Source organism: Pseudomonas donghuensis (genome assembly GCF_000259195.1).
In the GTDB taxonomy this organism is placed as follows: domain Bacteria; phylum Pseudomonadota; class Gammaproteobacteria; order Pseudomonadales; family Pseudomonadaceae; genus Aquipseudomonas; species Aquipseudomonas donghuensis.
On record NZ_JH650757.1, the window covers coordinates 22,217 to 69,343 of the forward strand.

Consider the following 47,127-nt stretch of genomic DNA (forward strand, 5'->3'; position numbering starts at 1 on the left):
CCCTCCGTCTATATCGCCACCAGCCTCGATGGCTACATCGCCCGTGAAAGCGGTGAGCTGGACTGGCTGATGGTCGCCACCAGTTCCAGTGACGACCACGGTTACGCCGCGTACATGGCCACTGTCGACACCCTGGTCATGGGCCGCAACACCTTTGAGAAGGTCCTGACCTTTGGCGAGTGGCCGTATCCGCACAAGCGTGTGGTGGTGCTGAGCAGCACCTTGCAGCAGGCCGATATGCAGCATGGCATCGAAGTGCACCCGGGGCCGGTCGCCGACCTGGTCGAGCACCTGAATGAAACAGGCGCCAAGGGGCTGTACCTCGATGGCGGGCAGGTGATTCAGAGCTTCTTGCGCGAAGGCCGGCTGGATGAACTGACCATCACCCGCATACCGGTGTTGCTGGGCAGTGGCATCCCGCTGTTCGGGGCCCTGGCGAAGGACGTGACGCTGCAGCATATGCGCAGCACCACCTTTGAAAGCGGCTTTGTGCAGAGTACCTACCGGGTCCTCAAGTAAAACCTACACCACGGACTTGTGGGAACTGGCTTGCCAGCAGCACATTTACATCGACTGTACCGACGCCATCGCGGGTCAAGCCCGCTCCTACAGAAACACCGCCATACCTGTGGGAGCGGGCTTGCCCCGCGATGAGGCCCTCAAAGCCAATCCAACGTCAGTGCAACTTCAACCGCGGCTCAGTCCCACGCCCGATCCGGCTACCCAGCATCAGCATCAGCGTACGGAATGTCCCGTACAGCGCCATCTGGTGCATGCGGTACAGCGACACATAGAACATCCGCGCCAACCAGCCTTCGAGCATCACGCTGCCGGTCAGGTTGCCCATCAGGTTACCCACCGCCGAGAAGCGCGACAGCGACACCAGCGAGCCATAATCCCGGTACGCATACGTCGGCAACGGCTTGCCTTCCAGGCGCGCCTTCAAGCCCTTGGCCAGCAACGACGCCTGCTGGTGCGCAGCCTGCGCCCGTGGCGGCACGTTGCGGTCACTACCCGGTTGCGGGCAGGCGGCGCAGTCGCCGAAGGCGAAGATGTTGTCGTCCAGGGTGGTTTGCAGGGTAGGGCGCACCACCAGCTGGTTGATCCGGTTGGTTTCCAGGCCGTCGATGTCCTTGAGGAAACCCGGCGCACGAATACCTGCCGCCCAGACCTTGAGGCTGGCCTGAATCACGTCACCATTGCTGGTGCGCAGCTCATCGGCGGTCACTTCACTGACCGCCGCGTTGGTCATCACCGTCACCCCGAGTTTCTCCAGGGTCTTGTGCACGGGCACGCTGATGCGCTCCGGCAGCGCTGGCAGTACCCGCGGGCCAGCCTCGATCAGGGTGATGTGCATGTCTTTGGGCTGGATACGATCCAGGCCGTAAGCCGCCAGCTCATGGGCCGCGTGGTGCAGCTCGGCGGCCAGTTCCACACCGGTGGCACCGGCGCCGACGATGGCCACGCTGATTTGCTCATTGGCCTGATCGCCGGCGTGGGCGCGCAGGTAATGATTGAGCAGTTGCTGGTGGAAGCGCTCGGCCTGCTTGCGGGTGTCGAGGAACAGGCAATGCTGCGCCGCGCCCAAGGTGCCGAAGTCGTTGGTGTTACTGCCCACTGCGATCACCAGGGTGTCATAGCCCAGGGTGCGCGCAGGCAGCAGTTCGCGACCGTCTTCATCGAGGGTGGCAGCCAGCTGGATCTGCTTGGTTTCGCGGTCCAGGCCGCTCATGCGCCCGAGTTGGAACTGGAAGTGATTCCACTTGGCCTGGGCCACGTAGTTCAGTTCGTCTTCGGAAGAGTTGAGCGAGCCCGCCGCCACTTCGTGCAGCAGCGGCTTCCAGATGTGCGTCAGGTTGGCGTCGACCAGGGTGATGCTGGCGCTACCTTTTTTGCCCAGGGTCTTACCCAGGCGGGTCGCCAGTTCCAGGCCGCCGGCGCCGCCGCCGACAATCACAATACGGTGAGTCATGGAGATATCTCATAAGGTTTACGGAATTCGGGTCTTGAGTGGCAGGCCGCACGGGGCGGGCGTTGTGGGCGAGCGCAAGGCAGCTCATAGCACCAGATGACTCAAGAGGCGGCTCAACAAGCCGAGTGCAACGGTCACGACCACCACCAGCAGAAGGAGCAGCCAGGGCCGGAATGGCTTGCGCTCGACTTGGTGCTGGGGGGCTCGCAGGTATTCATCGACACGACGCTGGTCTTCGGGATTCAGGCGGCTGGTCATGAGGGCCTCGTCAGATAGACGCTTGTGACTGTGGGAACGCTACAGTGTTCACTCTAGTCGCTCGAAGGTTGCCCAGCGTTCAGTCACTTGGCTGTCTTTATAACGAATGATTGCGCTTTGTATCACCGGCACAGAATTTATGCCATCGGGCTTTGGCAGGGGGCCAGCTCAGAGGCTTATTCCTACATCGAAAACGATGCTGCGCCCCAAATTGCCGCGCAAGAAGTCCGGCGCATCGGGGTGGGCAAACAGCACCCGGGCGAAGGTCGGGCCGACCAGCGACAACGAGCGCCAGCCCTGGCGCAGGTATTCGGTGGGCGGCGGGAAGTGGCTGTTGAGGTCGAGTACTTCGCGCTTGAGGCTGGCAAAGGCAATGATGTCCAGCTCGCTCAGGTCCAGGCCGCGCTCCTGGTAGTTGTGCGATTTTTTACGCAGGGTCGGCGCCAGGCGCTGCAGCAGTTCCTGGGCGCTGATCCGCCGGGGCCGGGCTTCGCGGCGTACCAGTTGGCTCAACGAGAAGGCACTGCGCCGGCGCTGCAGCTCTTCGCGCCATTCGTCGTTCAGGCGCCGGCCTTCATCGAGGACAAAAAACACCTCGAAGGCGGCATCGCGAAACAGCACATCAGGCGGTTCTTGCCCGGCGGCGGCAAAGTCTTCGCTGCGGTAGGGAATGTTCAAGCCTTGCAGCAGGCGCTGGCATACCCAACGCTCACGTTCCCATTTACGGGCATTGGATAGAAACGCATTGGCTTGTTCGGCCTGAATGGTGAGCAGGCGCAAATAGTCTGAGTCGTCCATGGGCACAAGCTTAGCGTTCAATTGAGCTTTGCAGGAAATGTCTGCAAGCCATTGCTGCGCATGTAAACCAGCGCCTAGACTGCGCACCCGTTGTGGGCTCAGTGAATATCAGGGAAGAAGCATGAGCGTAGTGAAGATGGGCGGCATATTCGGTTCCGGCACGGTGGTCTGTGCCCTGGTGGTGTACGGCGTGGGCTTTTTGTTCTGGACGCCCACCGTGCCTTACGACACTGCAGATGGCCGCTATGTGGTGCTCAAGGAGGGCGACTCACCGCCCTACAGCGTCAAACTGATTGACCATCGCGGCGCAGAAGATGAAATCGTCCGCAGCTATGCCGAGTTCAACCCCAAGGTGCTCAGCGTCATGCCCGGCGACTACCGCTTGCGCCTGACCCTGAACGAGTTCGGCTGCTACGGCGCCTGGGCCGATGTGCAGGTATCGGCGACCACCATCAGCGTCATCGAGCAGCAGCGCAACCCCAGTTGCCAGCCGCCGGACTGGCTGGTTGAAGGCGCCGTGTTCCGCCTGTTCGAGGCACCGAAAGCGCCCGCCGAGGCTGACCAAGCCAACCCCGAGGTGTAGAGCCACTCATGACAGGGACGGAGGTGCGCATGGCCTTATCAACCTGGCGGGTATGGAGCGCGGTGACGGTGCTGTGCATCGCTTCCTTCGCGATGGTGACCTCCGAGTTCGCCCCTATCGGTTTGTTGTCACAGATTTCCGCCGATTTGGCGCAGGAGCCGGCCAGGGTCGGGCTCAGCGTGACCTTGTATGCCTGGATTGGCGCTGTCAGTGGCTTGCTTGCCAACAGCCTGAGCCGCTGGGTCGCCCGCAAGCCGCTGATGATTGCCCTGATGTTGATGCTGGCAGCATCGAATGCGCTCTCGGCAATCGCCCCGGAGTTTGCCGCGCTGCTCGGTGCGCGGGCACTGGGGGCGTTGGCCCATGGCGTGTTCTGGGCAACCGTGGCCGCCACCGCCACCCTTATCGCGCCTGCCCGGCAGATGGGCCTGGCCACCTCGATCGTGCTGGGCGGTATTACCCTCGCCACCGTCATGGGCGTGCCACTGGTCAACCTGGTGGGCCAGTACGACGGCTGGCGAACCGCTTTTGCTTGCCTGGCGTTGCTCTGTGTCGCCAGTGCCGGGGCAATCGCCTTGGTAGTCCCTGACCTGGGCCTGGTCGCCGCAGCACCCGGCACCGGGTATGTGGCGGTGCTGCGGCGCCGGGATCTGCTGATCACCTTCGTCATCACCGGGCTGACGGCGGCCGCACATTTTGCCGCCTACACCTTTGTCGAGCCCTTTATCAGTCAGGTGCCAGACGTCACGCCGTGGCTGGTCGCGGCACTGCTTTTCGCCTTTGGCGCCGCCGGTTTTCTGGGCAACCTGCTGAGCGCGATCTTCATCGACCGCCACCTCAAACCCTTCATCCTCCTGGCCCTGATCGCCATGGCAGGGGCGCTGCTGACCCTGGGCCTGCTTGGGCCCGAGTTGAACCTGCTGGCCGTGGCGGCCTTGCTGATGGTCTGGGGCGTTGCCATCTCGGCACTGTTTACCGGTCTGCAGACCTGGGTGTTGAGCATCGCCGGCGCCCATACCGTTCCGGCCACGGCCCTGCATACGGCAGTGCTCAATGGCGCGATCGGCCTGGGGGTGATCATCGGCGGTGGAGCGCTTGAGAGTATTGGCCTGCGGGGCGCCATGCTGGGCGCCAGCATGGTGATACTCCCGGCCATAGTGCTGCTGCTCGCTTCAGGTACGTTGCGCCGCACAACGCCGGTATTTTCCGCAGCCACTGAGGCTGATCAAGCCAGCCCCGAGGTGTAGACTGCCCCCACGCCTATTGCCTCACTCGAACAAGGGTTATTTGCCGTGATCAGTGCCGCCGTACTTTCCAGCCAGACCCTGACCATCGCCTGGGTCGCCTATGTGCCCGTGCTGATTTGGGCGGTGGCGCGTACCCGCTGGCTCGAACTGTTCGCCGACAGCCGTCGCCAGCACTTGCTGTTCGGCACGGTGTTCGCCTTGTTTGCCCTGTGGCTGGTGCGGCGCGACTTCGACACCGGGGTGTCTTATCACTTCATCGGCATGACCGCCGTGACCCTGCTGCTGGACTGGCCGCTGGCGATTGTCGGTGGCTTGCTGGCGCAGCTCGGCCTGCTGGCGCTGGGGCGCCAGGACCTGGCGGCGATGGGGGTCAATGGCCTGTTGCTGATCGGCCTGCCGGTGCTGGTTACCGAGGTGTGCGCGATCCTGGTGGAGCGGGCACAGCCGCGCAACCTGTTCGTCTATATCTTCTGTTCGGGCTTTTTTGCCGCGGCGCTGTCGGCACTCTTGTGCCTGCTCGGTGGGCTGGGGTTGCTGTGGATGGACGGGCGCTTCGTCATGCCGGAGTGGCTCGAGGACTTTATCGGCTACCTGTGGCTGATCATCTTCCCCGAAGCCTTTATCAACGGCATGGTGGTCAGCGCCCTGGTGGTGTTCTGCCCGGAGTGGCTGGAGACCTTCAACCGGACCCGCTACCTGCAGGCCCCGTGGAAGGACGACGACCCCGGGCGCTGACGGCTCAGTGGCGCGGGTCGAGCTCGCCGGAGAACAGCTCGTCTTCGGCATCCGGGGCGACCGGAATCTTGTGCTCTTCAGCGGCCCAGGCGCCCAGGTCGATCAGCTTGCAGCGGTCGGAACAGAACGGCCGGAACGGGCTGGTCGCGTTCCATTCCACAGGGGCGCCACAGGTCGGGCAATCTACGGTCATCGGTTGGCTCATGCTTGGCCTCCTCGCAAAGTCAGGTAAAAGTGGTGCAGGCGGTCGACCTCCGAATGCAGCCAGCCCAGGTCGCGGTCATTGACCAGCACATCGTGGGCGTGGCGCAGGCGCTCTTCGCGGCTGGCCTGGGCCTTGAGGATGGCCTGCACCTGTTCGGCGCTGGTCTGGTCGCGCAGCAGGGTGCGCTGCACTTGCAGCGCCTGCGGCGCATCGATCACCAGCAGGCGGTTGGTGCGCTTGTACTGGCCGGACTCGACCATCAACGGCGAGACGAACACCGCATAGGGCGACTCGGCCTTGGCCAGGTAGCTGAAGATCTCCTGGCCGATCAACGGGTGCAGCAGGGCTTCGAGCCACAGGCGTTGCTGCGGGTCGGCAAAGATCAGCTCGCGCAGGGCGGCGCGGTTGAGCTGGCCGTCCTCGAGCAGCACACCCGGGCCGAAACGCTCGACGATACGGGCCAGCGCCGGGCGGCCCGGCTCGACCACCCAGCGCGCGGCCTGGTCGGCGTCGACCAGGTGCACACCCAGCTCGACAAAGCGCTGCGCAGCGGCGCTCTTGCCACTGCCGATGCCGCCGGTAAGGCCGAGAATCCAGGGAGTGAAAGCAGCGGTGGTCATCAGAATCCGGAATATTTCAGATAGGAAGTGGTTATTTGACCACCCCAGAGCAGCGCGATCCAGCCCGCGATGGCCAGATAGGGACCAAAGGGGATCGGCGTGCTGGCCTGCTTGCGCTGCAGGCGCAGCATAATCAGCCCGATCACCGCCCCCAACAAGGACGACAGCAGCAACGTCAGTGGCAGGATCTGCCAGCCGCCCCAGGCACCCAGCATCGCCAGCAACTTGAAGTCGCCATAGCCCATGCCTTCCTTGCCGGTAAGCATCTTGAACAACCAGAACACCGACCACAGGCTCAGGTAACCGGCCACCGTGCCCCACAGGGCATCTTCCAGCGGCACGAACATTTCGAAGGCATTGACGATCAACCCCAGCCACAACAGCGGCAATACCAGGGCATCGGGCAGCAGATGGTGCTCGATGTCGATCATGCTCATGGCCAGCAGGCCCCAGCTCAGCAGCAGCAGGGCCAGGGCGGTGCCGGTGACGCCGAAGCGCCAGGCGACAAACAGGGTCAGCGCCCCACTGGCGAGTTCCACCAGCGGGTAGCGCGGGCTGATGCGCGCCTGGCAACTGGAACAGCGCCCGCGCAAGGCCAGGTAACTAATGACCGGTATGTTTTCCCAGGGGCGAATACGGTGGGCGCAATGCGGGCACTGCGACGGCGGCAACAACAGGTCGAAGCGCGGCGCTTGTGCCTCGCTAGGCAACTCCAGCACCTCGCGCGCCTCGGCCTGCCATTGGCGTTCGAGCATGATCGGCAGGCGATGCACCAGCACATTGAGAAAGCTGCCGATGATCAGCCCGAGCAACAGGGCGATGCTCAGGTACATCAGTGGCTGGCTGGCCAGGGAGTTCAACAGGTTCATGGTCAGATCACATTGCCCAGCTGGAAGATTGGCAGGTACATGGCGATCACCAGGCTGCCCACCAGCAACCCCAGGATCAGCACGATCAACGGCTCAATCAGGGCCGTGAGGGTGTCGAGCAGGTGGTCGATGGCCTGTTCATAGTGGCTGGCGATCCTGGCGAGCATATCGTCCAGTGTCCCGGCTGTCTCGCCAATGGCGCACATCTGCACCACCAGCGCCGGGAACAAGCCGCTGGCGCGCAATGCCACGTTCAAGGCTAGACCACTGGCCAGGTCCTCGCGCACCTTGTGCAGCGCCTGCTCATACAACGGATTGCCACACGCCCCGGCAACCGGCCCCAGCGCCTCCACCAACGGCACCCCGGCGCCGAACGAAGTCGACAAGGTGCGGGCAAAGCGGGCGAGGGCGGCATGCCGGAGCAGGCTGCCAAGCACCGGCAAACGCAGGGCCAGGCGCACCAGCCACAAACGCAACGCAGGCTTGTGTCGATAACCCCAAACCAGCGCGCCAACAACGCTGCACGACGTTATCAACAGCAGCCAGAAATGCGCCCCCAGCCACTGCGACAAGCCGATCACCTGTTGGGTAAAGGCCGGCAGCTCGGCACCAAAGCCGCCGAACAGCGACTGAAAACGCGGCACCACCTCCAGCAGCAACAGCGCCGACACCCCAAAGCCCACCAGCAGCACCAGCAGTGGATAGGTCATGGCTTTTTTCAGCCGTGCGCGCAGGGCCTGGCGTTGCTCCTGCAGCGCCGCCACCTGGGCCAGCACGACCTCCAGGCTGCCGGACTGCTCACCGGCGTCCACCAGGTTGCAGTACAGCCGATCGAAATAGTGCGGGTGCCGGCGCAGCGCAGTGGCCAGGCTGCTGCCAGCAGCGATATCGGCCTTGATCGCCCCCAGCAGGCGGGCCATCGCCGGGTTGGCGCTGCTTTGGGCGACCACATCCAGCGCTTGCAGCAGCGCCACCCCGGCCTTGACCAGGGTGGCCAGCTGGCGGCTGAACTGGCTCAGCGCCTTGCCATCCAGTGGCCGGCGCCATTGCCACAGCGGCGGGCGCACACTGGCGATGCGCCCCGGGCGAATCCCGCGCTGGCGCAATTGCGCCCTGATCAACGCCGGGCTGCGTGCGGCGCTCTGGCCGCTGATCAAGGCGCCCTGGGTGTTGGTGCCTTGCCAGTTGTACATCTGGTTGCTGTCGGTCATCGCCACATCCTTGCTGCGCGGCCTTGCACAAGCCTGGTAACAGCTCCAGGCCCCAAGCGGCGAGCAGTGATGCCCGCCGCCCACTAGAGTAGTCGAGCCAGGATGACCGAATGACCGTCACGGGGTGACAAAAGGTGTCTGTTCGGGCCTACTGGCGCGCCTGCTGGCGCCGCACCACTGCGGCCGGCATGAACTGATTTTGTGAGGGAGAGTGTCCATGAAAGGGCAACGCGGTATTACCTTGATCGAACTGATGATCGTGGTGGCGATCATCGGCCTTCTGGCGACCATCGCCTTACCGATTTACACCAACAGCCAGGTACGCACCAAAGCCACGGCGGGCCTGGTAGAAATTTCTGCCCTGAAGACCGCCTTCGACCTGCGCCTGAACGAAGGCAAAGACATCGCCAATGTCGCCGCCCTGGGCGGCCAGGAGCGCACCGCCCACTGCGCCATCGCCGCCAGCGGCACCGCGGCCACGGGCGTGGGCAGCATCGTCTGCACCCTGATCGACGCCCCGGCCATCGCCACCGACAAAACCATCACCCTGACCCGCTCCGCGACCGGTTGGGCCTGCACCAGCACCCTCAGCGAAGACCTCGCCCCGGCAGGCTGCAAAGCCCTCTGAAACCGGCGCAATTGCTGTTAATAAACAGTGATTTGCGAAAGCGACCCGGCAGTGGTAGCGTTATCGCCACGCCGGTGTAGCTCAGTCGGTAGAGCAGCGCACTCGTAACGCGAAGGTCGCAGGTTCGATTCCTGTCTCCGGCACCATCCAGCTGTTCCGATACGTCTCCTCATGTATACGGAAGCCCATGAAAAGCCCGCCAAGTGCGGGCTTTCTTGTTTCTGCCTGTCTCGTTCTGTCTCTAGGCATATACCAGTTTTAGGTATGCGTGAGGGTATACGCCGGTTCGACGATAAAACGTGTATCTATGACACGCACCGTTACCCCCTGTCCGCCCCCAAATGCGAGGCTGGCAAGGCACGGGACAAGGACCCCACCCTGTTCGATGGCCACCCACTGGTTCGCACTCCAGGTTCGCAACCCCCTATGTGCGAACCTGGGCGGCCTATTTGTTGAGTAATGTTGAGGTAGTCAGACGGTGGTTTCCACTGAGGATTCCACGGTTTTAGCCTTGAGCCAGAAGGCATCGAGTACTATTCACTTCCGCAATTACTGTCGACATTCGGCAGTCTCTTCAAATCAGCCAGCGAGGATAGGATGAGTACTCAGGAATGTGCGTTGATTCACTTAACGCTCTTCAAACACAGCGCGAAATCATTTTTGGCCGCATTGGATGAGGCGGGTATTCCTCATGGCCCCGTGCATATGTTTTCAAGTGCTCCTCAAAATTCGGGGCTTGTCGAAGCTATTGCGGCTTTGTCTGACGCGATGCCTTGGAATGCAATCGCGAAGATTGTGGTTGCGTGGATTGAGGCAAGAAAAAGCCGAGAAGTAATCATTTATACAGAGGCGGGTGAGTCGTTCCACGCTAAAGGCTACTCGGCGTCGGAGGTTCAAAAGCTACTCCGGATATCTACAAACGTTACCGTCATCGATACCAAGCCTGTTGATGAGCAATGATGGCTGCCCTGCCTGTAGCTTTACCAGACCTATACGGAATATGAGACAGACATGAGACGGAATCCGCGGAGCTGCCGATCACCAGAGGCAGCCATCCACAACCCATAGCTGCTATTGGCGGATAAAAATGTGAAACTTTCTTAATAACTGATTAACCATAAGCGTGCTCCTCGCCCGGTAAAGTTTCGCGCTTTTACTGTGGAGAAAGTTCCCATGCTTCGAATGCTGTCCTTTGCTGCCCTCTTGACCACTTCATTCGTCTGCTTGGCTGCTGACGTTGTGCAAGGTGGTACGCAAACGCTGACCGTTTTGAGTTCCGGCGGCATCATGGGCGCTATCCGGGAAGTGGCGCCAGCTTATGAGAAGAAATTTGGCGTGAAGCTGGAAGTTCTCGCCGCTCCTTCGATGGGGGAGACCCCGCAGGCCGTCCCGAACAGGCTCGCCCGCGGTGAGCAGGCGGATGTTGTCCTGATGGTGGGTTCGGCGCTCGACAACCTGGTGGCCGGCGGTCAAGCCGATAAAACCAGCCGAGTAGATCTCGGAAAATCGTTCATTGCCATGGCCGTACGCAAAGGCGAACCGAAGCCGGATATAGGCACCATGCAGGGCTTGCGCACGGTGCTGCAGAACAGCAGCTCTGTCGCCTACTCCGACAGCGCAAGTGGCGTATATCTCTCCAAGACCCTGTTCCCTCACATGCAGCTCGGTGACCAGTTCACGGCCAAGGCTCACATGATACCTGCCGAGCCCGTCGGCGCAGTGATCGCTCGCGGCCAAGCGCAGATCGGCTTCCAACAGTTAAGTGAGCTCAAGCCAGTAAAGGGTATCGACATCGTTGGTCTGATCCCGGCTGAAGCGCAGAAAATGACCATGTATTCGGGCGCTGTCGTCAGCAAGAGCCAGCACCATGCCGCAGCCCAGGCGCTCCTCGACTACCTGGCATCACCAGAAGCTGACGCAGCGATTAAGGACAGTGGGCTGATGCCACTGGACCATACAGAGCGCTGACTGCAAGTACCGGCACCGATACCAGGGATGTGGCAAGAAAGGCATGCATGTTCCACCCTCGTTGACAGCTACCTGCCAACCGTTACCAGTATTGTTGAAGGGGGAACGGGCTATCTATAATGGGTCGCAAGCAGTCCGTCGCGAACGGCTGCTATCGACCCGACCCGAAGCGGACGGTCGATGTTGGCCCCTGTTTTGTCGGCCGCGATCCCTATCGCTCACCGGCATCCGCACGGCCCGCAATAGAAGCTATGTCATCAACGTATCAACTGGTGGGTATCAGATGCTCAGGACACACTGCTGGGTACATTTGTACCCATACCTTCAGGTAAATAGGGGCGTATTTCTTCTATTTCAGCGTGGCTAAGACGAATTCTCGTGGCGTCGATCAATCCATTCACCTGGTCGGGCCTGCGTGCGCCTACGATAGCGCCGGAGACTGCCCGATTACGTAGTACCCAAGCAATGGCTACGGCCGCCGCTTTGACCCCATGCCTGGCACCGATATTTGCCATGACTTCTACCAAAGCGAGGTTCTTGCTGAGGCGAGGTTCCTGGAAGTCGGCGCTCCGCGATTTTCGCCAATCATCGTCGGACAGCTGTGCAATCCGCTCGCGGGTCATGCTTCCCGTCAGTAAACCAGATTGTAACGTCGAGTAGGCAATCACGCCGACCTGCGCTGTTGCACAATAAGGCAGGATCTGATCCTCGATATCACGCATCAAAGCTGAATACGGCGGTTGAAGGGAGGCGATATCGGTTACGGAGCGGGCTCGCTCAAGCTGAGAAACATCGAAGTTTGACACGCCAATCGCCCTTATCTTGCCCTGAGCCTTGGCTTGGGCCAAGGTCGCCAAAGCCTCCTCGATGCCTTCGCTGTTTCCATCTGCCGGGAACGCTGGCCAGTGAATCTGATAGAGATCGATGACATTCACCTGCAAGCGACGCAGGCTATCCTCGATTTCTTTCATCAATGACTGGGGGGCGAGCGAATGAGAGATCTCACGGGTTTCGGGATCCCACACCAGGCTACCTTTGGTGAATACCAGCGGGCGACGCGAAGCCGGCACCTGACGCAGCAATTGCCCAGTCAATATCTCGGCATGGCCGAGTCCATATACGGCTGCTGTGTCGATCCAGTTCACGCCGCGTTCTACCGCGTACTCCAATGCTGCCAGGCTATCGCCATCATCTTGCGCCCCCCAGCTGAACTCCCATCCTTGCCCGGCAATGGCCCAAGTGCCCATTCCAATTGGCGAAATCAACAACTCGGATGTACCTAGCCGATTCTTTTGCATGCAAACCTCTCGTCGATTGAGGCGCAGAGTATTCATTGAGAGGTTACCGACGATAAGATAGCTAATCGTGTTTGAACTGCTGAGCTGCATTCATGAAATCCCCTTGCGACCTTTCCGAACTCGACGCCTTCGCCGCAGTGGCTCGCCATCGCAGCTTTCGTAAAGCCGCCGACGAGCGAGGGGTATCTGCGTCAGCCCTCAGCCACGCCATGCGTGCCTTGGAAGGCAAGCTGGGGGTCAGACTCCTCAATCGCACCACTCGCAGCGTCACGCCTACCGAAGCAGGTAATCAACTTCTGGCCACGTTGGTTCCGGCGTTGGCACAGGTCGCCAAAGCGCTGCATGAACTGACCTTCAAACAGGAAATTCCCACCGGCACGCTGCGATTGAACGTATCGCGGCCCGCTGCCCGTCTCGTCGTTGCGCCACTGCTGGCGCCATTCACAGCAGCCTACCCACGTATCAACGTGGAGCTGGTGGCCGATGATGGGTTGAGCGACATCGTCGACAAAGGGTTCGATGCCGGAGTGCGCTTCGGCGAGAGCCTGGCTGGTGACATGATCGCCGTCCCGGTGGGCCCACCCCAGGGATTTGTCACCGTTGCTGCCCCCAGTTACCTCAGCAGACACGGGACACCGGACACACCGCAAAGGCTACTTGAGCACGCCTGCATTGGCCGACGCTTTCCCAGCGGCAAACTGTACAAGTGGGAATATCTTGCTGAGGGGCAGCCCATGCGCCTGGCCGTGGCAGGGCCGTTGATACTGGAAGATGACACCATGATGATTCAAGCGGCAAAGGACGGCGCCGGGATCGCGTACGTGTATGAGGAGATGGCAAGGGAATACATGGCTCGGGGGCAACTGGAGGAAGTTCTCGAAGACTGGAAAGCCTTGCCAAGCAGGTTTTTCATCTATTACTCCAGCCGGCGTCACGTACCGCCAGCGCTAAAGGCGCTGATCGAGTTTGTGCGTGAAACGCAGCATCGTTGAATAAATTGATGGCAGTACATGTGTTCGCCGCCTAAATGGGTGTCCGGAATCATTAGACCACCACAGCTACGTGTTCGGCTGTCGGTGCCGGGCATAGAGTATCGAACCACCCACGCCCGACGTGCTTCTGGTTTGCAGTTCAAACGTATCCGGATACCCCTTGATCAACTCACTGAGCTTTTTATAACCATGGGTGCGAGGGTCGAATTCAGGTTTCAATTTGCTGATGTTGGTGCCCAGCGCTCCCAAGTGAGCCCAGCCATCCTCGTCGGCAATGTCATCCAAGATCTTTGCAATGAAACTTACGGGTGCCTTGGGTAGCTTTTTTACCTTGGGCATGCTGGCGACTTTGACGGCCTCGATTGCGGCGGGTGGCTCAGGTTCGGGGCGATCATGCCCATTGCTCGCCGCAACAAGCACTTCACTACGCAGCAATTCGGTATAGATGAACTTGTCGCAGGCCGACACGAACGGCCTGGGGGTTTTTTCTTCACCAAACCCATAGACGGTCAAACCTTCTTCTCGTAGCCGAGAAGCGAGACGGGTGAAGTCACTGTCGCTCGAAACCAGGCAGAAACCGTCGAAGCGTCGGGTGTACAGCAGGTCCATTGCGTCGATGATCAAGGTGCTGTCTGTTGCGTTCTTACCTTTGGTGTACGCGAACTGTTGGATAGGTTGAATCGAATGGTCGAGTAGCACCTTTTTCCATCCACCCAACTGCGGGCCAGTCCAATCGCCATAAATCCGCTTGACGTTGGCGACGCCGTACTTGGCGATTTCTTCGAATAAACCTTCGACAATTGCCGCAGGGGCATTGTCAGCGTCGATTAACACTGCCAAGTGTTTTTGCTTGGGAGGGGAGGTATGGATGGTCATGGGACGTCCTTGAGGTGAAGACTTCAACATGCCGTTAAATTATGGATGAACAAAGGGACCACTGCTTGGCACTAGAGAGCGTGTTGTGCCAACGGGTTTGCGGTGATGTGCACATCGCAGCCGGTTAGCCAATGACTTTCAATCGACTGCTTTCGGCCCCAAGCGGCCCGTGGACAGCTAATGGTCATCTGGCGCTTGATTTTAACGAGTCGTCAGCCGCTTGTTGGCTATTGATTGCTGAAGAGTTGATCAAACGCCGAGGATTCAAACGGATGGGGTCACCCGTCATAGGCGTGAGTGAACAAATTCACCCAAGCTTCCAGTATGCTGAGTTCAACCTTGCGGCTGCAGGGATAATTGGTCTGGACATTACTTGCTTTCTGACTCTGTGGCAGGCGATGTATTTCTGCAACAGTTATTCGACCAGGTCCGCGCATGACGGGCGGCAGTCATCCGTTTTGCGGATTGGGAGTGCGTGCAGAGCATTTGCGAATGGCTGCAATGGGTTGAATCCACAGTCGAAAGCAGCCGTAAGAAATCAGTGGCTTTCGACCAAAAATTGAGCTTCCTTTAAGCTTGGCATTTCTTAGGGCAATCCAGCTGTGCCACGCTCAGTGTTAAATCCAACCATCCCCTGCACCAGATCCTCCACCAACACCTATCGTTTTCAGCACTGAAGCACGATCTTCGCTCATCCATACCTCCCAAAGCAGGCAGCCAGCCTTGCCTAAGCAACGCTGGCGCTCGCCTGAAAAACTCAGTGCTTCAACTGAACCTTGCTCAAAGCCACTTCAACCAAGCTTCGGGCGTGTTCAATTTCATGCATGGTCGCCAAGGTCAGTACTTGCTCAGGCGGCATGGGATGCAGTAGCACCGTCTGCTGGGCAATGGTCAGCGCGCAGACCAAGTATTCGGAAGTCTGGACGAGAAGGTCTTCAAGGGATTGGTTGGGATGATGCGGTGGATCTGGGACGATTTTTAACATGGTGTCTCCCCGGTGAATGGAGCCGCCACGAATCTGCTGTCAAACAAATGGGTGGCAACTGTACGCGGGTTGACAGACCGAACACCGGAGAACTCGGCGCACACGAAGGTGCCCCACGTACAATCGCCATAAAGGCTTGCACATGTCCACGGTGTAGTCGGCCTGTCAAAACCGGTCGTTGAATTGCCAACGACCGGCCGAGACTAGAGCCCCACCGGGACCACTGCAATGCTTTGAAAGCGGCAAAAGTATGATTGGGAAATGGACTACATGGAATCAGGAAATTCTGAAGATTTCCGCCGTTAAAGTACCGTTCTCGCGACTATTCGTTACAAATCCACAACACCACTCTGGTGACCCTGCCATCACCCACGCCATCATAGGAGGTCACCGCAACCTGGCCCGGCCAGGCGCTGCGTTATATACGAAGGGCAACTAAAGCCCTCTTTTTTGCTGGGGCGATGGATGAAACAAGGGCGAGGGTGGGCGCTGGTGCTTTCGGTTGTGGTCTTGGCGGGCTGCGCCACGGCGCCGCCGAGGGATCAGAACAATCTGTGCAATATCTACCGCGAGTACCCGGACTGGTACGAAGATTCGCTGAAGATGCAGCAGCAGTTCGGCACGCCGCAACATGTGGCGATGGCGATCATGAAGCAGGAAAGCAGTTTCGTCTCCGATGCGCTGCCGCCCCGCGATTACTTGCTGTGGGTCATCCCGTGGGGACGGGTGAGTTCGGCCTATGGTTATGCACAGGCCCAGGACCCGGTCTGGGGTGAGTACAAGGCCGGCACCGGCAATGGTGGCTCGCGGGATAACTTCGATGACGCGGTCATGTTCATTGGCTGGTACACCGCTGGCACCCAGCGGCAGTTGGGGATTTCCAAGTGGGATGTCTACAACCAGTACCTGGCCTATCACGAAGGGCGCGGCGGTTTTAGTCGTGGGACTTATCGCAGCAAGCCGTGGCTGATGCAGGTGGCGCGCAAGGTAGAGGCGCAGTCACGACTCTACGGCGCCCAGCTCAAGGCCTGTCGCCAGGAGCTGGAAGATGATCGCGGTTGGTTCTAGACCGTTCGGCGCAACAGCGGGCGGGTCTTGATCAGCCCCGCTGCAAGGGCCGCCAGAATGAGGGCAATGGCGATGCCTTCGTTGCGGTCGATGTGGTGGCCGAGCAGGAGGATGGAGCCGGCGATGCCGAATATCGGGATCAGCAGCGACAGCGGCGCAACGGTTGAAACCGGGTACTCGCGCAGCAACAGGTTCCAGCCCCAGTAACAGAAGTGCGTCGCCGCGTAGACCTGGAACAACAGCGATAACACGGTTACGCCCTCGATGTGGCTGGCCAGGGCGGTGAACGGCGCGCTGCCATGGCTGAGCCAGGTGAGCAGCAGCAAGGGGATCGGCGGGAAGAGGCTGGCCCACACCACAAAGGCAAACATCTCACGCACTTTCGAGCGTTTGATGATGACGTTGCCAACGCTCCAGCTGAAGGCGCTGACCAGCAATACGCTGTAGCCCGCGGTCGTCGCCTGGCCGGGGCTGCTGGCGATAATGCAGATCAAACCCAGGGCCGCGAGTACCACGCCAACGCACTGGCCAAGGCTCATGCCTTCGCGAAACAGCAGCACGCCCCAACCCAAGGTGAAGAAGGCACTGAACTGGATCAGCAGGGCAGCGGTGCCGGGTGGCACGCCCAGGCTGATCCCCAGGTTGATCAGCGCCCACATCGCCACGCCGAAGATCAAGCCGTAGGCGGCCAGCCAGCCCAGGGCCACGGGCGGGCGTTTGATCAGGAACACCCAGGGCAGGGCGGCGAGGGTAAAGCGCAGGGCGGTGAGCAACAGCGGGTCGATCTCGGCCAGGGCCAGTTTGCTGATGGGGAAGTTCAGGCCCCAGATGGCTGTCACCAACACGGCGAGCAGCAGGTGTTTTCGTTGCATGGTGTTGTTATCCACAGGCGGGCAGGGTGCAACTATGCGCAATGCGGCTGCTGGCCCGCTTGCGCTATCGGGTCGTAGATCGTTAGATTCGGGCCATGATTGCTATCGACCCGTATGAACACATTCCCCGCGACGCGGTGGTGACCGCCGTTGACTATGCCGATGGCCATCACTTCGCCCTGCATACCCATCAGCGCGGGCAGTTCGCCTATGCGGCCTGTGGGGTGATCACCGTGTTCACGCGCCAAGGCAATTGGGTGGTGCCGCCGCAACGGGCCATCTGGGTGCCGGCGCAGGTGCCCCATGAGATGGCCATGAGCGGGCCGGTGACCATGCTCAACACCTACATCAGCAACGCGGCGACGGCACGCCTGGGGCTGCCGGGGCTGTGTCAGGTGTTCGATGTTTCGGCATTTTTGCGTCAGTTGATGATCCAGGCTGCGGATGTGCCGGCGCTGTATGCGCAAGAACAGCGCGATGGTCATTTGATGGCGTTGCTGCTGCACGAAATCGCCAGCATGGCGCCGCTGTCGCTGAATGCGCCGTTGCCGGATGATCCGCGCTTGGCCCAGGCTTGCCAGCGGCTGTTGCAGCAACCGTCGCTTGAGGTGAGCATCGATGACATGGCCGGGCAGGTGGGCAGGAGCCGGCGCACCTTCACTAGGCTGTTTCGCCAGCAGACCGGTATCAGCTTTGTCGAATGGCGCCAGCAGGCGTGCCTGTTGGCGGCGGTGGCACGCCTGGGCAATGGCGAGTCGGTTACCCGGGTGGCGATGGACCTGGGCTACAGCAGCCCCAGTGCGTTTACCAGTGTTTTTCGTAAAGCCTTGGGGGCGGCGCCGAGTCGGTATTTCAGCAAGGAAGGGTGAGGCGTGCGGCAGGGTTATGCCCAGCCAAACAACTCACAAGCATTGCCCGTACTCGCCTCAGCCAAGCGCTCAACCTCAATCCCCATGATCGCGGCCAGCGCCTGGGCAATCTGCGGCAGATGCTCCGGGCTGTTGCGCACGCCCGGGAACATCACCGGCGCCATGTCTGGCGCGTCGGTTTCCAGCACCACGCTGTCCAGCGGCAACTGCGGCAGCACCTTGTGCAAGCGCAGCGCCTGCGGCCAGGTGGCTGCACCGCCCAGGCCGAGTTTGAAGCCCAGCTTGTGATACTCGCGCGCCTCTTCAACGCTGCCGGCAAAGGCATGGATGATGCCGCCACGCTTGAGCTTGTAGCGCTTGAGCGTGGCGATCACCACCGCGTGGCTGCGGCGCACGTGCAGCAGGGCGGGCAGGTTGCAGTCCGCGGCCAGTTGCAGTTGCGCTTCGAACAGCACCTGCTGGCGCTCGCGGTCGAGTTCGGGCAGGTAGTAATCCAGGCCGAATTCGCCGACGGCGCATAGCTGGCGCTGGCCCTGCAGGCGGGTCAGCCAGTCGCCCAGTGCGGCCAGGTGTTCGGGGCGGTGCTGGTCGAGGTAGACCGGGTGCAGGCCGAACGCCGCGTACAGCTGCGCGTCGCTGCGCACCAGGTCCCAGACCCGCTGCCAATTGCTTTGATACACCCCCAGCACCACCATGCGCTCGACCCCGCCGGCCCGGGCATTGGCCAGCAGGGCCGGGCGGTCGGGGTCGAAGTCTGGAAAATCCAGATGGGTGTGGGTGTCGATCAGGCGCATGGTCAGGCCGTGAAGATTCGCTGTTTGAAGGTTCGACCGATGGCGTGCACGCCGGGTTCGTATTGCTTTTGTTCAACAGCGGCGAGGGCCAGCTTGAGCGCGGTTTCGGCGATCAGGCCGTGTTGCTGGGCCATGGCGTTGACCGGCAGGGGCAGGAAGTCGAGCAACTGGTTGTCGCCGAAGGTGCCCAACTGCAGGCTGCGCGAGTCGGCCGGGCGTGCTTGCAGCACGTCGAACACGCCTTGCAGCAGCACGTAGGAGGTGGTCACCAGGGCGTCGGGCAGGCGGCCGAGTTCTTCGATCAGTTGGTTCATCAGGCGCTGGCCGCACTCGCGGCTGAAGGCTTCGCCTTGCAGGCGGCTGATCTTGCCGTTGAAGCCTTCCAGGGCCTGATCGAAACCGCCGGCGCGGGCCTGGCTGACGCTCAGCTCCGGGCGGGCGCCGATCAGGGCGATGTGCGCGGGTTTGGTGGCCAGCAGGCTGCGGGTCAGTTGCTGGCTGGCGTTGCGGTCGTCGCTGACGATCGAGCAGAAGTGCGCCGGGTCCAGGCTGCGGTCGATGGCGATGATCGGCAGGCCCTTGGCTTGCAGTTCGCGGTAGCTGTCGTCTTCCGGCGGCAGGCAACTGGCGACGAACAGGGCGTCGCAACGGCGGGCGCGGAACAGTTGCTGGAGCTGGCGCTCGCTCTCGGGCTGGTCGTCGCTGCTGGCGATCAGCAGTTGGTAGCCCTGGGCCCGGGCGCGTTGCTCCAGTTGCTTGGCGATGCGCGCGTAGCTGGGGTTTTCCAGGTCGGGGAGGATGAACCCCAAGGTGCGCGTGTGCCGGCTGCGCAAACCTGCGGCCTGGGGGTTGGGGGTGAAGCCATGGGCTTCGACCACCGCCCGCACCCGCTCGACAGTGCTGTTGCTGATGCGTTGCTGTTCGGCCTTGCCATTGATGACGTAACTGGCGGTGGTCACGGACACACCGGCCAGACGCGCGATATCGCTGAGTTTCACCGCATTTTCCTTGTTATTACCGAGACTGGCTGCAGAGCCTGACCGGGTATTGTCGCCGATCCTACGCGGGCGGCGCAGACGACCATTGTCGCAATTGTCCGACAATATGGGCAATGTTGTTCACATCGGTGTGAGCAACTGTCATTGGCAGGTAGCCAGCATATCAGGCGGTGCCTGGGTTGCGACCGCTTCGCGCTCGATCGCCGGCAAGGCCAGCTCCCACAGAGTTAGCGCAGTACCTGTGGGAGCTGGCTTGCCAGCGATGAGGCCAGTGCAGCCAACAACGTAGGTGGCGCTTGGGTTGCGACCGCTTCGCGCTCCATCGCCGGCAAGGCCCGCTCCCACAGCGTTGGCGCAGTCCCTGTGGGAGCTGGTTTGCCAGCGATGAGGCCAGCGCAGCCAACAACGTAGGTGGCGCTTGGGTTGCGACCGCTTTGCGCTCGATCGCCGGCAAGGACAGCTCCCACAGCGGTGGCGCAGTACCTGTGGGAGCTGGCGCAGTACCTGTGGGAGCTGGCGCAGTACCTGTGGGAGTTGGCTTGCCGGCGATGAGGCCAGTGCAGCCAACAAAGTAGGCGGTGCTTGGGTTACGACCGCTTCGCGCTCGATCGCCGGCAAGGCCAGCTCCCACAGCGTTGGCGCAGTCCCTGTGGGAGCTGGTTTGCCAGCGATGAGGCCAGTGCAGCCAACAACGTAGGTGGCGCTTGGGTTGCGACCGCTTCGCGCTCGATCGCCGGCAAGGCCAGCTCCCACAGCGTTGGCGCAGTACCTGTGGGCGCTGGCGCAGTACCTGTGGGAGCGGTGCAGCTCCAGCAATACGACAAGCAGGGCTTCATTGATCGCACATTATCGAGTAACGTGCTCGTAAATTTAGATTAAACGTTTCAGCAGGCGATTTTCTGCCGATCCAAGCGCCTGGACGGGGTCATTGCAACTGGCCCTCAGCTGAACAATTCACAACAATACCTCAGCACCCACCTGGTGCTGCAAAGGAGAAGGTCATGCTCGAGCTCACCGTGGAGCAGATATCCATGGGCCAGTCGGCTGTGGATAAGTCGGCGGCACTGCACCTGTTGGCCGAGCGCCTGGTCAGTGATGGCCTGGTCGCCGACGGCTATCTGGCCGGGCTGCAGGCCCGTGAAGCACAAGGCTCGACCTTCCTCGGCCAAGGTATTGCCATCCCCCATGGCACCCCCGAAACCCGCGAGCTGGTGCATGCCACCGGCGTGCGCCTGCTGCAGTTCCCCGAAGGGGTGGACTGGGGCGATGGCCAGATCGTCTACCTGGCCATCGGCATCGCCGCGCGCTCCGATGAACACCTGCGCCTGCTGCAACTGCTGACCCGCGCCCTGGGCGAGACCGACCTTGCCGAAGCCCTGCGCCGCGCCAGCTCCGCCGAAGCCTTGCTCAAGTTGCTGCAAGGCGCGCCGCAAGAGCTGGCCCTGGATGCGCAGATGATCGGCCTGGGGCTGCCCGCCGAAGATTTTGATGAGCTGGTGTGGCGCGCCGCGCGCTTGCTGACCCGCGCAGAATGCGTCGGCGGCGGCTTTGCCGGGGTGTTGCAGCAGGTCGATCCGCTGCCGCTGGGCGAGGGCTTGTGGTGGCTGCACAGCGAGCAGGCGGTGCGCCAGCCGGGCCTGGCTTTCGTTACCCCGCAACAAGCGCTGCGCCACAACGGCCAACCGGTGCATGGCCTGTTCTGCCTGGCCAGCCTCGGTGCTGCGCATCAGGCCTTGCTTGAGCGCCTGTGTACGCTGTTGATCGAAGGCCGCGGCCAGGAGCTGTGCCGCGCCACCAACAGCCGCACGGTGCTCGAAGTGCTGGGCGGCGAGTTGCCCGCCGACTGGCCGAGCGCGCGTATCGGCCTGGCCAACGCCCACGGCCTGCATGCGCGCCCGGCCAAGGAGCTGGCGCAACTGGCGAAAAATTTTGCAGGCGAGATTCGCCTGCGCCTGATCGACAGCTGCCAGCCGGCGGTGTCGGCCAAGAGCCTGAGCAAGCTGCTCAGCCTCGGCGCACGGCGTGGGCAGATTCTGGAAATCATCGCTGAACCCAGCATTGCCAACGATGCCTTGCCTGCGCTGCTGGCCGCGATTGAAGCGGGCCTGGGCGAAGAGGTCGAGGCGCTGGCGCCGGTCGTCGAGGCGGTCATCGACGTGATGGCTGAGCCTGAACTTGTCGCGCCCGCAGCGGGCGCGCTGATCCAGGGCGTTGCTGCGGCACCGGGCATTGCCAGTGGCCCGGCGCATATCCAGGTGCAGCGTGAGTTCGACTACCCGTTGCGCGGTGAGTCGCTGCCGATTGAACGGCAACGCCTGCAACACGCACTGGCCAATGTTAACCACGAAATCGAAGCGCTGACCCAGCGCAGCCCGGCCAAGGCCATCCGCGAGATTTTCATCACCCATCAGGAGATGCTCGCCGACCCGGACCTCACTGACGAAGTCGACCAGCGCCTGCGCCAGGGCGAAAGCGCGGCGGCGGCGTGGATGGCGGTGATCGATGCCGCCGCGCGCCAACAGGAAGCCTTGCATGATGCGCTGCTCGCCGAGCGCGCCGCCGACCTGCGCGATATCGGTCGGCGGGTATTGGCCCAACTGTGTGGCGAAGCCGACGTGCCGGCGCCGGAGCAGCCTTATGTGCTGGTGATGGAGGAGGTCGGCCCGTCGGATGTGGCGCGACTCGACCCGCAACGGGTGGCGGGGATTCTTACCGCCCGTGGCGGCGCTACCGCCCACAGCGCCATCGTCGCCCGCGCCCTGGGTATCCCTGCTGTCGTTGGCGCTGGCGATGCCGTGCTGCTGATTGCCCCGGGCACGCCGCTGTTGCTCGATGGCCAACGCGGCCGCTTGGCGGTGGCACCCGCGGCTGAAGAACTCGAACGTGCCCTGGCCGAACGCGACCGTCGCGAGCAACGCCTGCACGCTGCCAAGGCCCGGCGCCTGGAGCCGGCGGTCACCCGCGACGGCCATGCCATCGAGGTGTTCGCCAATATCGGTGAAAGCGCCGGGATCGAAGCGGTGGTCGACCAGGGCGCCGAAGGCGTCGGCCTGCTGCGCACCGAACTGATTTTCATGGCCCACCAGCAAGCCCCCGACGAAGCCGTGCAAGAGGCCGAGTACCGCCGCGTGCTCGATGGCCTCGACGGTCGGCCGCTGGTGGTGCGCACCCTCGATGTCGGCGGCGACAAGCCCTTGCCCTACTGGCCGATCGCCAAGGAAGAAAACCCCTTCCTCGGCGTGCGCGGCATCCGCCTGACCCTGCAGCGCCCGCACGTGATGGAAAGCCAGTTGCGCGCCTTGCTGCGGGCCGCCGGCGACCGGCCGCTGCGGATCATGTTCCCGATGGTCGGCCAGCTCGAAGAGTGGCGCCAGGCCCGGGCCATGGTCGAGCGCCTGCGCGAGGAAATCGCTGTCAGCGACCTGCAACTGGGGATCATGATCGAGGTGCCGTCGGCCGCCTTGCTGGCGCCGGTACTGGCCCAGGAAGTGGACTTCTTCAGCATCGGCACCAACGACCTGACCCAGTACACCTTGGCCATCGACCGCGGCCACCCGAGCCTCTCGGCGCAAGCGGACGGCCTGCACCCGGCGGTGCTGCAACTGATCGACATCACCGTGCGCGCCGCCCATGCCCATGGCAAGTGGGTCGGGGTGTGCGGCGAGCTGGCCGCCGACCCGCAGGCGGTGGCGCTGTTGCTCGGCCTTGGCGTCGATGAGCTGAGCGTTGCGGCGCGCAGCATTGCCGAGGTCAAAGCCGAAGTACGTGAACTGAATTTTGAACATGCCCAGCAGCTCGCGCGCCAAGCGTTGCTGCAGGGCAGTGCCGGCGCAGTGCGGGCACTGGTGGAGACCCGTTGATGGCCAAGATACTGACCCTGACCCTGAACCCGGCGCTGGACCTTACCGTCAGCCTCGACAGCCTGCATGCAGGTCAGGTCAACCGCAGCCAGGCGCAGCACAGCCACGCCGCCGGCAAGGGCCTGAACGTTGCCCAGGTGCTGGCCGACCTCGGCCATAGCGTGACCGTGGGCGGCTTTCTCGGCCGCGACAACCTGGCGCCGTTCGAGGCCCTGATCGCCCGCCGTGGCTTTGCCGATTGCTTCGTGCGGGTGGCAGGCGAGACCCGTTGCAACATCAAACTGGTCGAAGCCAGCGGCCAGGTCACCGATATCAACGGCCCCGGCCCGCAGGTCGATGAGCAAGCGCGCCTGGAACTGCTGACCCGCCTTGAGCAGATCGCCCCCGGCCACGCTGCGGTGGTGGTCGCAGGCAGCCTGCCGCGTGGCATCAGCCCGCAGTGGCTGCAGATGCTTCTGGCCCGGCTCAAGGCCATGGGCCTGAAAGTGGCCCTGGACAGCAGCGGCGAAGCCTTGCGTGCCGGGCTTGCCTGCGCACCGTGGCTGGGCAAGCCGAACACCGACGAGCTGGGCGAAGTGCTCGGCAGTGCTGTGCATGACTTTGCCCAGCAGCAACAAGCGGCGACCCGCCTGATCGGCCAGGGCGTCGAGCATGTGGTGGTGTCCCAGGGCGAGCAGGGGGTCAACTGGTTCTACTCGGGCAGTGCCCTCGGCGCCGTGCCGCCCAAGGTCACGGTGGCCAGCACCGTCGGCGCGGGTGACTCGCTGCTGGCGGGCATGGTCCATGGCCTGCTGAGCGCCGATAGCCCTGCGCAAACCCTGCGCCGGGCTACGGCGATTGCCGCCCAGGCGGTGACCCAGATCGGCTTCGGTATTAACGACCGGGCACAACTGGCGCAGCTGGAAAGCCAGGTGCAGCTGACAGAACAACAAGAGGGTTGCAGATGAACATTGCCATCGTCACCGCCTGCCCCAATGGCCAGGTCTCCAGTGTGCTCAGTGCGCGCCTGCTGGAAGCGGCAGCGCTGCGCCAGGGCTGGAGCACCAGCGTCGAAGTGCACGACCCGCAGCAAGCCGAGCGCCAGCTGTCTGACGCCGCGATTGCCGCTGCCGACTGGGTGCTGGTGATCAACACCGGCCCACTGGACCTTCGCCGTTTTGCCGGCAAGCGGCTGTACCAGAGCACCCCGGCGCAAGCGCTGGCGGATGTGGAAAACTTTTTGCGTGAAGCGGCCGACAAGGCTGTGGTCTATCAGCCCGAAGCCGAGCAGGTGGCAGCCCCTGTCGAGCGCAGCGCCAAAGTCGTCGCGGTCACCGCGTGCCCGACTGGCGTCGCCCATACCTTCATGGCCGCCGAAGCGTTGCAGCAGGCGGCGCAGCAACTGGGCTACCAGCTCAGCGTCGAAACCCAGGGTTCGGTGGGGGCGCGCAATCCGTTGTCGGCAACGGCCATTGCCGAAGCCGATGTGGTGCTGCTGGCTGCCGACATCGAGGTGCCCACCGCGCGTTTTGCCGGCAAGCGCATTTATCGCTGCGGCACCGGCGTGGCCCTCAAGCAGGCCCAGGCCACGCTGAAAAAAGCCCTCGCTGAAGGCAGGGAGGAATCTGCCGCGCAAGGTGCCAGCGCCGCCCCGGCCCGCAGCGAGAAAACCGGGGTGTACAAGCACTTGCTCACCGGTGTGTCGTTCATGCTGCCGATGGTGGTGGCCGGTGGCTTGCTGATCGCGCTGTCGTTCGTCTTCGGTATCGAGGCCTACAAGGAGCCCGGCACCTTGCCGGCCGCATTGATGCAGATCGGCGGCGAGGCGGCCTTCAAACTGATGGTGCCGTTGCTGGCCGGTTACATTGCCTATTCGATTGCCGACCGTCCGGGGCTGGCGCCGGGGATGATTGGCGGCCTGTTGGCCAGCACCCTGGGGGCGGGTTTTATCGGCGGTATCGTCGCCGGATTCCTGGCCGGTTACAGCGCCAAGGCCATCAGCCGCTGGGCGCGTTTGCCGACCAGCCTTGAAGCACTCAAGCCGATCCTGATCATCCCGCTGCTGGCCAGCCTGTTCACCGGCCTGGTGATGATCTATGTGGTCGGTAAACCAGTGGCTGGCATGCTCGAAGGCCTGACCCATTTTCTCGACAGCATGGGCACCACCAACGCGATTCTGCTCGGGGTGTTGCTCGGCGGGATGATGTGCGTCGATTTGGGCGGGCCGATCAACAAGGCGGCCTATGCGTTTTCTGTCGGCCTGCTGGCCTCGCAGAGTTACGCGCCGATGGCCGCGACCATGGCCGCCGGTATGGTGCCGCCGATTGGCCTGGGCATCGCCAGCTTCATTGCCCGGCGCAAGTTCGCCCAGAGCGAGCGCGAAGCCGGCAAGGCGGCGCTGGTGCTGGGCTTGTGCTTTATCTCCGAGGGGGCGATTCCATTTGCCGCCAAGGACCCGCTGCGGGTGATCCCGGCCAGTGTCGTCGGCGGTGCGCTGACCGGCGCCTTGTCGATGTATTTCGGCTGCAAGCTGATGGCGCCCCATGGCGGCCTGTTCGTCATGCTGATCCCCAATGCGATCAACCATGCCTTGCTGTATCTGCTGGCGATCGTCGCCGGTAGCCTGCTGACGGCGCTGGTGTATGCAGTGCTCAAGCGCGGCGAAGGGGTGGAGCTGGCGGTGCAGCCGGCCAAGGCCTGATCAGTTGCGCGGGCGCGGGTGCTTCTTGCGCAGGGGCACCAGCAGGTCGCTCAGGCCGTTGTGATCGACCTCGTGCATCAGGGCCAGCAGGCCGCCCAGCTCGCCCTTGGGAAAGCCCTGGCGGGCGAACCAGTTGAGGTAGTGTCCCGGCAGGTCGGCAATCAGCCGGCCCTGGTATTTGCCGTAGGGCATTTCACGGGTGACCAGCAGGACGAGGGCTTCCGGGTTCATGGCAAGGGTATTCTTGGGATGGATGGGCGCCAACATACATGCAATCTGCATGAAGGCCAAAGGACAGTTCATGCAGAACGCGTGAAAGTCATAAGTTCATTTAATTTCAAGCTATTGAAAATTAAAGATATTTTCTAAGCTCTCAGGCTGGCACGAACCCTGCTCCGATCTATTGCATCTTCCCTCATGCAAAGGAGCAATGTCATGACTACTCCCAACAAAGAAGTCGTCTCGGTTCTCAACGAACTGATCGAATTCAGCAAGGATGGCGAAAAGGGTTTCAAAACCTCTGCCGAGGATGTGAAGAATCCGGAGCTGAAAAGCTATTTCATCCAGCGTTCTGGTGAGTGCGGTAGCGCCGCTGTGGAACTGCAGCAGCAAGTGCGTATCCTCGGTGGTGATCCGGAAACCTCGACCAGCGTCAGCGGTGACCTGCACCGTGGCTGGGTCAACCTGAAGTCGATGCTCACCGGCAAGGATGAAGAAGCGGTGCTCAACGAAGTCGAGCGCGGCGAGGACCATGCTCTCAAAGCCTACAAGGACGCCCTGGAAACACTGGCCCGCCTCAACACCCTGCCAAGCAGCGAGGTCTATGCCCTGGTTGAACGTCAGTACCATGGCGTGCAGCGCAACCATGACCAGGTCAAGGCCCTGCGCAACCAGGCGCGCGCCAAGTCTTAAGCGGCTACTTCGACCCGGTTGCGACCGTTGCCCTTGGCACGGTAAAGCGCCTCATCGGCATCGCCCAGCAAGGTCGCAAGCTCTTGCTGGGCGCCTGGCGTGTGGCAACCGATGCCAATGCTGACGGTGACCGGTGCGGTGTCATCGGCAAATGGCGGCAGCGCCTCGACAGCGGCACGAATGCGCTCAGCCAGGAGCCGGGCACCGGGCAGTTCGGTCTCCGGCAACACCACCAGAAACTCCTCCCCACCGTAGCGTGCGGCCAGGTCGGCCGGGCGGCGGATGCTGCTGGCGATGGCGCTGGCCACCTGGCGCAAGGCGGCATCCCCACCCGGGTGCCCGTGGCGCTCGTTGAAGGCCTTGAAGTGATCGACGTCGATCATCAACACCGCCAGCGGCCGGGCATTGCGCAGGCTGCGCGCCCATTCCTGGCGCAGCACCTGGTCCAGGCGCCGGCGGTTGGCCAGGCCCGTCAGGCTGTCGGTGGCGGCGAGGGCGGCCAGGCCTTGTTCGGCGCTGTGCCGGCGACGCAGTTCGCGGCCCAGCAGCAAGGTCAGCCAGAGAATACCGATGCACAGCACGCCGGTGGCCACGCTGACCAGCACCGCTGTGCGCCGCCACGACTGGAACACTTCGTCGGCGGAGTGCGCAACGATAACGATCAGCGGCAGGTCGCCGACCCGGGCGAAGGTGAACAGGCGTTGTTTGCCGGTGCGCGTGGAGACCCCGGCAAAGGTGCCGCTGACATCCGCGCGCATGCGCTGAAAGTTCGGCCGGTCGCTGTAATTCTGGCCGATGCGCGGCTCGTCGGGCGTAGCCGGGTGACGCACCAACAGCACGCCGTCGGTGTTCATCAGGTTGATACTGCTGTCGCTGCCGATGTCCAGGCGCTGGAACAGCGTGCTGAAGTACGACAGGCGCAAGGCCCCGGCAGCGACCCCGAGAAATTCCCCGTGGGGCCCGGAGATACGCCGGCTGAAGCTGATGCACCAGTCCAGGTCGCCCAGCCGCGCTTTGAACGGCTGGCCAATCAGCAACCCCAGGTTGGGGTTGTCGCGGTGTTGCTGGAAGTCCTTGCTGTTGGCGAAATTGGCCTGGCGCGGGATGGCGCTGGTGGAGTCGGCGACCACATCACCCTTGGCGTCGAGCCAGAGGATATCGCCGCGCACCGGTGCGGTAACGGCTTGGTTGAACAGAATCTGTTGGCGCAGCTCGGTGGGCACCGCGAGCAGTTCCGGGCGCTGTATGGCCCAGATCAGGCTTTGCAGGGAGAGGTCATAGAGTTCGACATTGCGCACGATGTCGCTTTCGATCAGTTGCACGATATTGCTGGCCGAGCGCGCGGCGGCCTGTTCGGCGCTGCTGCGTTCGCGCATCAACAGGAAGGTGACGATGGCGACGATGGCGAGCACTGCAAGGCAACTGCCCAGATTGAGGATCAGCTCCGGATGAGACTTGTACAGGGCGGATCGCTGGGATCGGGTGGGCAACGTCATGGTCACTAATGCCGAAGACCGTCTAGAAAGTGCGGTGTTACTGCGCGGCGGCCGTATTCTAGGGGGGCAGGGATTGTCGGACAAGGATTTAATCGTGTCTTCTGACGAGTAGATGCAACTGTTTGCGGTGAGAGCAACTGTCGGTCATCTGGTTAACTGTGGGAGCCGGCCTTGCCGGCGATGGGGTGCGTAGCACCCCCGGCCCGGCTATGCCGGGCATCGCCAGCAAGGCTGGCTCCCACAGGGACTCAACCGCCTTCAAGCCGGCTGTTCTCGCCAGGGTGTTCCGCTTTTGAGCATGGCATTCAATCGCACGATCAATACCCGCATGCACGCAACCACCGCCACTTTCGCGCACTCGTAGCCGCCCGTGGCTTCAAGCAAAACCTCTAGGCACCTCGGATTAGCAACTTGTCATTCACCGCTCCCACTACCGGGTTGGGGCGATCAGAAAATGTTCAGCGGGTAGTCAACGATCACCCGGTACTCGTCGACATCGCTGTCGATATGCGAGTAGCCCTGGGTGCCACGGTGCGAGGCCCAGCGCAGCAGCACCGAGAGATCCTTGAGCTGGCCTTCCTGGAACACGTACTGCAGGTCGACGTCACGTTCCCAGTGCTGGGCGTTCTCGCCATCGGCGTTGTACCAGTGGCCGTAGCCGACGCTGTTGGGGTCGACCTTGCTCATGTCCAGCTCACCGCGCGAGTAGGACACAATCGAGGTCAGCCCCGGGATGCCGGCCCCGGCGAAGTCATAGGCGTACTTGAGCTTCCACGAACGCTCGTTGGGGCCGTTGAAGTCCGAGTAGATCTGCGAGTTGTCCAGGAAGATGCTGTCACCCTGGTTGATGTAGTCGAACGGGGTGTTGCCGTTGACCCGCTGGTACACCGCGGTAAGGCTGTTGTAGCCGACGTTGACGGTGAAGTGCAGGCTGTAGGTGTTGTTGTCGATGTGCCCGAGCAGCGCCTGGCCGGTGTCCTGGGTGTGATAGAAGTGCAGGCCCGGGTTGAGGCTGACCAGCTCGTTGAGCTGCCAGGTGTAGTCGACATCGAAGTAGTACTGGTTCCAGATGTCCTTGAGCTCGGCGGCATACAGGCTCGAGGTCAGGTTCGGCACGCCGCTCCAGGCCACGCCGGCCCAGTTCAGGTGACGGCTGTCGCGCTCGTCCTGCAGCTTGCCGTAGAAGGTGTCGATACGCCGGTGGCCGCTCTGGTTGTAGGGCTTGGTGAAGCTGGCTTGACCGGCTTCGAGCATCACCCCGTCAAAGCTGTTGTTGGTGAGGCTGACGCCGCGGAAGGTCTGCGGCAGCATGCGCGACTCGCCACCGGCGATCACCGGGTTGGTGAGGAACAGGTCGCCGGCCTTGAGCACGGTGTCAAACGCCTTGAGCTTGAGCGCAGCACCGGCGGTGGAGAACGAATCATGGGCCTTGCCCGGTTCGCCATCACCCTTGGTGTTGATCGGCAGGATGCTGGAACCGGAGGTGCCGCCTCCGCCGTCGAGTTTCAGCCCGAGCATGGCGTGGGCATCGAGGCCGAAACCGACCGTGCCCGGGGTGTAGCCCGATTCGAACTTGCCGAGAAAACCCTGACCCCATTCGCGGTTGTCACGCACACCCGGCAGCAGCTGGTTGCGGTTCAGGTAGTAGTTGCGTGCGTGCACGTTGAGACTCGACCCTTCGATAAAACCTTCGGCCTTTTCCTCGTCGGCCTGGGCAGTGAAGGGCATCGTTGCAGCCAATGCAACGAACAGCGGGGTGAAGCGTAAAGCAGTGTTCACCGGTGTGGACTCCTTGGGGTGAATGTACGGCAGTTTTTATTGTACGAAAGACGTTCTTGTCATGAACAAACGAGCCAGCGCGCTGGCACTTTTCGACACACGAAAAAAAAGCCGCTGATCGGCAGCGGCTTTGAAAGACAACCGCACAGGCATTCAAGTCACCTGTGCAGCCATCGAGGGAGTCGAAGGGGTGAAACGGGGCCCGATCAGCTCTCGGACGCGTCATCCGCATCAGCCTTTGCAGCGGTCTGTTCCAGGCCCTGGGCCTGCTCGGACTGGTGCTTGGCGATGACCTCCTGAAGAACCGTGGCACGCTCGGCGTTACGGGCAACAAAAGCCTGGGATTCTTCAGCCATGGCCAGTGGCGACAGCAACAGGGAGGACAGGACGAATACGCTGGCAACACCCATACTGTTGGACATTTGCAACAACCTTCTTGCTTGGCAAGTGTGAAGTAGGTCTGAGTAAATTAGTCGGAAATGGCTGAAAGAAACAGTTACTTTTGGGATAAGCACTGTTGCGTCAAAGGTAATAGTCATTGAATTTGCGTTGGCTTCAATCGCGGGCTACCCCGCGACCGGTAGTGGCCAAGTGCCAATATCCTGCGCTGGATCAAGGTTGGGCAAAAAATTGCCACTAAAGTCGTACGCCCTGCCGATTCTCCCGACAATAACGAGTGCCTCCGATGAAGAGCAATTTGCCTGTGACCGGTCGCAATGTGGATTATCCCGGTGACGCCAATATCCTTTCCACCACTGACCTGACCAGCCAGATCACTTACGCCAATGACGACTTCATCAAGGTCAGTGGTTTTACCCGCGAAGAGCTGATAGGCAGCGCCCACCATATCGTCCGCCACCCGGACATGCCGCCCCAGGCCTTCGCACAAATGTGGCAGACACTGAAAAGTGGCCAGTCGTGGATGGGGCTGGTGAAGAACCGTTGCAAGAACGGTGATCACTATTGGGTCAGCGCGTTCGTCACGCCCATCTCCAGCAATGGCCAGGCCGTGGAGTATCAGTCGGTGCGGACCAAGCCCAGTGCCGAGCAGGTCGAGGCCGCCGAGCGCTGCTACGCGAGGATGTGCAGCGGTCCGCTGCGCTGGTGGCAGCGTTTGCCGGTGGTTGGTTTGGCCTGGCAACTGTGGGGCGGGGTGACCCTGGCGCTGGCGGCGGTGTTCGCTTTCAGCCGGCTGCTGTTGCCGGCCCTGCCATGGCAAGGTGTGCTGGAACTGATCCTGGCCAGTGGCCTGGCGGCCTTGATGATCTTCATCGCCTTGCGCCCGCTCGAGCGTTTGCGCGTCCAGGCCCAGGCCATCGCCGACAACCCCTTGAGCCAGCAGCTGTACACCGGTCGGCGCGACGGCATTGGCCAGATCGACTTTGCCCTGCGCATGCTCAAGGGCCAGTTGGGCGCGGTGGTCGGCCGTATAGGCGACACCTCGCGGCGCCTGGCCGGGCATACCGGTAGCCTGGCTCAATCGCTGCAAAGCAGTCACAGCAACAGCCTGGAACAACAGAGCGAAGCCGATCAGGTGGCCACTGCGATCAACCAGATGGCCGCCAGCGTCGCCCAGGTCGCCAGCAGTGCCCAGCAAGCCTCCCAGGCCGCCGACCAGGCCGAGGGTGAAACCCAGGCCGGGCATCAACTGGTCGACCTCAACCGCAGCGCCATCCAGAACCTGGCCAATTCGCTGAGCTCGGCCACTGAAGTTATCCACAATCTGGAAAGCCACAGCAGCGAGATCACCGGGGTGCTGGAGGTGATTCGCGGCATCGCCGAGCAGACCAACCTGTTGGCCCTCAATGCCGCCATCGAAGCGGCCCGGGCCGGTGATCAGGGCCGCGGTTTTGCCGTGGTCGCCGACGAGGTACGCGGCCTGGCCCAGCGCACCGCGCAGTCGACCCACGAAATCCAGCGGATGATCAGCGCCTTGCAAAATGGCGCGCGTGAAGCGGTGCAGGTCATGCAGCAGAGCAGCGAACATGCCGGGCACAGTGTCGAGCAGGCCCAGCGCGCCGCCAGTGCCCTGGACGGCATCAGCCTGCGGGTCAACCAGATCAGCGAAATGAGCCTGCAGATCGCCGCGGCGGTAGAGCAGCAGAGCCAGGTCAGCGAGAACATCAACCGCAACATCATCAGCATCCGCCAGGCCAGCGAAGCCACGGTGCAGGTCGGCCAGCAGAGCCACCTGAGCGCCACCGACGTGGCCGGGCTGGCGCAGGACCTGCGCCGGCTGGCGGATGAATTCTGGCGGCGTTGTCAGTAGGGCGGTTCAGAACCCGATGAAGCTGTAGTAGGTGCCGGGTTCGCTGCGAGTCTTCGCACCGCACGCCTCAAGCTCGGCACTCAAGGCCGGATCGATCACATGCAGCGTCCATGCTGCCACGGGCTGATCGAGCGGCGGTTGCTCAAGGGCCTGGGCCAGCGCCGCGGTGTCGGGCAGGTAAGCGGTAAAGCCATTGCCCTTGAGCGCGCTGACATCAATGCCCAGCGCCTGGCAGATGGCGAGCTTGGCGCGGATATCGTCGCGATCGGCCTGGCGCGAACGCTCGATCAGTTCAGCCAGGCGCTTATCCACCAACTGATTGCCGTGAATCAGCGCCGGGCCGCTTTGCCAGGCTTCGCTCGGGCAGTCCTTGGCCTCGGGGCGCAGCGGGATGTGCGGATTGATTTCCATCGGGTAGATACGGCACACCAGCGGGCGGATCTCGTAGATGCCGCAGCGGTTGTCGTCGTCGAGGTTGCGGCAGCGGCCGGGGTTGAAGGCGGCAAAGGTGATGGTGACCCAGGCCTCGCTGCTGCCGCAGGGCACCGGCCAGGAGCGGCGCGTGGCGTGCTCGCGCTGTTCTGCCGGCAGGCCCAGGCCATTGGCCAGGAAGGCTTCGGCCAGGACGATGACCTGGCCGCCGGTACCCGCCCACTGTCGGGCCTCGCTCAGGGTCAGGGGGACATGATGGCCGGTGCAGCACTTGCCACAGCCGGTGCAGTCGAAACGGATATCGGTAATGGGCGCGCTGTTCACGGTTGGCCAGGCGTCCATTCGGTGACGAAGGCAGCCTTGCGCTTTTTATCGAACAGGCACAGTTCGGTGCCCTTGCGGTTGTTCATGTGCTTTTGCGGGTAGCGGCCTTCGAGCAGCAGGGCGCTGTAGCCCACACGGTCGTCGAACTCGGCGGCCTTGCCCAGGGCCTTGACCTGTTTGAGCTGGCTGGCGCCGATGCAGCTTTTCAGCACCTGCTGTTGATGATCGCTCCAGGCCTGGCTGCTGGATGCCTGGGCGCCAGCGCTGAACACAGCGCAGCCGAGCAGGGTGAAGAGGAGGGCTTTCATCGGCGGGATACTCGCAAAAACGTGCGCACAATTGTGCCTGAGCCTCAGGCACATTCAAGCGCAACGCTTCGCGGCTATGTATCAGCGTTCTTCGAAGGCCACGGTGCGGGCGGCGACGATCAGGCAGTCGGTCAGGTCTGGCGAGGAGAACTTGGTCAGTACCGCGTTGGCCCCGGCATCCTTGGCTTTATCGCTGTTCATGGCGCTGTCCAGCGAGGTGTGCAACAGCACGTAGAGGTGCTGGAAATCCGGGGTTTCGCGCAGGGTGCGGGTGAAGGCGTAGCCGTCCATCTCCGACATCTCGATGTCCGACACCACCACGTTGATCTCGCGCTCGGTGCCTTGCAGTTCGAGCAAGGTGTTGATCGCGTCCTTGGCGCTGCGCGCGGTGTGGCATTCGATACCGAGGTTGCGCAGGGTATGCACCGACTGCTGCAGGGCCACCTGGCTGTCATCGACCACCAGGATGTTGGTGGCGGCCAGCACTGCGGCGTCTTCAGCGCTGAGCTCGGAAGTCACCACCTCGTGCGTCGGCGGGGCGATGCCGTGGATGACCTTCTCGATATCCAGCACTTGCACCAGGGTGTTGTCGACCCGGGTCACGCCGGTGATGAACGACTTGCTCCCCGACCCATAGGGTGGCGGCTTGATGTCGGTGCTCAGGCAATGGACGATCTTGCTCACCGCCTGCACATGCAACCCCTGCTTGGAGCGGCTGATGTCGGTGACGATCAGGCAGCCGCCGTCCGGGTCTTCCAGCGGCCGTTCGCCGATGGCCCGGGACAGGTCGATGACCGACAGCGAGTTGCCCCGCAAGGTGGCCACGCCTTTGACGTGGGGGTGCGACTCCGGCAGCTTGGTCAGCGGCGGGCAGGGGATGATTTCACTGACCTTGAGCAGGTTGATCGCCATCAGCTTGCCGCTGCGCAGGGTAAACAGCAGCAGCGACAGCGAATCCGCGCGGGCATTTTGCGACGCCATAGGCACCTTCAGGGCAGAGTAATAGGGGGAGATGCCAGGTTATCGACCCGGCGGCCCGTGGCTTTAATCACTCGGTGAAATCAGCGTAGACCCAAGCGCCGTGCCAGGCGACTGAGATTGGCCCGATCCAGGCCAAGTTCGCGGGCAGTGCTGGCCCAGTTGTGCTGGTGGCGCTCCAGGCACGCCTGGATCAGCTGGCGCTGGTAGTCATCCAGGGCCTGGCGCAGATCGCCGCCGGGCAGCGGTGCCTCGGCCAATGCAGTGGTGTCGATGGGGGCAGGGGCCGACTCAACCGGGCGCAGGTCCAGGTCGGCGGCATCCAGGGTGAGGATTTTCGGTCGCAGGCCATGCTGCCCCAGGGCCTTGAGCGCCGAACGGCCGATCAGGTGTTCCAGCTCGCGCACGTTGCCCGGCCAGTTGTAGGCAATCAGCGCGGCTTGGGCTTCGGGGCTCAGGCGCAGGCTGCCCAGGCCCATGCGCGAGCGGTTCTGCTCGAGAAAATAGCCACTGAGCAGCAGCACATCGCGCCCGCGTTCGCGCAGCGGTGGCACCAGCAGTGGGTATACGCTCAGGCGGTGGTAAAAGTCGGCGCGGTAGCGTCCGGCGCGCACTTCTTCGGCCAGGTCGCGGTTGCTGGCGGCGATCAGGCGCACATCGACGCGGTGCTCCTGGTCCGAGCCCAGGCGCTGTAGCTGGCCGCTCTGCAGCACGCGCAAGAGCTTGGCCTGCACGCTCAGCGACAATTCGCCGACTTCATCGAGAAACAACGTGCCGCCATTGGCCAGTTCAAACTTGCCGCGCCGCTCGCCCACCGCGCCGGTAAAGGCGCCACGGACATGGCCGAACAGCTCGCTCTCGACCAGGGTGTCGGGCAGCGCCGCACAGTTGAGGCTGATCATCGGCTGCTGGGCGCGGCTTGAGGCTTGATGGATAGCCTGGGCCACCAACTCTTTGCCCACCCCGGTTTCGCCGGTGATCAATACCGTCAGGTCGCTACTGCCGACCAGGCGGATTTCTTCCAGCAGGCGTTTGAGCGCCTTGCTCTGGCCGATCAGTTCCTTGTGCTGCTGGCCGCTGGCCTGGCGGTAAACCTCGGCGCGCTGGTGTTCGTCTTCGGCGCGCAGGGCCAGGTGTTCGATGCGTTCGGCGACATTGACCGTGGCCGCCGCCAGGCTGGCAAAGGCCTGCAGGGCATCGAGTTCGACCTGCTGGAACTGTTCCGGGTTCAGCGCATCGAGGGTGATCAGGCCCCAGGGCCGTTCATCGACAAACAGCGGGCAGCCCATGCAGTCGTGCACCTCCAGGTGCTGATGCAGGCCCTCGACCAAGCCGTCGTAGGGGTCGGGCAGTTTGCTGTCGCTGGCAAAGCGGGTCGGCTCGCTGTGGCTGAGGATGGCCGCAAAGCGCGGATGCTCATCGACCTTGAAGCGCCGCCCGAGGGTATCGGTGCTCAAGCCGTCCACGGCCAGTGGTACCAGCCATTCGCCGTCCAGGCGCAACAGCGCGGCAGCGTCGCAGGGCAGCAGGCTGCGCATGGCTTCGAGCAGGCGCCGGTAGCGTTCGCGCTCGGGCAGTTCGCGGGACAGGTCGCTGACCAGCGGCAGCAAGGCGGTGAGCAGGGATTTTGCGGTCATAAAGACTCCTGTGGGTCAATATGACTATATCGCAGTCGTTGTCTTTATGACTCTTTATTTTGTAAGTTGTTGGTTTATATAGATTTAATAGTTGGCACGAAAGCTGTAATAACCAAGGCATTCATCAAGAAGCCACAGGCTCAGGAGTCATCCATGCTTAATGCCCAGGATCGTGCAATCGTCAAAGCCACCGTACCCCTGCTGGAAAGCGGCGGAGAAGCGCTGACCACCCATTTCTACAAGCTGATGCTCAGCGAGTACCCCGAGGTGCGTCCGCTGTTCAACCAGGCGCACCAGGCCAGCGGCGACCAGCCCCGGGCCCTGGCCAACGGCGTGCTGATGTACGCACGGCACATCGACCAGCTCGAACAACTGGGCGGCCTGGTCGGCCAGATCATCAACAAGCATGTGGCCTTGCAGATCCTTCCGGAACATTACCCGATCGTCGGTAGCTGCCTGCTGCGCGCCATCGAAGAAGTGCTCGGCAAGGAGATTGCCACCCCCGAAGTGATCGCAGCCTGGGGCGCGGCCTATCAGCAACTGGCCGATATCCTCATCGGCGCTGAAGGCGATATCTATGCGCAAAAAGCCGCGGCCCCGGGTGGCTGGCGTGGTGCGCGCGAGTTCAAGCTGGTCGAGCGGGTCGAGGAGAGCAGCGAGATCGTCTCCTTCTATTTCGCCCCGGTCGATGGCGGTGCGATTTTGCAGGCTGAGCCTGGCCAGTACATCGGCCTGCAACTGTTCATCTACGGCCAGGAGCAGCGCCGCAACTACTCGCTGTCGGCCCTGAGCACTGCCGGCCAGTACCGCATCAGTGTCAAGCGCGAAGCCGGCGGCAAGGTCTCCAACTACCTGCACGAGCAGTTGGCCGTGGGCGCCACCATCAACCTGTTCCCGCCATCGGGCGAGTTCACTTTGAGCGCCAGTGAAAAACCGCTGGTGCTGATCAGTGGCGGCGTCGGCATCACCCCGACCTTGCCGATGCTCGAGGCGGCGCTGGACAGCGGGCGCCTGGTGCACTTCATTCACTGCGCGCGCAACGGCGCGGTGCACGCTTTCCGCGGCTGGGTCGATGAACTGGCGGCGCGCCACCCGCAGGTCAAGCGCTTCTACTGCTATGCCGAAGACGATGGCGTCAGCCAGCCGGCGGACGCCGTGGGCCTGCTCAGCGCCGATCAACTGGGCGCATGGTTGCCGCAAGAGCGTGATGTGGACGCCTACTTCCTTGGCCCGAAAGCCTTCATGGCTACCATCAAGCGCCACCTCAAGGGCCTGGGGGTGCCGGAGCAGCAGAGCCGCTACGAATTCTTCGGCCCGGCGTCGGCGCTGGAGTAAACACGATTCGGTAACCGCGAACTGCAAGGATAAGGGCACAGCCAGCGATGGCTGTGCCTTGCGGCAATCGGTCGCCTTCTCAAGCAGGGGGCTTGGCCTTTTTACTGCATGCAGACCAAGCGTCATGCGCCTGGCGCATCATCCTTCCAGCCGTATCAAGGAAACCGTATCGTGAGCATCAATTGGGCTGACAAACTGCGCAAGCGCCTGCATGGCTCGGCCGACTCGCTGGGCAACCTGTGCGTCGAGGCGTTCCACTACCTGGCCCTGTTCGGCATCGGTGGCATCACCGCCTACGCGGCCGTGGCCACCTTCATCGAGATGCTCGGCAAGGGCGTCAGCGTCGACGACATCCTGCTGCTGTTCATCTACCTCGAGCTCGGCGCCATGGTGGGGATCTACTTCAAGACCAACCACATGCCGATCCGCTTCCTGCTGTATGTGGCGATCACTGCGCTGACCCGCCTGCTGATTGGCGACGTGTCGCACCACAAAGCGCCGGACGCCGGCCTGTTGTACGTGTGCGGCGGCATCCTGCTGCTGGCGTTCTCGATCCTGGTGGTGCGCTACGCCTCGTACCGCTATCCGTCGACCAAGGCTATCGATGCCAGTGGCAAGGAGATCGAGGAAGCGAAGTAGCGGGCACTGGGGGAGCGGGCCTGGCCCCGCGATCGGGCGCGTAGCGCTCGCAACCCAGGCAAAAAAAGGCGAGCCCCCTGGGCTCGCCTTTTTACCGTCTGCGTTGCTGATTATTCAGTTGAAGCTAGCTTGCTCGTTCTCCAGAAACTCTTCCTGCAACAGCCCGTCATTCTGGGCACCGCTGTCGCTTTGCTGGGTGACCGCGCGTTTGCTGCGCAGCTTGCCGTAGAAGTGCTCCAGGGCGTGGTTGAGCTTGATCGCGGCTCCGTCGACAGCCTGGTCGAGGGATGCGGCTTTGTGGCTTACGGAAATCGGTTGATGGCCTTTTGGGCGTGCCTCCATCTGGCAGCGTTTGTCATGCGGACCTGGCTTGTCGCCATTCTCGTCGCGCAGGTGGACCTCGACGCGGGTGAGGTCTTCTTCGAAACGTTCGAGCGTGCTTTCTACCGTGCTGCGGACCCACTCTTCCAGCCGGATGTTGCCTTGAATATGGTTGTCGCTATTGACTTGGATTTGCATAGTTCAATCCCTTATTCAGCTAGCTCGCAAGAGAATCGATGGGGCCTTTGCGGCCTGTGAGAACCATCGCCTCTTGACTACAAGGTCAGGCACTTGGCCGAACAATTCAAGCCCTTTTGAAATAAAAATATCTTGTAGCAAAAAGCCCGGCGGCGGCCGGGCTTTTGCATGCGCTGGATCAGAACGCGACGGAGGTCTGCAGGTATATCGTACGAGGTTCACCCACGTACTTGCCCTTGTTGTTGTCGTCGAACGAGCGGGTGTAGTACTGGTGATTGAAGATGTTCTTCACCCCCACGGCAACGTTGAGGTTCGCCAGTTGCGGGCCGAAGTCATAGGCTGCGCGGCTGCTGAACAGCATGTAGCCGGGGATGCGCCCGGTGCTGCCGTCGGCGCTTTCGGCCGCGGTGTTGGCGTTGTCGGCAAACTGGTCGCTCTGGTAGGTGCTGTCGAGGTTGAGCGTCCACTGGCCCTCGCTGTAGCCGATGCCCAGGGTGCCTTTGTGGCGGGATGAGAAGGGCACACGATTGCCCTTGTTCGGCCCGTCTTCACGGATTTTCGCGTCGACAAAGGCATAGGTTGCGTACACGTCGAAACCCGCCAGTGCCGGGTTCAGGCCTTCGAGGGCATACTTGACGCTGGTCTCGATGCCCTGGTGGCGGGTTTCGCCGCGGGCGATCACCGAATCGTTGGTCTGGTTGCTTTCGTACTGGTTGTCGAAATTGATCAGGAATGCGCCGATTTCAGCCTGCAGGTTGCCGTTGTCGTAGCGGGTACCCAGTTCCCAGGTGCGGGCTTTTTCCGGTTTGACTTCGCCACTGCTGACCCGGTTGGGCATCTGGCTGTACTGCACGCTGCCGAACGAGCCTTCGGTGTTGGCGTACAGGTTCCAGCTGTCCGTCAGGTGGTACATGACGTTGAGCGCCGGCAGGGCGGTGTTGTAGTCGCCCTGGTAGCGCTGGCCGTTGAGCTTGTTGGACTGCTCGGAGTCGATCATTTCGTAGCGGATGCCCGGGGTGATGGTCCACTGGCCGATGTCGATGCGGTCGTCGAGGAAAATCGCGTGGGCTTCGGTGCTGCCACGGGTGTCGCGGTCGTTGCGGCTGGCGGTGGTCGGCAGCTGGTTGGCGGCGATCGGTTCGCGGTAGCGCAGCTCATGGCCGGCTTCGTTGATGTAGCGGTAGCCAACGCCGACTTCGTGCCAGCTCTCGCCGAGGGCAAAGCCCTGGGAGAAGCGCGTTTCGATGCCGCGTACCCAGTATTCGCGCGGCGACAGCGAGACGAAGCTGCCCTGGTCCAGGTAACCGCTGCGCAGGGTCTTGGTGAAGAAGCTGTTGACGCTGAACTGACGGGCGTCTTCCTTGTAGTCATAGCCGAAGTTGAACATCGTCCGCCGACCCCAGAACTTGTCCTTCAGGCGGGTCGACTGGTACGGGTCGGCATCGTAGTCGGCAACGCTAAGGCCGCCGGGCATCTGCGCTTCGCCTTCGTAGTACTGGGCCATGGCGTGCAGGCTGTTGGCCTCATCGAGCTGGTATTTGCCCTTGAGGATCAGGTCGTCGATCTGTGTGTCGCTGTGCTCGCGCCAGTCGCCGCCGCGGCTGCCGGAGTAGAGCAGGGCGCCGCCCAGGCCGTTGGCGTTGGTGCCGCCAGCGAGCAGGTTGGCGCTGGTCTTGAAACCGTCATGGCTGGAGGACGGGCTGGTCTGGGTCTGGAAGCCGGCTTTCACCGTCGGCTCGTCGGGGATCGCCCGGGTCACGAAGTTGACGATGCCGCCGACGTTCTGCGGGCCATAGCGTACCGCGCCGCCGCCGCGCACCACGTCCACCGCGTCCATGTTGCCCATGCTGATCGGGGCGAACGACAGCTGTGGCTGGCCGTAGGGGGCGAAAGGCACCGGGATGCCGTCCATCAGCACCGTCGAGCGCGAGGCCAGGCGTGGGTTCAGCCCGCGAATGCCGAAGTTCAGCGCCATGTCGTGGCTGCCGGTGCCGTTGTTTTCCGGGGCGTTGACGCCGGGGATACGATTGAGCACTTCGCGCGCGGTGGTGGCGCCGCTGCGTTCGAAGTCCTCGCGGCGGATCACGTCGCGGGCGCCGGCATGTTCGAAGACGTTGTCCTGCTGTGCCGCGCCCAGCCAGTCGCCGACCACGGTGGAGGCGCCGAGCTCGACCGGCGCATGGGTTGCCGCGAGCGGTTGCAGGCTGAAGGCGTTGTCACCCTCGGCACGCGCTTGCAGGCCGCTGCCTTGCAGCAGCGCATCGAGGCCTTGCTGCGGGCTGTACTGGCCCTGCAGGCCGGGGCTCTGCACGCCGCTGGTAAGGTGCGAGCCGAACGAGATCAGTACACCGCTTTCGCGGCCAAACTGGTTCAGGGCGTTTTCCAGGCTGGTGGGGGCGATCTGGTAGGTGCGCGCCGGGGCCTCTGCTGCCTGGGCGGCAACGGCGGTGAAACTCAGGCTGGCACCCAGCAGCAGGGTGCGCAGGGCCTGGGCAAGTGGGCTCGGTCGAAGAGGCATGCAGGAGGTCCTTGAGAAGGTCGAAGCAAAGGGGTCTGCCTTCTCTGTCACGCGAGAATTGAAAACGGCTCAGGTCCGTTGAAAAATGTTTCAGGCCCGCGCTTCGACCGTCACCCAGTAGCGGGTAAAGCGTCTGACGCGCACCGGTAATGCCACTTCCAGCATGTCGAGAATGCGTTCGCTGTCGGCCAGTGGATAACTGCCGGAGATCAGCAGGTTGGCGACCTCTGGCGCGCAATTGAGCTGACCGCGCCGGTAGCGGCCCAGCTCGTCGAGAAACGCCCCCAGGGGCATGTGCGCAGCCACCAGCATACCGTCGACCCAGGCCCCGGCATTGTTGTCCAGCGCCTGGGTGGCCTGCCATTGCGGGCCGTTGAAGTGCGCTTGCTGGCCGCCGGGCAACACCTGCCCGGCCAGGCTGGCGCTGCCTGCAAACACCGCCAGCTGGCTGTACCCGGCAAACTGTCGCAGGTTGTAGCGGCCACTGCTCAGGTGCAGCAGGCCGTGCGCGCTGAGCAGTTGCAACGGTCGGCTGTCGCCGGCCACCGTCAGTTGCAGCTCACCGTCCAACAGGCGTACCAGGCGCTGGCTGGCGTCGAAACGCACATCGGCGGCGCTGCGGGTGTTGAGCTGCAGCAGGCTGCCGTCGTCCAGGGCCAGGCGCCGGCGTTCGCCGACCGGGCTGCGGTAATCGGCCAGCAGTGTCGGCAGCGGGTTGTGCGAGTGCAAGGCCAGGCCACTGGCGCTGCCGACACCGAGGATCAGCAGGGTTTTCAGCGCCCGTCGGCGGCTGGCCGAACGTGGCGCCTGCAAGGCGGCGTGGGCCAGGGGCGAGGACAGGCCGCGCAAGCGCTGGTTGACCCGCTGGATGTGCTCCCAGGCGCGCTGGTGGTTGTCGTCGGCCTGCAACCATTGCTGCAGGGCCTGTTGCTGACGTGCATCGAGGGCACCGCCCTGCAGCTCGATCAGCCAGTGCACGGCCTGTTCGGCCACCTGCGGGGAAAACGCCTGATGGCCGTTCACAGGGCGAAGTAACAGCGCATGGCCGCCTTGCTCAGGTAGCGCTTGACTGTGGCCAGGGAGATGCCCAGTTGCGCAGCGATCTCGCTGTAGCCCAAGCCATCGACCTGGGCCATCAGGAAGGCGCGCTTGACCGCCAATGGCAGGCCGTCGAGCAGGCGGTCGAGCTCCAGCAGGGTCTCGAAAATGATTGCCCGGTGTTCTTCCGACGGCGCCAGTGCTTCGGGCAACTGCGCCAGCGCCTGGAGGTAGGCGCGCTCCAGGTCCTGACGGCGGTAGTGATTGCACAGCACGCGCTTGGCCACGGTGGTGAGGAACGCCCGCGGCTCGTTGAGCAGTGGCGTTTCGCGGGCCTGGAGCAGGCGCATGAAGGTGTCCTGGGCCAGGTCCGCAGCGCTGTCGGGGCAGCCCAGACGCCGGCGCAACCAGCCGGTCAGCCAGTTGTGATGGTCGAGGTAGAGGCCTTCGAGCGAGGAAGAGGGAGCGCTGGGCACCGTGAACACTCCGGCGCCGGGATGCGCAAAAGAATAAGAATTGTTCGCATTGTAGTAAAGAGTGCCACTACTCGGCAATCGGCGCCTGACTGACGGGCGTAGCAGAGGATCGGGAAAATGTAAAAAACGTAAATACGCTTTACTCTCATTTGAGAATAACTAGCATTCGCTCCCTTGGTGAATTTACGCAACCTTTACATTTCTCAGGGAGAGGTCCTCGTGTCCCCGACTTTCAGCAAATCCTGCCTCGCGCTTACCCTCTGCTCGCTGTACAGCGCCCACGCCAGCGCCCAGACCCAGCCACTGGAGCTGGACAACATGGTGGTGACCGCGTCGGGTTTCTCTCAGCAGATCAAGGATGCGCCGGCATCGATTTCGGTGATTACCCGCGAGCAGATCGAGAACAAGTCCTACCGTGACGTCACCGATGCCCTGCGCGATGTGCCGGGCGTGGTGGTCACCGGTGGCGCCAGCTCCAGCGACATCAGCATTCGCGGCATGGCCTCCAAGTACACCCTGATGCTGGTCGACGGCAAACGCCAGGACTCGCGCGCGACCCGCCCGAACAGCGATGGTGCCGGTATCGAGCAGGGCTGGATGCCGCCGCTGGAAGCCATCGAGCGTATCGAAGTGGTGCGCGGGCCGATGTCGTCGCTGTACGGCTCCGATGCCATGGGTGGGGTGATCAACATCATCACCCGCAAGGTCACCCCGCAGTGGTATGGCGGCATCCGCACTGAAGCGACCTTCCAGGACCGCTCCGACTCGGGCAACTACAACAGCACCAACGCCTTTATCTCCGGGCCGCTGGTCGACAACCTGGTTGGCCTGCAGCTGTACGGCCAGCGTTCGCGCCGCGACGAAGACCATATCGTCAACGGCTTCAACGAGCAGAGCACCGACAGTGCCACGGCCAAGCTCTCGTTCACCCCGGATGAACACAACGACATCACCCTGGAAGCGGGCAAGTCCGAGCAAGAGCGCAACGCGCACAAAGGCCGTTCGGCGAGCCGATCCGCCAGCCGCAACGACTACGACCGCACCAACTTTTCCATCACCCACTCCGGGCGCTGGGACAGCCTCACCAGCGAAAGCTACCTGCAGCGCGAGAAAATCGAGAACCCCGGCCGGCGCATGGAACTGGAAAACACCGTGCTCAATTCGCAGGTGTCGTTCTTCAGCGATTCGCACATCACCACCCTAGGCGGCCAGTACAAGTACGAAGACCTCAGCGACGAGGGCAACCAACTGGCCTCGGCGGCCAGCGTCAACCAACTGACCCGCTGGTCGTGGGCACTGTTTGCCGAAGACGAATGGCGCCTGACCGAAGCCTTCGCCCTGACCGGCGGCCTGCGCATGGACCGCGATGAAAACTACGGCACCCACTGGTCGCCACGCCTGTACGGGGTCTATCACCCGACCGAGCAATGGACCATCAAGGGTGGCGTATCCAGCGGTTATCGCTCGCCGGACATCCGCGCCGCCGTGGATGACTGGGGCCAGATCACCGGTGGCGGTGGCGATCCGGCAATCATCGTCGGCAACTCCAGCCTCAAGCCGGAAAAGAGCCTGAGCCAGGAAATCGGTTTCATCTGGGACAACCTTGAAGGTTTCTCCACCGGCCTGACCCTGTTCAACACCGACTTCAAGGACAAGATCACCGAGACCCGCCGCTGCACCGACAGCACCGGCAATGCCTCGGGCCAGTGCCAGATCGGCGGCACCTCGTACAAGTTCATCAGTGACCGGGTCAACGTCGATGAAGCGCAGATGCGCGGTATTGAAGCGACCCTGGACTGGGACATCACCCAGAGTGTGTCGCTGGCCACCAACTACACCTTCACCGCGTCCGAGCAGAAGAGCGGCCCGCAGAAGGGCAAGGCCTTGAACCAGATGCCACGGCACATGTTCAACGCCACCCTCGACTGGCAGGCTACAGACCAGCTGGGGACCTGGGCACGCCTGAACTATCGCGGCAAAACCTCGGATTACCTGGGCCGTACCACCATGTCCGACGGCACGCCGTCGTACACCTTCGTCGACCTCGGCGGCACCTATCGGGTGACCAAGAACGTTAAGCTGCTGGCCGGTGTGTACAACGTCTTCAACAAGGAAGTGGACTACGAAAACTACCAGACCGTACTGGATGGCCGCCGTTACACCGTGGGCGTCGATCTGTCGTTCTGATCCGTCTGGCCGGCGGCTTTGATTATGAGAATATAAATCATTATTATTGTGCGCTTCTCGTAATGGACGGATGCCATGAAAAGCAAAGCCGCCAGGCTGCCCCTCAGTTACCGCCTGGCCGTGACCTCCCGCAGCCTGGCTGCCGTGTTCGGTGGCTATCTGCTGGCGGCCATGGCCAGCGTCTGCATCACCCTGTTGCTGCCGGTGCCGCGTGCCGAGGCGGTGATCAGCGGCATGATGCTGTCCTTCCTGTTCTACCTGGTGGCCTTCCTCTGGTGCTTCGCCTGTCGTAGCGCCTGGCAGGCCTGGCTGGGTGTCCTGGTGCCAAGCCTGGTGCTGGCAATGATCAGCGGCCTGGCCTATTGGATGAAAAGCGCATGAAAGAGGGCTTTCGCCAGGCCATGGCCTGGCTGCACACCTGGACCGGGCTGATCTTCGGCTGGTTGCTGTTTGCGATTTTCCTGACCGGGACAATGTCCTATTTCAAGGAAGAAATCAGTCACTGGACGCAGCCGGAAGTGCCCAGCCGAGCGCTGGACCCGGCGGCGAGCCTGGACCTGGCCCAGCGCTACCTGCAGGAGCATGCGCCGACGGCCGGCAGCTGGTTCATCCAGTTGCCCAACGCCCGCGAACCGGCATTGAGCGTGGGCTGGCCCAAGCCTGGAGGCGGGCGCCGCGATTTCACCTCGAAAACCCTCGACCCTGCCACCGGCAGCGAACTGCAGGCGCGCGAGACCCGTGGCGGCGAGTTCTTCTATCGCTTCCACTTCCAGCTGCAGATGCCTCACCCCTGGGGCCGCTGGCTGTCGACCTTTGCCGCGTTCATCATGCTTCTGGGCCTGGTGACCGGAATCATTACCCACAAGAAGATCTTCAAGGAGTTCTTCACCTTCCGTCCGGGCAAGGGCCAGCGTTCCTGGCTCGACGGGCATAACGCCATTGGCGTGCTGGTGCTGCCGTTTCACCTGATGATCAGCTACAGCAGCCTGGTGATCTTCATGGCTATGGTCATGCCGGCCAGCATCATTGCCAGCTATGGCGACAATACCCGTGGCTTTTTCAGTGACCTGTTCGGTGCGCCCGACGAGGTCAAAGTGGCGGGTACACCGGCGCCGCTGCTGCCGTTGCCGCAGTTGTACGCCAAGGTTCAGGCGCAAGCGCCGGGGGCCAACCTGTCGTGGGTCGAGGTGCAGAACCCCGGTGACCAGAACGCCCGGGTACGCTTCGTGCGCCATGCCGGCGACCGCATCGCTCACCAGCGTGGCGGTGGCTGGCTGTTCGATGGGGTCAACGGCACCCTGCAGGGCGGCAGCCAGATCGATGCCACGCCGATGCTGATTTCCGGCGGCATGTACGGGTTGCACATGGGGGTTTTCGCCGGCCCATGGTTACGCTGGTTGTACTTCTTCTTCGGCCTGGCCGGCACGGCGGTGATCGGCACCGGCCTGGTGATGTGGCTGGGCAAGCGCCAGCTCAAGCATGCCAAGAGCGGCACCCAGCCGTTCGAGTTGCGCCTGGTCGAGGTGCTGAACATCGCCAGCATGAGCGGCCTGCTGATCGGCGTGGCGGCGTTCTTCTGGGCCAACCGCCTGTTGCCGATTGGCCTGGAGGGCCGTGCCGACTGGGAGATCAACAGTTTCTTCCTGCTCTGGGCGCTGTCGTTGCTGCACGCCATGCTGCGCCCGGGGCGCCGTGCCTGGGCCGAGCAACTGGGCCTGGGGGCCGTGCTGTGGGCGGCTTTGCCGCTGCTCAACGGCCTGACCACGGGGCAGGGCTTGAACCATTCGATCGCCGTCGGCGATTGGGCCATGGCCGGTTTCGACCTGAGCGCATTGGCCAGCGGGCTGTTCCTGGCCTGGGCCGCCGCCAAGATGTGGCGGGGGGGGGGGGGGGG

General features: G+C 62.7%; 45 protein-coding genes, 1 tRNA gene and 2 pseudogenes. 22 read left to right on the forward strand and 26 right to left on the reverse strand.

Going from position 1 to position 47,127, the window contains the following annotated elements:
- Positions 1–519, forward strand: a 519-nt coding sequence (locus UW3_RS26390; protein WP_010220615.1) for a dihydrofolate reductase family protein, incomplete at its 5' end; no start/stop codon positions are given.
- 157 nt (positions 520–676) lie between these two features.
- Here UW3_RS26390 and UW3_RS0102425 read toward each other — a convergent pair.
- The 3 genes from UW3_RS0102425 to UW3_RS0102435 form a co-directional block, all read right to left on the reverse strand.
- Positions 677–1,972 (reverse strand): NAD(P)/FAD-dependent oxidoreductase, encoded by a 1,296-nt coding sequence (locus UW3_RS0102425; protein ID WP_010220616.1) that lies wholly within the window; start codon positions 1,970–1,972, stop codon positions 677–679.
- 84 nt (positions 1,973–2,056) lie between these two features.
- Positions 2,057–2,230, reverse strand: coding sequence for a DUF3094 family protein (locus UW3_RS28035; RefSeq protein ID WP_081492759.1), 174 nt, complete (start codon positions 2,228–2,230; stop codon positions 2,057–2,059).
- A 168-nt stretch (positions 2,231–2,398) separates the two neighbouring features.
- Positions 2,399–3,028, reverse strand: a complete 630-nt coding sequence (locus UW3_RS0102435; RefSeq protein WP_010220617.1) for a DUF1780 domain-containing protein — start codon at positions 3,026–3,028, stop codon at positions 2,399–2,401.
- Positions 3,029–3,149: 121 nt separating this feature from the next.
- On the opposite strand from UW3_RS0102435, the gene UW3_RS0102440 reads away from it, so the two are divergent.
- From UW3_RS0102440 to UW3_RS0102450, 3 genes are read left to right on the forward strand one after another with little or no spacing between them, the layout of a single operon-like run.
- Positions 3,150–3,611, forward strand: coding sequence for a hypothetical protein (locus UW3_RS0102440; RefSeq protein ID WP_145959289.1), 462 nt, complete (start codon positions 3,150–3,152; stop codon positions 3,609–3,611).
- Positions 3,612–3,640: 29 nt separating this feature from the next.
- Positions 3,641–4,858 (forward strand): MFS transporter, encoded by a 1,218-nt coding sequence (locus UW3_RS26395; protein WP_010220619.1) that lies wholly within the window; start codon positions 3,641–3,643, stop codon positions 4,856–4,858.
- A 45-nt stretch (positions 4,859–4,903) separates the two neighbouring features.
- A complete protein-coding gene (locus UW3_RS0102450; protein ID WP_010220620.1) occupies positions 4,904–5,593 on the forward strand; it encodes an energy-coupling factor ABC transporter permease in 690 nt (229 codons plus the stop codon).
- Positions 5,594–5,597: 4 nt separating this feature from the next.
- On the opposite strand, the gene yacG is transcribed toward UW3_RS0102450, so the two are convergent.
- From yacG to UW3_RS0102470, 4 genes are read right to left on the reverse strand one after another with little or no spacing between them, the layout of a single operon-like run.
- Complete coding sequence (gene yacG, locus UW3_RS0102455; protein ID WP_010220621.1) at positions 5,598–5,798, reverse strand: DNA gyrase inhibitor YacG; 201 nt, start codon at positions 5,796–5,798, stop codon at positions 5,598–5,600.
- Positions 5,795–6,418, reverse strand: a complete 624-nt coding sequence (gene coaE, locus UW3_RS0102460; protein WP_010220622.1) for a dephospho-CoA kinase — start codon at positions 6,416–6,418, stop codon at positions 5,795–5,797. The genes yacG and coaE overlap by 4 nt, the downstream gene beginning before the upstream one ends.
- Entirely contained in the window at positions 6,418–7,287 is an 870-nt protein-coding gene (locus UW3_RS0102465; RefSeq protein ID WP_010220623.1) for a prepilin peptidase, read from the reverse strand. Before UW3_RS0102465 ends, coaE begins: the two co-directional genes overlap by 1 nt.
- Positions 7,288–7,289: 2 nt before the next feature.
- On the reverse strand, positions 7,290–8,498 hold the full coding sequence (locus UW3_RS0102470) for a type II secretion system F family protein (protein WP_010220624.1): 1,209 nt from the start codon (positions 8,496–8,498) through the stop codon (positions 7,290–7,292).
- 217 nt (positions 8,499–8,715) lie between these two features.
- On the opposite strand from UW3_RS0102470, the gene UW3_RS0102475 reads away from it, so the two are divergent.
- The 4 genes from UW3_RS0102475 to UW3_RS0102490 all read left to right on the forward strand — a co-directional run bounded on the left by UW3_RS0102475 (position 8,716) and on the right by UW3_RS0102490 (position 11,094).
- Positions 8,716–9,126, forward strand: coding sequence for a pilin (locus tag UW3_RS0102475; protein WP_010220625.1), 411 nt, complete (start codon positions 8,716–8,718; stop codon positions 9,124–9,126).
- 70 nt (positions 9,127–9,196) lie between these two features.
- Positions 9,197–9,272, forward strand: a tRNA-Thr gene (locus tag UW3_RS0102480).
- Between the two features lie 451 nt (positions 9,273–9,723).
- Positions 9,724–10,086 (forward strand): hypothetical protein, encoded by a 363-nt coding sequence (locus UW3_RS0102485; RefSeq protein WP_010220626.1) that lies wholly within the window; start codon positions 9,724–9,726, stop codon positions 10,084–10,086.
- Between the two features lie 213 nt (positions 10,087–10,299).
- The gene (locus UW3_RS0102490) at positions 10,300–11,094 is read left to right on the forward strand and encodes a substrate-binding domain-containing protein (protein ID WP_010220627.1); all 795 of its coding nucleotides are present in this window, start codon (positions 10,300–10,302) and stop codon (positions 11,092–11,094) included.
- Positions 11,095–11,381: 287 nt separating this feature from the next.
- Here the strand turns inward: UW3_RS0102490 and UW3_RS0102495 are convergent, their stop codons facing one another.
- Positions 11,382–12,392 carry an aldo/keto reductase gene (locus UW3_RS0102495; protein WP_026001168.1) on the reverse strand — a complete coding sequence of 337 codons (1,011 nt, stop codon included), beginning with the start codon at positions 12,390–12,392 and terminating at the stop codon, positions 11,382–11,384.
- Positions 12,393–12,484: 92 nt separating this feature from the next.
- Here UW3_RS0102495 and UW3_RS0102500 point away from each other — a divergent pair, with 92 nt between their 5' ends.
- Complete coding sequence (locus UW3_RS0102500; RefSeq protein WP_010220629.1) at positions 12,485–13,384, forward strand: LysR family transcriptional regulator; 900 nt, start codon at positions 12,485–12,487, stop codon at positions 13,382–13,384.
- A 66-nt stretch (positions 13,385–13,450) separates the two neighbouring features.
- On the opposite strand, the gene UW3_RS0102505 is transcribed toward UW3_RS0102500, so the two are convergent.
- Both UW3_RS0102505 and UW3_RS0102510 read right to left on the reverse strand, forming a co-directional pair.
- The gene (locus tag UW3_RS0102505) at positions 13,451–14,260 is read right to left on the reverse strand and encodes an NYN domain-containing protein (protein WP_010220630.1); all 810 of its coding nucleotides are present in this window, start codon (positions 14,258–14,260) and stop codon (positions 13,451–13,453) included.
- Between the two features lie 757 nt (positions 14,261–15,017).
- Complete coding sequence (locus tag UW3_RS0102510) at positions 15,018–15,245, reverse strand: hypothetical protein (RefSeq protein ID WP_010220631.1); 228 nt, start codon at positions 15,243–15,245, stop codon at positions 15,018–15,020.
- Between the two features lie 465 nt (positions 15,246–15,710).
- Here UW3_RS0102510 and UW3_RS0102515 point away from each other — a divergent pair, with 465 nt between their 5' ends.
- Positions 15,711–16,313: a transglycosylase SLT domain-containing protein gene (locus UW3_RS0102515; protein WP_026001169.1), complete on the forward strand. Its 603-nt coding sequence runs from the start codon at positions 15,711–15,713 to the stop codon at positions 16,311–16,313.
- On the opposite strand, the gene UW3_RS0102520 is transcribed toward UW3_RS0102515, so the two are convergent.
- Complete coding sequence (locus UW3_RS0102520) at positions 16,310–17,185, reverse strand: amino acid metabolite efflux pump (protein WP_010220635.1); 876 nt, start codon at positions 17,183–17,185, stop codon at positions 16,310–16,312. The two genes, UW3_RS0102515 and UW3_RS0102520, sit on opposite strands and share 4 nt — an antisense overlap.
- A gap of 95 nt (positions 17,186–17,280) precedes the next feature.
- Between UW3_RS0102520 and UW3_RS0102525 the strand changes: the two genes are divergently transcribed.
- Positions 17,281–18,054, forward strand: coding sequence for an AraC family transcriptional regulator (locus UW3_RS0102525; protein WP_010220636.1), 774 nt, complete (start codon positions 17,281–17,283; stop codon positions 18,052–18,054).
- 14 nt (positions 18,055–18,068) lie between these two features.
- On the opposite strand, the gene UW3_RS0102530 is transcribed toward UW3_RS0102525, so the two are convergent.
- Together UW3_RS0102530 and cra are read right to left on the reverse strand one after the other, a co-directional pair.
- Complete coding sequence (locus tag UW3_RS0102530; RefSeq protein WP_010220637.1) at positions 18,069–18,848, reverse strand: TatD family hydrolase; 780 nt, start codon at positions 18,846–18,848, stop codon at positions 18,069–18,071.
- A 2-nt stretch (positions 18,849–18,850) separates the two neighbouring features.
- Positions 18,851–19,846, reverse strand: coding sequence for a catabolite repressor/activator (gene cra / locus UW3_RS0102535; protein ID WP_010220638.1), 996 nt, complete (start codon positions 19,844–19,846; stop codon positions 18,851–18,853).
- A 1,001-nt stretch (positions 19,847–20,847) separates the two neighbouring features.
- Between cra and ptsP the strand changes: the two genes are divergently transcribed.
- The 3 genes from ptsP to UW3_RS0102550 are packed head-to-tail and all read left to right on the forward strand — an operon-like array spanning position 20,848 to position 26,386.
- Positions 20,848–23,706 (forward strand): phosphoenolpyruvate--protein phosphotransferase, encoded by a 2,859-nt coding sequence (ptsP, locus tag UW3_RS0102540; protein ID WP_010220639.1) that lies wholly within the window; start codon positions 20,848–20,850, stop codon positions 23,704–23,706.
- Complete coding sequence (gene pfkB / locus UW3_RS0102545) at positions 23,706–24,653, forward strand: 1-phosphofructokinase (protein WP_010220641.1); 948 nt, start codon at positions 23,706–23,708, stop codon at positions 24,651–24,653. Before ptsP ends, pfkB begins: the two co-directional genes overlap by 1 nt.
- Positions 24,650–26,386, forward strand: a complete 1,737-nt coding sequence (locus UW3_RS0102550; protein WP_010220642.1) for a PTS fructose-like transporter subunit IIB — start codon at positions 24,650–24,652, stop codon at positions 26,384–26,386. The genes pfkB and UW3_RS0102550 overlap by 4 nt, the downstream gene beginning before the upstream one ends.
- Here the strand turns inward: UW3_RS0102550 and UW3_RS0102555 are convergent, their stop codons facing one another.
- Positions 26,387–26,617: a DUF3820 family protein gene (locus tag UW3_RS0102555; protein ID WP_010220643.1), complete on the reverse strand. Its 231-nt coding sequence runs from the start codon at positions 26,615–26,617 to the stop codon at positions 26,387–26,389.
- Between the two features lie 204 nt (positions 26,618–26,821).
- Between UW3_RS0102555 and UW3_RS0102560 the strand changes: the two genes are divergently transcribed.
- On the forward strand, positions 26,822–27,298 hold the full coding sequence (locus tag UW3_RS0102560; protein ID WP_010220644.1) for a PA2169 family four-helix-bundle protein: 477 nt from the start codon (positions 26,822–26,824) through the stop codon (positions 27,296–27,298).
- On the opposite strand, the gene UW3_RS0102565 is transcribed toward UW3_RS0102560, so the two are convergent.
- From UW3_RS0102565 to UW3_RS0102575, 4 genes and pseudogenes are all read right to left on the reverse strand, one after another.
- Positions 27,295–28,788, reverse strand: coding sequence for a sensor domain-containing diguanylate cyclase (locus UW3_RS0102565; protein WP_010220645.1), 1,494 nt, complete (start codon positions 28,786–28,788; stop codon positions 27,295–27,297). The genes UW3_RS0102560 and UW3_RS0102565 overlap by 4 nt on opposite strands.
- Positions 28,789–29,052: 264 nt before the next feature.
- Positions 29,053–29,154 (reverse strand): annotated as a pseudogene (locus UW3_RS29190) (IS110 family transposase); the annotation flags it as partial.
- Positions 29,155–29,241: 87 nt separating this feature from the next.
- Positions 29,242–30,573, reverse strand: a complete 1,332-nt coding sequence (locus UW3_RS0102570; protein ID WP_010220646.1) for an OprD family porin — start codon at positions 30,571–30,573, stop codon at positions 29,242–29,244.
- 206 nt (positions 30,574–30,779) lie between these two features.
- Positions 30,780–30,995 (reverse strand): hypothetical protein, encoded by a 216-nt coding sequence (locus UW3_RS0102575; RefSeq protein ID WP_010220647.1) that lies wholly within the window; start codon positions 30,993–30,995, stop codon positions 30,780–30,782.
- Positions 30,996–31,258: 263 nt separating this feature from the next.
- Here UW3_RS0102575 and UW3_RS30155 point away from each other — a divergent pair.
- Positions 31,259–31,540: pseudogene (locus UW3_RS30155) on the forward strand (PAS domain-containing protein); the annotation flags it as partial.
- A gap of 255 nt (positions 31,541–31,795) precedes the next feature.
- Positions 31,796–32,842, forward strand: coding sequence for a methyl-accepting chemotaxis protein (locus UW3_RS0102580; protein WP_374045287.1), 1,047 nt, complete (start codon positions 31,796–31,798; stop codon positions 32,840–32,842).
- A gap of 6 nt (positions 32,843–32,848) precedes the next feature.
- Here the strand turns inward: UW3_RS0102580 and UW3_RS0102585 are convergent, their stop codons facing one another.
- From UW3_RS0102585 to norR, 4 genes are all read right to left on the reverse strand, one after another.
- Positions 32,849–33,583, reverse strand: a complete 735-nt coding sequence (locus tag UW3_RS0102585; RefSeq protein WP_026001170.1) for a YkgJ family cysteine cluster protein — start codon at positions 33,581–33,583, stop codon at positions 32,849–32,851.
- Positions 33,584–33,594: 11 nt separating this feature from the next.
- Positions 33,595–33,906 (reverse strand): hypothetical protein, encoded by a 312-nt coding sequence (locus UW3_RS0102590; protein WP_010220650.1) that lies wholly within the window; start codon positions 33,904–33,906, stop codon positions 33,595–33,597.
- Between the two features lie 81 nt (positions 33,907–33,987).
- Positions 33,988–34,887, reverse strand: a complete 900-nt coding sequence (locus UW3_RS0102595) for a chemotaxis protein (RefSeq protein WP_010220652.1) — start codon at positions 34,885–34,887, stop codon at positions 33,988–33,990.
- An 80-nt stretch (positions 34,888–34,967) separates the two neighbouring features.
- Positions 34,968–36,521 (reverse strand): nitric oxide reductase transcriptional regulator NorR, encoded by a 1,554-nt coding sequence (gene norR / locus UW3_RS0102600; RefSeq protein ID WP_010220653.1) that lies wholly within the window; start codon positions 36,519–36,521, stop codon positions 34,968–34,970.
- A gap of 153 nt (positions 36,522–36,674) precedes the next feature.
- Between norR and hmpA the strand changes: the two genes are divergently transcribed.
- Positions 36,675–37,856 (forward strand): NO-inducible flavohemoprotein, encoded by a 1,182-nt coding sequence (gene hmpA, locus UW3_RS0102605; protein WP_010220655.1) that lies wholly within the window; start codon positions 36,675–36,677, stop codon positions 37,854–37,856.
- 171 nt (positions 37,857–38,027) lie between these two features.
- The gene (locus UW3_RS0102610) at positions 38,028–38,495 is read left to right on the forward strand and encodes a phosphate-starvation-inducible protein PsiE (RefSeq protein WP_010220656.1); all 468 of its coding nucleotides are present in this window, start codon (positions 38,028–38,030) and stop codon (positions 38,493–38,495) included.
- Between the two features lie 114 nt (positions 38,496–38,609).
- On the opposite strand, the gene UW3_RS0102615 is transcribed toward UW3_RS0102610, so the two are convergent.
- The 4 genes from UW3_RS0102615 to UW3_RS0102630 all read right to left on the reverse strand — a co-directional run bounded on the left by UW3_RS0102615 (position 38,610) and on the right by UW3_RS0102630 (position 43,046).
- Positions 38,610–39,014: an HPF/RaiA family ribosome-associated protein gene (locus tag UW3_RS0102615; protein ID WP_010220657.1), complete on the reverse strand. Its 405-nt coding sequence runs from the start codon at positions 39,012–39,014 to the stop codon at positions 38,610–38,612.
- A 178-nt stretch (positions 39,015–39,192) separates the two neighbouring features.
- Positions 39,193–41,532: a TonB-dependent Fe(3+) dicitrate receptor FecA gene (gene fecA, locus UW3_RS0102620; RefSeq protein ID WP_010220659.1), complete on the reverse strand. Its 2,340-nt coding sequence runs from the start codon at positions 41,530–41,532 to the stop codon at positions 39,193–39,195.
- Between the two features lie 90 nt (positions 41,533–41,622).
- Entirely contained in the window at positions 41,623–42,555 is a 933-nt protein-coding gene (locus tag UW3_RS0102625; protein WP_010220661.1) for a DUF4880 domain-containing protein, read from the reverse strand.
- A complete protein-coding gene (locus UW3_RS0102630; RefSeq protein ID WP_010220662.1) occupies positions 42,552–43,046 on the reverse strand; it encodes a sigma-70 family RNA polymerase sigma factor in 495 nt (164 codons plus the stop codon). The genes UW3_RS0102625 and UW3_RS0102630 overlap by 4 nt, the downstream gene beginning before the upstream one ends.
- 219 nt (positions 43,047–43,265) lie before the next feature.
- On the opposite strand from UW3_RS0102630, the gene UW3_RS0102635 reads away from it, so the two are divergent.
- The 3 genes from UW3_RS0102635 to UW3_RS26400 form a co-directional block, all read left to right on the forward strand.
- On the forward strand, positions 43,266–45,233 hold the full coding sequence (locus UW3_RS0102635) for a ligand-gated channel protein (RefSeq protein ID WP_010220664.1): 1,968 nt from the start codon (positions 43,266–43,268) through the stop codon (positions 45,231–45,233).
- Between the two features lie 75 nt (positions 45,234–45,308).
- On the forward strand, positions 45,309–45,614 hold the full coding sequence (locus tag UW3_RS0102640; RefSeq protein ID WP_010220665.1) for a DUF3649 domain-containing protein: 306 nt from the start codon (positions 45,309–45,311) through the stop codon (positions 45,612–45,614).
- On the forward strand, positions 45,611–47,127 hold a 1,517-nt coding region (locus UW3_RS26400; protein ID WP_010220667.1), incomplete at its 3' end, for a PepSY-associated TM helix domain-containing protein. The genes UW3_RS0102640 and UW3_RS26400, both read left to right, overlap by 4 nt.

Bases quoted from the DNA above. Each gene is read 5' to 3' on its own strand.
- UW3_RS0102560 (WP_010220644.1), top strand. From the start codon at position 26,822: ATGACTACTCCCAACAAAGAAGTCGTCTCGGTTCTCAACGAACTGATC.
- coaE (WP_010220622.1), bottom strand. From the start codon at position 6,418: ATGACCACCGCTGCTTTCACTCCCTGGATTCTCGGCCTTACCGGCGGC.
- UW3_RS0102640 (WP_010220665.1), top strand. From the start codon at position 45,309: ATGAAAAGCAAAGCCGCCAGGCTGCCCCTCAGTTACCGCCTGGCCGTG.
- UW3_RS0102500 (WP_010220629.1), top strand. From the start codon at position 12,485: ATGAAATCCCCTTGCGACCTTTCCGAACTCGACGCCTTCGCCGCAGTG.
- UW3_RS0102555 (WP_010220643.1), bottom strand. From the start codon at position 26,617: ATGAACCCGGAAGCCCTCGTCCTGCTGGTCACCCGTGAAATGCCCTAC.
- UW3_RS26395 (WP_010220619.1), top strand. From the start codon at position 3,641: ATGGCCTTATCAACCTGGCGGGTATGGAGCGCGGTGACGGTGCTGTGC.
- UW3_RS0102595 (WP_010220652.1), bottom strand. From the start codon at position 34,887: ATGGCGTCGCAAAATGCCCGCGCGGATTCGCTGTCGCTGCTGCTGTTT.
- UW3_RS0102615 (WP_010220657.1), bottom strand. From the start codon at position 39,014: ATGCAAATCCAAGTCAATAGCGACAACCATATTCAAGGCAACATCCGG.
- UW3_RS0102475 (WP_010220625.1), top strand. From the start codon at position 8,716: ATGAAAGGGCAACGCGGTATTACCTTGATCGAACTGATGATCGTGGTG.
- ptsP (WP_010220639.1), top strand. From the start codon at position 20,848: ATGCTCGAGCTCACCGTGGAGCAGATATCCATGGGCCAGTCGGCTGTG.
- UW3_RS0102530 (WP_010220637.1), bottom strand. From the start codon at position 18,848: ATGCGCCTGATCGACACCCACACCCATCTGGATTTTCCAGACTTCGAC.
- UW3_RS0102575 (WP_010220647.1), bottom strand. From the start codon at position 30,995: ATGTCCAACAGTATGGGTGTTGCCAGCGTATTCGTCCTGTCCTCCCTG.
- UW3_RS0102465 (WP_010220623.1), bottom strand. From the start codon at position 7,287: ATGAACCTGTTGAACTCCCTGGCCAGCCAGCCACTGATGTACCTGAGC.
- UW3_RS0102435 (WP_010220617.1), bottom strand. From the start codon at position 3,028: ATGGACGACTCAGACTATTTGCGCCTGCTCACCATTCAGGCCGAACAA.
- UW3_RS0102550 (WP_010220642.1), top strand. From the start codon at position 24,650: ATGAACATTGCCATCGTCACCGCCTGCCCCAATGGCCAGGTCTCCAGT.
- UW3_RS0102590 (WP_010220650.1), bottom strand. From the start codon at position 33,906: ATGAAAGCCCTCCTCTTCACCCTGCTCGGCTGCGCTGTGTTCAGCGCT.
- UW3_RS0102425 (WP_010220616.1), bottom strand. From the start codon at position 1,972: ATGACTCACCGTATTGTGATTGTCGGCGGCGGCGCCGGCGGCCTGGAA.
- UW3_RS0102490 (WP_010220627.1), top strand. From the start codon at position 10,300: ATGCTTCGAATGCTGTCCTTTGCTGCCCTCTTGACCACTTCATTCGTC.
- yacG (WP_010220621.1), bottom strand. From the start codon at position 5,798: ATGAGCCAACCGATGACCGTAGATTGCCCGACCTGTGGCGCCCCTGTG.
- UW3_RS0102470 (WP_010220624.1), bottom strand. From the start codon at position 8,498: ATGACCGACAGCAACCAGATGTACAACTGGCAAGGCACCAACACCCAG.
- UW3_RS0102505 (WP_010220630.1), bottom strand. From the start codon at position 14,260: ATGACCATCCATACCTCCCCTCCCAAGCAAAAACACTTGGCAGTGTTA.
- UW3_RS0102515 (WP_026001169.1), top strand. From the start codon at position 15,711: ATGAAACAAGGGCGAGGGTGGGCGCTGGTGCTTTCGGTTGTGGTCTTG.
- UW3_RS0102510 (WP_010220631.1), bottom strand. From the start codon at position 15,245: ATGTTAAAAATCGTCCCAGATCCACCGCATCATCCCAACCAATCCCTT.
- UW3_RS0102440 (WP_145959289.1), top strand. From the start codon at position 3,150: ATGAGCGTAGTGAAGATGGGCGGCATATTCGGTTCCGGCACGGTGGTC.
- UW3_RS0102520 (WP_010220635.1), bottom strand. From the start codon at position 17,185: ATGCAACGAAAACACCTGCTGCTCGCCGTGTTGGTGACAGCCATCTGG.
- UW3_RS0102525 (WP_010220636.1), top strand. From the start codon at position 17,281: ATGATTGCTATCGACCCGTATGAACACATTCCCCGCGACGCGGTGGTG.
- hmpA (WP_010220655.1), top strand. From the start codon at position 36,675: ATGCTTAATGCCCAGGATCGTGCAATCGTCAAAGCCACCGTACCCCTG.
- UW3_RS28035 (WP_081492759.1), bottom strand. From the start codon at position 2,230: ATGACCAGCCGCCTGAATCCCGAAGACCAGCGTCGTGTCGATGAATAC.
- UW3_RS0102495 (WP_026001168.1), bottom strand. From the start codon at position 12,392: ATGCAAAAGAATCGGCTAGGTACATCCGAGTTGTTGATTTCGCCAATT.
- norR (WP_010220653.1), bottom strand. From the start codon at position 36,521: ATGACCGCAAAATCCCTGCTCACCGCCTTGCTGCCGCTGGTCAGCGAC.
- fecA (WP_010220659.1), bottom strand. From the start codon at position 41,532: ATGCCTCTTCGACCGAGCCCACTTGCCCAGGCCCTGCGCACCCTGCTG.
- pfkB (WP_010220641.1), top strand. From the start codon at position 23,706: ATGGCCAAGATACTGACCCTGACCCTGAACCCGGCGCTGGACCTTACC.
- UW3_RS0102485 (WP_010220626.1), top strand. From the start codon at position 9,724: ATGAGTACTCAGGAATGTGCGTTGATTCACTTAACGCTCTTCAAACAC.